The sequence below is a fragment of the Paenibacillus sp. FSL P2-0173 genome, assembly GCF_038008045.1.
Lineage (GTDB): Bacteria > Bacillota > Bacilli > Paenibacillales > Paenibacillaceae > Paenibacillus > Paenibacillus polymyxa_B.
The window spans coordinates 576,716-634,386 of the sequence record NZ_JBBOYK010000001.1 but is presented as its reverse complement, the minus strand read 5'-3'; the positions used below and the strand labels follow the sequence as shown (position 1 = coordinate 634,386).

Below are 57,671 nucleotides of genomic sequence, written 5' to 3'. Positions count from 1 at the left end.
AGCTTCTGCCGAAGCGTGGATTCATGTTGGCGGAACGCATTATAAGGTAATGACCTATGTTGTAACTAATAATTTGTTTATCCATAGAGTTTATCTGCCAACAGCCGCATGTAATGCGGCTGTTTTGCGTATATTTCCATAAGATTAAACCTAGTTTTTGAAATTAACATTTGACAATGAGAATCATTATCAAATATTATTTGAGTAACAGGGAGTGAAAGCATCCCATATTTCAAATAAAGGTGAGGGATGAACTTGGGTAAAATCATGATTGCTTATGCCAGTTTGACAGGTAATACAGAGGAAATCGCGGAATTGATCGCCGAGGGCGTCCGTCAGGCAGGGCACGAGGCGGAGTTGAAGGCTTCGTATGATTGCAGCGCGCAAGAACTGCTCGCATATGACGGGTTCCTACTGGGTGTATATACATGGGGAGATGGTGAGCTTCCTGATGAATTTTTGGATTTTTACGAGGAACTAGACGAGCTTGATTTGTCTGGTAAAAAGACCGCAGTATTTGGCAGTGGAGATACATCTTATACGCAATTCTGTGGCGCAGTGGACTTGGTAGAGGAAAAAGTCAAAGAACGCGGCGCATCGGTCATTCAGGAGAGTCTGAAGATTGAATTTAATCCATTGGATGATGATAAGGAGAATTGCCGAGCTTACGGAAGACAATTTGCACAGGCGGGTATTGGGGTGTCCTGAGAAGAGAGTGAGGGATAGGTATGCGCAATAGCGATGGCTTAAGCGCCTTTCCTCTTCTGCACGACTATCAGCTTGAGGAGATGTGGAGAACTCCACAGCCAATTCGTCAATCACAGAGGAAAAGAGGGCGTGAGGGTTGGAATTGGCGGCAACGGGTTCAATATGCAATAGGGCATGCGCTGAACGAATACTTTGGAATGGAAGTAGAGGTGCGGCGGGAAGTCCCTGTCCAGTATGTGCTGGAGAAATGGTGGCCCAAGCAGTCAGACAGCTTTGAATCTTTGTTCCATTATTGGGATGTCAAAAATAAAGTGTCAGGTGAGTTGTCAAAAATTTGTGGCTTAAATAATGACTTGCTGGTACCTGTAATGCTGTATGAACAATTTTGTACGTCTGTGCCTGAGTTAGAGGTCAATATTTCGCTTATTGTTCAGGCTGCTTGGCAACTATCAGCAGAAGCAGATTCCCTGCTCATTCAAAAGTACATCGTTGACTATAACCCTAACGTTATTAGTACGTTCCAACATATGACAAATGTATTTTGTTATTATGCATTTGGAGCTCTTCCTCAGCTTATTGAGGTATATTGTCTGCTAGAAGGCAAGAAGGTCCGTTTCATTCCGGGACCTTCTTCTTTACAGCAATCTCTGGATTACGTGCTGCTATTACGGGATTCCAAAGAGTATGTACATGGGACAACAGAACGCTGCCGTTGCGGGGGTTGCATGGAAAAGCAAGCTTCTCAAGGGAATAGAATGAATAGGAACACGAAGGAAGGGCAGGGGGCGAAAAACTGCAAACAACGGTCAGCTGTACCTACGCCTTTCTCATAACGTTACTGTGTAACCCTTTAATTGTAAACTATCCCTTTTCGTGAAAGAGCCTTGGAAACAAGGCTCTTTTTTATGAAAAAAAATTATGAAAAAACTGAAAATTTATGTTGCCTGAATAGATAAATATATCTATAATATTTCAATGTACAATAGTTATATGAAAATATTTAAATATAAAAAGACGGTTTGTGGATCATGGATCAGATTGTCCTATGTACATAAAGTTAGTCCTGTCTTTTGCATGGAATGTTGCCATGTGTTTATTTACGTTCTCTATTTGGTTTAATGGCCTAATATTTCAATTTTAAAATATTAGCGTTGAATAATAAAATTTTTTGGACAACAGGGGTGGAAGAAGTGAGTAAGAAAACTGTATTGCCAATCCTCATTGTACTGCTCATTCTGAGCGGTGGAGCTATTGGCTACTATTATTGGTATCAGGCAACACACTTTGTTAAAAGTGACGATGCGCGCATTCAAGCCGATCAATATAAGGTAATGCCGCAAATCTCCGGAGAAATTAGCCACATTGATGTGGAAGAAGGAGATGTTGTTCAGCGTAACGAACCGATTGCCGAGCAGGATGTATCGGGGCTGGATGCGAGTATGATCAGCAAGTCCGTACTGCGCGCGCCGATCAACGGAACCGTTATTAAGATTTATTCGAAAGAGCATGAAATCGGATCGCCGGGTAGTGCTGTTGCAACTATGGTGGATATGAACAGCTTGTACGTATCCACGAACATTGAAGAAACCGATATTAACCGTATTAAACCAGGACAGCTTGTTGATATTACGCTTGATGCAGCAGGTGACCAGGTGATTCAGGGTAAAGTTCGTAAAGTGGGCGAAGCCTCCAACGCCGTGTTCTCACTCGTTCCTGCAGTGAACACAAGTGGTAACTTTAACAAGGTGACTCAGCGTGTGCCTGTAGAGATTGCTGTGAACAAGCCGAAGGATATGAAGCTTATCCCTGGAACGAACGTGGAAGTAAAAATTCATACACCTTAAAAAGGAGGGGTCCATGTGGCTGCCAATGATATTGCTGCTGCTCCTTCGACAGATTCTTCCAAAGAACGCTGGCTTGCCTTTTTCGCTATCGTTTTAGGCGCCTTTGTCGCCATTCTGAACAACAGTCTGATCAATGTCGCCATTCCTAGATTGACGACGGATTTAGGATCTACGACGACACGTATTCAGTGGGTTATTACAGGTTACACGCTTGCATCTGGTGTAATTGTACCGATTACCGGATATATGGAGCAGCGCCTCGGATACAAAAAGTTTTTGATTCTTGCGCTCAGCGTGTTTTCGCTGGGAACGGGAATATGTATTTTTGCATGGAGTGATTCTTCCCTGATCGCAGCACGGGTGCTGGCTGGTCTGGGCGGTGGTGTTATTATGCCGCTGAGTATGACGATTATTTACAAAATTATGCCGCGTGAACAAATCGGTATGTCCCTTGGTATATGGGGGATCGCCGCAATGGCAGCGCCGGCTGTAGGGCCTACGCTCAGCGGATATTTAATTGAGTGGTTTAACTGGCGGTTCTTGTTTATTGTCAGTGTGCCAGTTGCTTTATTTGCAATTTTAATGGTTATTCTTCTAATCAAAGAACCGCCTAAAGTAGAGCCGAAGCCGTTTGATCTACCGGGCTTTTTGCTGGCCGCAACTTGTGCCGGAACACTTTTGTACGCACTGACAAACGGACAGCGTGATGGCTGGACTTCTTTTGGAATTGTATCCTTGCTGTTTGTTGCTTTCTGGGCACTTGTTTTTCTGATCTATGTAGAAAGCGGGAAGGATAATGCGGTAATTGAAATCTCATTATTCAAGAATTCAAAATATACGATTAGTGTTATTGCTTCCAGTCTGGTCATGATGGGGATGTACGGAGGAACGTTCCTAACACCGTTGTTTTTGCAAAATATCCAGCGTGTGTCACCGATTGATACCGGTATTATCCTCATTCCACAGGCCATTGCCATGGCGGCTATGATGCCTATTGCCGGGAAGCTGTTCGATAAGTTCGGCATTGTGCCTTTGGGACTTGTGGGCCTGACGCTAACCAGCTTTATGACCTATCATCTTCACCAGCTTACGCCAGATACTTCGCATGCCTGGTTGGAAACCGTAATGGCATTACGGGGTCTGGGAATTGGTATTTGCATGATGCCATTGTCCACGGTCGGCATGAATGCCGTTCATCCGAGCAAGGTAGCCAATGCGTCTACAGCGTCCAATCTGGTACGTACTGTGGCTGCATCTATGGCGATTGCGGTGCTAACCGCCATTATGCAAAGCCGTTCGGCTGCTCATGCCCAGCAAATTTCGGAGTCCATTACACCAGACTCGGCTCATACGCTACAAGCGACATTGGGCAGCTCATGGATGTCATCCATAAGTAGTTTAATCACACTGGATGCTACATCAAGAGGAATTGGGGATACGTTCCTCATTTCATCCATACCGCTGTTTTGCACGATTCCACTAATCTTTTTGTTTATTCAGAGGAAGAAAGCAAAGACACAGCCGGAAGCATAACCAAAGAACTATAAAATACGACTGGATGGCTTACATTATTTCCACGGACAGAAAGAAAGGGAATTATCATGAAAATATTGAGAGTAGAAAGTACATTAGCGGCTTTAGTGCTCGGCGGCGCAGTGCTGGCAGGCTGCTCCAGTAATAGCGGGGCGGCTCAGGATATGGTCGTTCCGGTTAAAATCAGCCAAGCACAGCAGGGAATTATCGGACAGGGAAATATTTATACAGGAACCGTAACACCTTCGGAGACGGTGAACATCGTGCCTAAAGTGGGCGGCAAAGTGGTTGAACTGCCTGTGGATATTGGCACCGAGGTTAAAAAGGGTCAAGTACTGTTCAAGCTTGATGATAAGGACATGCGGAATAATGTTGCGAAAGCCCGCGCCGCAGCAGCTGCGGCAGCAGCCGGAGTAAGCACCGCTCAAGCATCCCACGAATCTACGATGGTTCAAGCAAACTCGGGCTTAGTGCAGTCCAAGAGCGGCGTGATTCAATCCCAAAGCGCAATCAATCAGGCACAGGGGGCTATTAATCAAGCCACTACAGCCGTAGAACAAGCAACACATGGTGTCTCCTCGGCAGCCAATACGGTGAAACAAACGCAGCAAGCTTTGGCAGATGCACAGAAAAATGTAACACGCACACAAAGTCTATTTGATGCAGGTGCGAGTACCCAAGCACAATTAGAACAAGCCAAAACAGCAGTTGTGAATGCGGAAGCGGCTTACAATAATGCACAAAATGCTCAGGCTAATGCGCAAGATCAGTTGGTAGCTGCGCAGAAGGCCCTAACTACAGCTCGCAACAGCTATGATTCAGCAAAAAATAGCTATAGTAATGCCAATAGCGGTTACAGTAATGCGCAAAATCAGCTCAAAGTATCTCAAAATACTGCGGTTATCGAGTCCAGCCAACAATCTTTTAAGCAGGCTCAGCTGAATGTGAACATTGCTCAGGATGCATTGGATGACACCGTTGTTACATCACCGATCAATGGTATTGTGGGTACGAAAAATGCAGAAGTGGGCGAAATGGTATCCGCTCAGTCTCCTGCACTGGTCATCGCTAATCTGAGTACAGTCAATACTTTGATCTATGTTCCAGCGGAACAGATCAACAATGTAAAAGCAGGTGACAAGGTACAGGTTCGTGTTGCAGCTTCCAACATTGTAACAACAGGTACAGTTAAAAATGTAAGCCCGTTGGATGCAAGTGGAAAAGGCTATCCTGTAAAAATCTCAGTAGCGAATCCAGACACGAAACTGAAATCCGGTATGTTGGCTGATATCAGCTTTGTCGCTGCCAATGCACAAGAAGGCATTGTAGTTCCTACTGCGGCAGTTCAAAAGGATCAAGGTAAAGAATATGTATATGTTGTAAACGGAGACCATGCGAAACGCAAGGAAGTGAAGACTGTTCAGACGGCAGGTTCCCAAACACTCGTTACCAGTGGTTTGAGCAATGAGGAGAATGTGATCGTGAATAATCTGGCATTGCTGTCCGATAACTCACCGATTACAATTAGCCAATAATTTGGCTCTAAACTCACGTACTATATAATAGTAGAAGTTTATTGTGAATATGCAAGACAGCCTGCTTAGCGGGCTGTCTTGTTTTTATTTCATTGAGCACATTTTACATAGGATTGATGTCGAAGCGGGACTATTTTTGACGAACATTGGTAGAATAGGATAGACTAAATTGGAAATAGATAGTTTACGAGATCTCAGACAAGCGATCGGAGGAATTGTAAGATGGAAGTGAAATTGGTAGTGGATTATGAAGCTTATGAGAATGGCCAAACGATGGCTAAATCTATTGAGGAACTGGCAGCCAAGCCGGAGAGCGCGCAAATTACTGATCTCATCATTGGAGATTGGGGCGGCGCCTATGAAAGTTCACCAGAGGATTTTATCCCAGTGTTAGTGAAGCTCAAAGATCAATTCCCTAAGATACGCAAACTGTTTATTGGTGATATGGAATATGATGAGTGTGAGGTTTCATGGATTAACCAGACGAATCTGTCCCCGTTGTTAGAAGCGTTTCCAGCATTGGAGTCCTTTCATATCAAAGGAAGCCAGGACCTGAGCTTGGAGCCGCTTCGTCATAGCCATCTTCAGGAATTGGTTATTATCTGTGGTGGCCTGCCTGTGAGGGTTCTTCAGCAAATATGTAATGCGGAACTGCCTGAACTACGCAAGCTGGAACTGTATTTGGGTGTCGAGGACTATGGTTTTGACGGTAACCTCAATGATATTTTGCCGTTCTTGGACAGCAATCCTTTTCCCAAACTTACATACTTGGGACTCAAAGATAGTGAAATACAGGATGAAATTGCAATTGCAGCAGCTAATGCCACTGTGATTGGACAGCTGGAAGTGCTGGATCTCTCACAAGGTACGTTGTCTGATAAAGGTGCAGAAGCGCTGCTGGCTAGTGAAAGTATAAAAGGGCTGAAGCATCTGGATTTGAGCTATCATTATATGTCTAGTGAAATGATGCAACGTTGGAAAAGCTCGGGTCTATCTGTGAACGTGGAAGATCAACAAGAAGCGGATGAGGAAGATGATTGGCGCTATCCATCACTGACTGAGTAATTTGTTAAATGGATTTCTAAAACGGACTGTTTTCAAAATTAAAATGATCTAAAGTGAGGCGGCTCTATGGTTAGGATGTCAGACTGTAATGTCAGCGAGCCGTTTATCTTGTTCGGTAATCCGGGGAATCGTCGAACTACCGGGCTGCAGGAGGCGCGAAGCAGATTAAAGCTTCCGCCCGCTCTGGAGGTTTCCTATAAGAATGTGCTGGAAGCTATTCGGCAGAAACAAGGTCTGAGCGAGCTGATGTTGCGAATAGCTGCACGAGCTACGCAGGATAGCGTGAATGGCAGTTCTTTTGTGCAAGAGAGCATTGATCAGTTACTGGCGGGGCAGATGGACAGTGGTCCGCTGCTTCGTCTGGATGCACCGGGCGAAAACTTTGAGGTAGAGCGTGAGTTGATTGCTCTGGGCGCCTCGGATGTTGAGGGAGACGATTCTCTGTTGCCATGGCCCGAATGGACACAAGGCACAGGTATAGCGGCGGCAGAAGCGCGACGTCTGCAGGAGCAGCACGGTCGTATTTGGCACCCGGCACAATGGTTCCGGGGCTATTGCCGTCTGCTGGCCTGGCTGCGGGATGAAGTGCCTCTGCTCTGGCCCTCGTCACACTGGATGAATGATCCGGCGGAAGTGGCCGTAATGTTCGACAAACGGCGTTGTAGCACCGATTTAGGCAAGGCAGACATAAGGGTCCCGCCAGTACTTGCATCTTCAGGTGGTGCATTTCGTGATGTTGATGATCTGCACACGGCAATGAAGGAGAGCGGGTTTCACCGCGTATTTGTGAAAATATTTTGTGGGTCCGGTGCTTCTGGTGTCATGGCCTATCAGGTACATCCCCATACACACGTGGAACTGGCGGTGACCACGATTGGAACGGAAATCATACACGGACAGCGCGTGTATTATAATGCCGGACGATTACGTCGTTATACGAATAAGCAGGACATTCATGCTATCCTTAACTGGCTATGCCTGGAAGGGGTACATGTGGAGCGCTGGATTCCCAAAGCGACCCTGAACGGGCGTGTTTATGATGTGCGTCAACTCGTGTGCGGATCAGAAGCTTGCCATGCGGTTTTGCGTTTGAGCCACAGCCCCATTACCAATTTGCATTTGCGTAATGAGCGGCTCTCGCTGAAGGAAGCCGGATTACCACAGAGTACGGTGGAATCGGTCCAGCTTACTGCGAAAGCTGCTATGAGTGTTTTTCCGGCGTCCATGGTCGCTGGGCTGGATGTGCTTGTTCCGGCTCATGGGGGTCGTCCCTATGTGTTGGATGTTAATCCGTTCGGTGATTTGCTATACCGGGTTGAACATCAGGGTTGGAATCCGTATGAATGGGAAATGCAGCACCTCGCTAATAGGAGCGTGGTTAGGGAAAGGAAAGACAGATATGACTGATATGAACCAAATTGTCGGCTCTCATGATATTGTCATGATTACGCTGGATACCCTGCGTTATGATGTAGCAAAGCTGGAGGAAGAGAACTGTCCGAATTTGTGTGGCTCCGGGTCGTGGGAAAAGCGCCATACACCGGGGAGCTTTACCTATGCTGCACATCATGCTTTTTTTGGCGGATTTTTGCCGACTCCAGCGAATACGGATAAGACTTCACATATCCGGCTGTTTCACACAAAGGATACGGGGCTGCGTACGCATCCACATACCTGGCTGTTCGATGCCCCGAATTTTGTGTCCGGGCTAGAGGGTGAAGGTTATCGGACCATCTGTATCGGCGGCGTTATTTTTTTCACGAAGAAAAATAAGCTTGCCAAGGTGCTGCCTGGATATTTTCAAGAAAGCTACTGGCGTATGAACTTTGGCGTTACCAACCCCCGTTCGACGGAGAATCAGGTGAATCATGCTCTGAAACTGTTGGGGAATACAGACCCGTCGCAGCGCTTGTTTTTGTTTCTGAATGTATCAGCGATTCATGGGCCTAATCATTATTTTGTGAAAGGCGCAGCTAAAGATTCAGTGGAGTCTCAACGGGCAGCCTTACGGTATGTGGATGGTGAACTTGGACGTTTGTTTGATGCCTTACGAAATCGGGGCAAAACGTTTTGTATGGTTTTTTCCGATCATGGTACAGCTTATGGGGAAGACGGCTATGAAGGACATCGTCTGGCGCATGAGGTAGTCTGGAATGTGCCTTACCGCGAATTTATATTATAGAGCAAATAGAAATATAGATTGTACTGGTAAAATATCAAGAAATCAATCCAGCGCGAGGAAGGAGCAGAAATGAAAGCCATGAATCTGAATCACTCGCATCCAACGGGTGCGGCAGCCCCGGAGATAGATACAAACTTAACACCGTCTAGGTTTCAGTGGCCTGAAACTCCTGTTGAATGGGCACGCACGATCCGTGAAGCTCCCTATCGCTCCTATCTGTACTCCTACCCACATAAAACGGCCTATCGTCCGTTTGATACACCGCTCTCGTTGCAGGAATTGTGGGAGAAGGAGGAGTTAGAAAGCTATTTTTTGTATATGCATATTCCATTTTGCGCGGCTCGCTGTGGATTTTGTAACCTCTTCACTTTGCCGGACAAGCGTCTGGATGTACATAAGGAGTATGTGGATGCGCTAGAAAGACAAGCCAAGCAATGGGCACCAATTATGGGCCGTCGGCCTTTTTCGCGTTTTGCGATTGGCGGCGGTACACCGACCTTACTGGAGGCTCCTTTGGTGGAGCGCTTGTTTGACATTGCGGAAAATATAATGGGACTGGACCCTAAACGAGCTTCTATTTCGGTGGAAACCTCTCCCGATACTGTGACTGAGGATAGGTTGGAGGTGCTCAAGCGCCGCGGGACAGATCGTGTCAGCATGGGAATTCAGAGCTTTGTGGAATCAGAAAGTGCCGCCATATACCGACCTCAGAAGCCAAAACTTGTTAGAGAAGCACTTGAGCGGCTGGTGGAATACAACTTTCCTTTGCTGAACGTGGATCTGATCTATGGCCTGCCTGGTCAAACGGTGGAAACCTGGCTGTATTCTTTAGAGGAAGCACTGTCTTACTCGCCAGGAGAGATTTTTCTTTACCCGTTATATATTCGAGAAAATACGATTTTAAAGCCAGGCTATACCGGGCTGGATCATGATATTCGCCTTACTTTGTATGAAGTGGCGCGTGAACAGCTCAAACAGGCAGGATATGTACAATATTCCATGCGCCGTTTTGCTAAAAATGATGGTATATCCAGCAAAGAGCTTTTGCCCTACAGTTGTCAGGAGGAAGGTATGGCCGGTCTGGGGTGTGGTGCACGCTCCTATACACGCAATGTCCACTATGCTAGCCGTTATGGTGTTAGTGCAGCAGCTACGCGTAGTATTATCGCAGATTATGTTGCTGCGGAACGTCATGATCTGGCTGACTACGGCTTTATTTTAAATGTGGATGAGAGGAAGCGACGCTTTATCTTAAAGGAGCTTCTTCATCGTGAAGGTTTGGAGCTATCGGCCTATGCAGAGCGCTTCGGTGTATCCCTGTCGGACGATTTTACAGGAATGTCGTTGCTGCTGGAATCCGGTATGGCTGTCGTCGAGGAGGGTACGCTGCGACTTACAGAGGAAGGAATGGCCTATTCCGATGCGATTGGGGACTGGATGATCTCCACGTCAGTACGTGAGCGCATGGAAGGATATGTAGGCGCATGAGAGCGACCTTATATTATCGTGGTTCGTTGACCTCTTGCAACTATGCTTGCCCTTACTGCCCGTTCAGTAAAAACGTTGATAGTCGGGAAACGTTGAACAATGATCGGGCCCAGTTGGAACGTTTTGCTGATTGGGTACGGGAACAGGGCGCTTTGGGGCATCGTCTCTCTATTTTTTTTAATCCGTATGGAGAAGCCTTAATTCATTCCTGGTATCGCAAGAACATGATTGAGTTTTCCCACATGGCGCATGTGGAAAAAGTGGCGGTACAGACGAATCTATCGACTAAGCTGGATTGGACGCAAGAACTGAACCCGGAGACTGCTGCGCTGTGGGCTACATATCACCCTGGAGAGACGAAAGAGCAAGTTTTTATATCGCAGGCTATAAAGCTATATGAACTTGGTATTTCCTATAGTGTCGGTACCGTCGGGTTAAGACAGGCATTTCCGGCTATTCGTTCCTTACGATCGCAACTTCCAAAGGATGTTTATTTGTGGATCAACGCCTACAAGGATCGCCCCCATTATTATACGGATGCCGAGATGGACGAATTGGCTGTAATCGACCCCTATTTCCAATGGAATTTGCAGGATTACAGCAGTCAGGGGCGAGCATGTCGTGCCGGAGAGGATGTATTTTATGTTCAAGGCGATGGACGTGTAAAGCATTGCTATCAGGATCGACGTGTAATTGGGCATCTGTACAGGGATGGCTTGGAAGGTCTGAGCGGCAAGCGCCCGTGTCGGATGAAAGAATGCGGCTGCTATATCGGCTATATCCATATGGAGGAGCAGCCGTTTCGGGAAATGTACGGTCGCGGCTTGCTCGAAAGGGTGCCGCAAAGGTAGATGAATTCAAACTTCTAATGGTAGCTAAAATACTGTAGTGTGGTATACCGATTTGACTAATGCAAATGAGCCCATCACCGATTGCTTGGAAGTTGATTTATTTCCAATTGGCATCGGGATGGGCTTTTGCTTAACGCCCCCCAAAGATATGACTCATCATAACACAATCGTATGCGGCTTAATGTCTGGGTCATGATTAGCGATCACTTCTATACAGTTAGGTTCATTACTCATATGTTTGACCCACTTCAACGATTCAATGGCCTGTTGTTTATTAACAAGTACACCCTGAAGAATCATTTCCTCCCAAGACTTTTTTGCATATCCTGTATCGCTAGTTAAGAGAACAAATTTCCCGTTATTTTTTACAATAGTAGCTGACAAACCATGGGAATGACCAGGAGTGTGCACAAAAATTAAAGATTCATCACCAAATAAGTCAAATGACTGATGTTGTGGACCATATTCTGATGGTTTAAAAGAGAAGGTCCTGATCGGGACTCCTTCCCACATATGTTGTAAGTAGCGATGTTTGCTTTTGGGCGCGGCTTCCCATTCAATGTCACTAGTCAAAATATTCTTAGCTTTGCTTACCAGTTTAATACCGCTCGCATGATCAATATCGAGATGGCTTAAAATGACATAATCTAAATTCTTTATTTTCACACCCAAATTCTGAAGTTGTTCATCAATTGCCTGACCTTCTGGAAGAATAGCTTTATTAATTTGGTAATGAATTCTACCCATGTATTTGCGCTGATCTTTACGTACATCGGTGTGCCAACCGGTATCAATTAATACGAGGCCCTTAGGATGTTCGATTAAATAAGCGGAAACAGGCAGCTTATTCTGATATTTTTTTGACCTGAAAATCCCTGTAAAAGCAATAGGGTTGAGTGTGTTTTGGTTAAATGGCAGAGCCATGTCGGTTTGAACTTGGCCGCAGTGCAGTACATGAATTTTAATCGTTTCAGACATTATAATAACCTCAGCTTTCGTCAGCAATTTAAATTTCATTAACCGGTTGTTGAATTTAATTTCCTATTAAACCCCTTGACACGATTATGATGTCAAGGGGTTCCATAAATCGAGCATATGATCAATAATTTGTTCCCTGGTAATATCTCTGGAAAGGTCGCTTAATAATTCAATATTGATCAATTTGCTTACAATATCCTGTATACTCATAGACATGAACTGTCTAGCTGCGATTTCAAAGTTCATTTTACGTACTTCGCCTTTTTCATATCTTCTCTGCAAAAAACCTGCGAACCATTGGAGCCGCTCATGAAGTAAATTTGAAAGGTGAATGGTTTCAGAAAGCTCCATCACATCACTTTCTCTGAACAAAATACGCATGAGTTCTATGTCCCCCGTAAACAATTCATTTCCCAATTCATATATCTTTTTCAATGCTTCCTTTAATGGAAGGGATTCTAAATCTGAATTAGATGAATTAAGTTTTCCTAGTTGTTCTTCGAATCCTTCTTGAATAAGAACAGTCAGCAATTCTCTTTTCCCACCAGGAAAATAATGATACAAAATGCCATCTGCCATATTTAATGCTCTATGAATGCTTCTTACTGTAGTTTTATGATAGCCTTCCCTAAAAAACAGTATTTTAGCTTGTTGCAGAATTTTTCGACGTGTTTCTGCAGCTTGGATCTGTCGAGAGTTTTTTGGAGTATGCACTACATACATCATCTTCTTTCATATTCATTAACCGTCCGTTGAATGAAATATATAATAATTAAATTAAAGTGTCAACCGCATTAAGTGCCTGATCAATAAATAAGGATGTGGCTGGGCCTTTACTGGAGCTACGTACTTCACACTATATTTCCACATTTCGAAGAAGCTATAACAAAAAACGGTGTCAAAAAAAGAACCGACCCTTGCATCAAGCAAAGGTCGGTTCTGATGTTGTATAGCGTGCTTAGCACGACTAATCTATGCGAAATGCAGAGTTAGTTCTGGACAATGGCTGTAATTTCTTCGTCCAGATCCAGTCTGACCTGCTCGCGATAGGCACGGATATTGTACTCGGAATGCAGGTATCTCAGAATTGCTTCAATCATATTGGCTTCCACCAGATATTGACTGCGGCCCTGTACATGGACTTCTGCTGAATAACCTGTATCCTCTTCCCAGCTTAATTCTACTGTCACATCAGTGGGCTGGACACCTTTGCGTTCAGCCATATGCAAGCAAATAGCGTTGACAATCTCATCCATACTCAAAATCATAGCTTAGTAACGTCCTCCGCGGGAATCATCTGGTCTGCGACGATTTTTAATAGCACGGTAGATACCTACTCCGGCCATGATCAGGACGTAAATGGCGAGAACGTTAACGGCAAGGCCAAGCAAGCTGCCCAATGCGCCCATGTTGCCGAACAATCCACCGAAGAGCATACCTGCCAATCCGCCCAGCATCATACCTTTCAGGAAACCGCCGCCACCGCCAAGGAATCCACCAGTTCTGCTTGTATTACCAGCAGTTGCCCCTGACTTGGTTCCGCTATCTGACTTATTGATGCCATTGCTGTCATTCGCCTTGCTTGGTGTAGATTGGTACGATTTAGGCCCGGATTTAAACCCGCCGCCTCGCCTTGCGTCAGCTGTAGATGGTGCGATCATAGCAATGAATAGGGTAAAAGCCATCATCAGCATCATCATATTTTTCAAAGTGAATGTTTTTTTCATGTAAATATAATCCCCCTTAGTAAATTGTTTTATAGGTCAAACAACCGCTTACTAGTAATACGAATGGCATGGAAAAGGGTTTCAAAGAATTTTAATTTTTAAAAAATTAAATAATAACGTTCCTTAAATCCTATGCATGGATTAGCAAAAGCATTTAGCTTTGCGGCTTAAGTGCAAACGGATTAGTGTCCACACTGACATCACCGGCAAGCAGCATGTGCAGAACCATTTGGCACCATTCCAGACCTGCTTTAGCATTCAAAAGCCCTTTTTGTACTAAAATATAGTCACCAAAGTTTTTACTGCCAAAATGTAAATTCTCTGCGGGAATGTTGTTCAGAATATCCTCTAGATGCTGGATTTTCTGAATAAAATGACGTTTGCGTTCCTCCAGCATACGATTGGCACTACTTTTGTCTGTCAACCAAAGACAGAACAGTCGAAGACTTAATTCATCCCGTGTAACCGGAGCAGCTAACGCTTCCTGGGACCATTGCTGAAGCATATGGATTCCCTTGTCGGTAATGGTATACATTTTCTTATCAGGCTTGTCGGACTGCTGAATCCAACGGGAGGCTAGTAGTTCCTTGCCCTCCATACGGGCCAGTAGCGGATAGATCTGACTGTGCTTGGCCTGCCAAAAAGGCTGGATACGCAACATCAGATCATAGCCGGAGGATTCCTCTCTTGCGAGAAGCCCCAACAGACCATACGATAGTAAATTCATAGATCTTATCTCCTTCATCCATCATAGTAACGGTTGTAACAGCACTGCGGCAGGTATTCTGCAGCTTCATGAAAAGTGTACACTGAAACTGTATGGTTTGACAACTTTCAGACAGGTCGTTCACAGGTTAGCCAAAATTGGCTCCTGTCATTTTCCACGTATATGCGCTTTTTTTCATAAAAAAGGGTAGTTTAAGCTCGTATGTACGAGCTTAAACTACCTGGTAACTTTCTGCCGAAGCGTATCCTATTTACTGTTCATTCCCGTCAACGACAAGCGTTAACGCTCCTGTATCTGGATGAATAACCATGCCGTGAACGGGGGCATTAGGGGGGAGAAGCGGGTGATTTTTAATAAGCTTCACGGTAGTTTTTACCCCTTCTTCAATGTTGTCAAAACCTTTCAACCATTTATTTAGCTTAATTCCTGAATTTTCTAATGTATTCAGCACTTCCTGAGAAATTCCGCGATCGAGCATTTCATTGACCATGTGGTCTGCATTTAATGCAGCCATGCCGCATTCATAATGGCCCACGACCACTACTTCGTCTGCTCCCAGCTCATACAGGGCGACTAGTACACTGCGCATTACGCTTCCAAAGGGCTGTGAAATAATCGCACCCGCATTTTTGATGATTTTCACATCACCATTACGCAGGTTCATGGCTTTAGGGAGTAACTCTGTTAGCCGTGTATCCATACAGGTGATAATGACCATTTTTTTATTGGGGAACTTGCCCGTTCTATAGGCCTCGTATTCTTTGTTTTCTACGAAAACACGATTGTACTCTAAAATGTCTTTGATGTGATCCACGATTGTTCCCTCCAGATTCTTATAAAGTTTGATATGTACAGCCCAACGTTTATTTCAGGTCTTAGGAGCTGGTCGTACATGTTGTGTGTTGATTATACTTTTTAATATAAGTATCATCAAGTATAGGTATTGTAAAGTTTTAACCATTTTAAGTTAAAGAGGTGACCTCAAATATGGCGCAACAGACGTTGGATCAATTGACGGCTTTAAAGGAGCTTGCACACAAAATTAGTAGTTATGGCGAAGCAGTAGGTCTGCTGCACTGGGATTTACGGACTGGTGCCCCGCGAAAGGGCGTTGACATTCGGTCGGAGACGTTAGGTATGCTGTCCACTGAAATGTTCAAGCTGATGATCTCGGATGAAATGGGACAATTGCTGCAATTTTTTGCCCCAGAAGACAAGCTGAAGCAACTGGAGGATAATGATCGCAGATTGGTGGAGGAATGCCGTAAAAATTATGAACTGAATCGTTCGGTTCCGGCAGACCGATATCGGGAGTATAGCATTCTTGCAGCACAGGCAGAGAGCAAGTGGGAGGACGCAAAGGAACATAGCGATTTTGCCGGATTTGAACCGTACTTGTCTAAAATCGTCGACATGAAGCGTGAGTTTATCGGCTACTGGGGTGTTAAGGATACAGAGTATGACACGCTTTTGGATCAATATGAGCCGGGGATGACGGTTGAAAAGCTGGATGCTGTGTTTGATCGTCTCAAAAAGCGCCTTGTGCCCCTATTGTCTAAAATTCAGGCTTCATCGAACCAGCCGGATAAGAGCTTTTTAGATGGTGTGTTTGATGTGAAGCAGCAGGAGAAGTTCAGCCTGTTCATTTTAGGACAGATGGGGTATGACTTTGACGCAGGTCGTTTGGATGAGAGTGTACATCCTTTCGCAACAGGATTAAATCCAGGTGATGTGCGTATAACAACTCATTATCTGCAAGATGATGTAACCAGCGCTATTTTCAGTTCGTTGCATGAAGGAGGCCATGCGCTGTACGAACAAAATATTGCTCCAGAGCTGGCAGGATCACTACTGTCTGGAGGAACCTCTATGGGGATTCATGAATCCCAGTCGCGCTTGTGGGAAAATAAAATCGGACGCAGTCGTGCTTTTTGGGATCGGTATTACGATGATTTGCAACAGCATTTTCCTGATCGTTTGGCGAAGGTTACGGCAGAGCAATTCTACCGGGCAGTCAACCGTGTGGAAAATTCACTGATTCGTATTGAAGCGGATGAGCTAACATATAATTTACATATCATTATCCGTTATGAAATTGAAAAAATGCTGTTTAATGAAAAGCTGGATGTGAAGCGTCTCCCCGAGGTGTGGAATGCGAAATATAAGGACTACCTGGGGCTTCTACCACCGAATGACGGACTGGGCGTACTTCAAGACGTTCACTGGTCCGGTGGTGATTTTGGTTATTTTGCTTCCTACTCGCTTGGCAATATGTATGCAGCGCAAATTTTGGCGACATTACGCAAAGAGTTGCCCAATCTGGATGAATTAATTGCTGCTGGGGAACTTGAGCCGATCAAGCAATGGCTGACCGAACGTATTTACCGTTACGGCAAGAGTCGGACGCCATCCGAATTGATTGTAGCCATTACAGGTGAGGAGCTGAACCCGGATTATCTCGCCGACTATCTGGAAGAGAAATATACCTCCATATACAAGCTGTAATTTAGAAACTATAAAATAATCATATATGCATCTACCCCGCGTTCCTAGGCGAACGCGGGTTTTTTTTGTGCGATTAACCATTATAACGACAGTCGCATAACAATATATGAAGTCAACCGATGTAAAAAGGTGGGGAGGGAACAAGGATGAAAAACGGCGCTCGTTTCAAAGCTGTGGTGGCTGCGGCACTACTCGGATTACTGTTGCTCAGTGGGTGCACCCCTAAAGGAGGGGAGCAGACGATTGAGATCAGACTGGGCGAGGTAGCCCGTACGGTCTTTTATGCGCCGCAGTATGTAGCCTTGAGCCAGGGGATGTTTGCTCAGGAGGGACTGAATGTCCAACTCGCAACGATTCCCGGGGGTGACAAGGCGATGACGGCGTTATTGTCCAATCAGGCAGATATCGCGCTCATCGGCGCGGAAACATCTATTTATGTGTATCAGCAAGGAGCAGAGGACCCTATCATTAATTTTGCCCAACTGACACAGAAGGATGGTACCTTTTTATTTGCCCGTCAAACGCAGGATAGCTTTGAATGGGAAAAGCTGAAAGGACAAAACTTTTTGGGGCAACGCAAGGGCGGAATGCCGCAAATGTCACTTGAATTTACACTTCGCAAACACGGCATTGATCCTCATAAGGATCTGAAGCTGATTCAAAATATTGATTTTGCTAATGTTGCCTCTGCTTTCGGCTCCGGTACAGGGGATTATGTGCAGCTGTTTGAGCCACAGGCATCTATTTTTGAAAAGGAAGGCCGTGGACGGGTAGTTGCCTCTATCGGTGTGGAGAGCGGCGAGTTGCCGTATACGGTATATATGGCTAAGCAAAGCTACCTGAACACAAATAGCGAGGCTGCACAGAAATTTACAAATGCTGTATATCGGGCACAACAGTGGATTGCTACGCATTCACCTGAACAGATTGCTGAAGCAATCACGCCCTATTTTAAAGATACAGATTTAGCTGTTTTGACGAGTAGTATCAAACGATATAAGGAACAGAGTACCTATGCTTTGAACCCGATGATTGAGGAAAAGGAATGGAAGAACTTACAGGATGTCATGACCTCGGCAGGGGAGCTTAAAAGTCCGGTTGTACTGGATAAGCTAGTGAACCCAAGCTTTGCACAACAAGCGATTTCATCAAACTCTACCGGGAATACTGAACCGCCTGTGAAAAAGAGCACAACTGAATCTACGGATGCAGGTGTCGGTGCTGGAGGTTCGTCATGATGGAGGAACGGAGTGGCCTCACTTCGGACGCGACCATCCCGATGGTGAGAATGGAGAAAGTGACGCATGTCTATGTAACGGATCGTGAAGCTTCGCTGGCGGTTGAGAATATTGATTTTTCTGTAGAGACAGGGGAGTTTGTCAGTTTGGTTGGTCCAAGCGGCTGCGGCAAAACGACGATCCTGTCCATGATCGCGGGGCTACTGCGTCCAGCGGCAGGCCAAGTCATGCTGCAAGGTCAGCCGGTAAGTGGTCCGAGTCCAGAGGTCGGTTACATGCTGCAGCAGGATTATCTGTTCCCGTGGCGGACGATAATGGATAACGCATTGTTGGGTTTGGAGCTAGGCAATAGAGTGGATGAAGCTGCGCGTGAGCGGACACGGCTGTTGCTGGAAGGCATGGGTCTAGGAGGGAAGGAGCATCTGCATCCGTCCCAGCTGTCTGGGGGAATGCGTCAGCGCGTGGCGCTGGTACGGACGCTGGCGACCAATCCGGGGCTGCTGCTGCTGGATGAGCCTTTCTCCGCGCTGGATTATCAAACCAAGCTACAGCTGGAAGATCTGATTGCGGAAACCTTGCGCGAGCGGAGAAAGACGGCTATTTTAGTCACACATGATTTGGCCGAGGCCATTGCGGTCAGTGACCGGATTATAGTGATGGGTCGAAATCCTGGTCATGTCCGACGTACCTTCGAGATTCCGGATTGCATCCGAAAAGCTCAGCCTTTTTATGCACGCGAGCAGCCGGGTTTTAATGAGCTTTTTCATGAAATATGGGGTGAACTGGAGGCTTCGGGAGCAAAGGAGTGAGTTAACGTATGAAGGACGAAGCGGATCAGCTTGAGCAACGTTGGATTCAAGGACTACATCAGGCGTATTTACGCAGCAGGCGTTCGCAGCGATGGTTAGTGACAGGTGTACAGACAGCTATTTTACTGCTTTTGTTTGTGCTATGGGAAATTGCAGGCCGTTTGAAGTGGATTGATGTACTGTTGTTCAGCTATCCGAGCAAAATTTTCACCCAGATCGGTAAGGATGCGGTCAGTGGTGAATTATGGGGACATGTAGGTGTCACCGTGGGAGAAACGATGGCGGGGTTTTTACTCGGTACACTGTTAGGTACGTTGCTGGCTGTACTTATTTGGTGGTCACCGTTTTTGTCGAGGGTGCTTGATCCCTATATGGTCGTGTTCAACAGTATGCCTAAGGTGGCGCTAGGTCCAATTTTTATCGTCATGTTTGGGGCGGGATTTACTGCTATCCTAATGACAACCCTCTCCATTACGGTCATTATTACGACACTAGTCGTATACAACAGCTTTCAGGAAGTTGATTCGAATCTGATCAAAGTGGTTCGTACGTTTGGCGGATCACGCCGGGATACGTTTCAAAAGGTGATTTTACCTGCATCCTTTCCTGCAATCGTCTCTACGCTGAAAGTGAATGTCGGTATGGCATGGGTTGGCGTGATAGTTGGTGAATTTCTGGTGGCCAAAAACGGCTTAGGCTATTTGATTATCTATGGTTTTCAGGTGTTCAATTTCACGCTGGTTATGTCCAGTTTGTTGATCATTGCTGTCGTAGCTACACTGATGTATCAGGCGGTCGTGTATGTGGAGCATCGTCTGCTTTCCGGTCGTCCTCATCGGTAATAATAAAATTTCTGAACATTTGTGTAAAACGTGAAAATAAAGTACCATGAAAATGAAATACTTAATATTTATGAAAATGTGGAAACAGATTTCATCTAGAGAGGACAGAATTTTTTCATGGGCTTTCGTACGATTAAAACGGCTATTGCCGCATTAATGGCCGTACTTATTGCGGAGGGTTTTGGCATTCATGGAGCCACCTCAGCAGGGCTTTTAGCGATTTTGGGGGTGGATGTCACACGCAAGAGAAGTCTCCGTACCATTTCGGCGAGATTTTTTGCATCCGTCGTGGGGCTTCTTTTTGCTTGTGTTTTGTTTGTGGTATTCGGATTTCATGATTGGGTACTAGCATTATATATTTTAACGGCGTTTCCAGTCATTGTACGGGTAGGCTTTAAAGAAGGGATCGTCACCGGCTCGGTCGTGGTTTTTCGTGTATTCAGCGGCGGCGTGATTGATATGGAGGTACTGCTGACCCAGCTAGCTCTGCTAGTGATTGGACTGGGTTCCGCGATGATTGTCAATTTAGCCTATATGCCGGGTTCTGATAATACAATGCAACAAATTCGGCAGGAAGTGGATCGGACATTTTCTGTTATATTCAGAAATATGGCCAATACGCTGCGTAGTCCAGCATACATATGGGATGGCAAGGAAGTTATTGAAGCGAACAGCGTGATAGCCAAAGGGGTTACGGAGGCGGGGCGTTCCTTGGAAAATCAGATGCTTCGTCCCCAAGAGGGTTGGAATGTGTATTTTTATATGCGAAAAGAGCAGCTGGATTCGATCCAAAACATGATGCAGTTGATCGCACAAATGTATCAGCATATGCCGCAGGCCAAGCTTCTGGCCGAGCTGTTCGACCAGCTTAGCAATGACGTTTTGGCTGGACATTATACGGGACAGACTGAGAAGCTGCTGGAGCAGGTTCGTGAAGAATTTAAAGCAATGGAGCTTCCCGCAACCCGGGAGGAATTTGAGATTCGTTCGGCATTATTGCAGCTTACACATGAGCTTCATCAGTATTTGAAAATTGCGAAAAAGGACAAGGCCCCTACTCCAGTGAAAAATTAGAGTAAAAGGCCTTGAGCGGCTACTATCCATGACGGACAGTAGCCTTTTCTTGTTCAGTGATGGTAGAAGCCGGATGACTCAAAGTCCGTTTGTGCCGAATTCGGTCTGTGATCCATAAGACAGCGGTGATCAGGCAAGGGTACAGCATAGCCCATCCGACAAAGGGGAAAACGATCGCCGTAGAGATGAACGATATCCAACTAATGGCAACGCCCCAGCGACTACCACGCAGAAGCTTAATTCCTGCTGCACAACCGCCTAGATAGGTCAGAATAAAGGTGGCGTTCGGGAACTGGATCAGGTTAGTGAGTGAAACAGTACCACTACCGTACAACACCATAATGATCACGAAGCAGACGCTAAGAAAAGCAATGCCACCGATAGGGGTATGGAATCGTTGGGATAACATGCCCATCCAGCGAAAGGCCTGTCCTTGCCGGGATAAAGCATAAGCGACACGTGAAGCGGCACCAACATAAGCAATAATAGTAGCGGTACAAATAAAGATACCCGTCAAGCCTGCAATTATCGCGCCCCATGGCCCGATAGCCCGACTAATCACCCATACGAGCGAAGCATCCGAATCCCCTGCAAGGTAACTTTGTGTGCCCACAGTAGCCAGCGCAGTTAAGAAATAAAGCAAACCAACAATGACGGCTGCAATGGTCACGCCTTTAACGGCTGCTCTCTGGGGATTGGTGAATTCCTCTGACATATGGGACACAGCCTCCCAACCGATGAAGCACCAGAACAGAATCGCGGCCGCTTGACCGACAGGGAACCAGCCATGTGGAACAAACGGGGTGAAATGGACTGTTTCCATCTGAGGAAGTGCTGCGGCAATGGCGAATATGAGGACGGCAACGATAGCTATGACGACAGCGATCTGAATACGTCCCGCGACCTTCATGCCGATCCAATTGATGATCAGGCCCACCGCCAACATAGCAGCGGCTAACATCATGCGGCTTTCCTCTCCCCAGCCCATGGCTGCGGTCATATAGCCAGCTCCAGTGAGTGCGGCAACAGGTGCCCCAATCGGAACCGACATAAGAAAAAACCACCCGATATAAGCACCAGCACGTGGTGAAAAGGCCAACGTGACAAAATGCGATACCCCTCCCGCATTCGGAAATTTGGCGGATAGAAGACCCATGGAAAGTGCCATTGGCAGGATGAGCAGGGTCATAAAACCCCATGCCAGCAGCGATGCCGGTCCCGCCATTTGGGCGGCAAGTCCAGGCACAATCAATATCCCCGAACCCAGTACAGCTCCGATATAGAGTGCAATGGCCTGTGGAAGACCAATGGTGGATTGAAGTTTACTTTCATTTGTCATGCAGAAAAGCCTTCTTTCTCTTGTTATTTTCTCCAGCTTATCAGATAATCAATCTATCGGAAAAACGGAATATAACGATTGCTTGCATCGGAAAAACCGATTGAAGGAGCGGATTATGGAATCGCGGCATTTGTTTACCTTTTTAAATGTAGTTGAGGCAGGCAGTTTTACGCGAGCAGCGCGTATACTGGATTATGCACAGTCGAGTATCACTGCTCAAATTCAAACGCTGGAGGCAGAGTTGGGTACGCCGCTTTTTGATCGCATTGGCAAGAAAATCATGCTGACGGATGCTGGACGACGTTTGCTGCCCTATGCGCAGGAAATTTCCAAGATGCATGCTATGGCCAAGGATGCGCTTCGTTCAGAAACGGAATTGGCAGGCACGCTGAAAATAGGAGCACCAGAGTCTCTGGCCGCTTTTCGTCTACCGAGTCTGATCCGTGAGTACAGAGAACGGTATCCGAAGGTTAAAATTGTCCTTAAACCCGGCGAATGCTGGGAATTACGCGATTTGATCCGCTCCGGTGAGCTGGATTTGGCTTTTTTGCTTCAGCCTGAGACGGAGGATAGAGAACTGAATGTCACCACGCTTATTCATGAGCCGATGGCCTTGGTTGCTCCACTTAAGCATTCGCTGGTTACCTATACCCGGGTAGAGCCTGCTGACTTGAAAGACGAAACCATTTTGCATACGGAGGCAGGATGTACGTACCGTATCCTTTTTGAGCAGTATTTGAATAAACACGGTATTTTTTCAGACCCTAGCCTGGAATTTTGGAGTATTGAAGCCATCAAGCAGTGTGTCATGGCTGGATTGGGTATCGCGCTGCTTCCGCTGGTAACGGTACAAAACGAGCTGCGAGAAGGTAAAATGGCGCGTTTAGCCTGGGATGACAGTGAACAGCAGGTGGCTACTCAGGTCGCCTATCACACGAAAAAGTGGAAATCCCCGGCTCTTAGTGAATTTTTACAGATCGTTGAGCAGCATGTAACACATTGGCGTGCATGAGTTCAAGCCATCGCGGCATATGCTTATACAAATAATATTTTTTCCTTTTCGCCTATTCACTCAACATTCGCCCACAACCTGCATACATATGTATGGAATGATTGATTGTATGGAGGAGGTTCAAGAATGGCATTAAGTCATAAAAATCGTAGAGAGATTATTACCAAAGCGATCTGTGGTAAAGGTCGCAGATTCTCTACCGTAACCCATACCGTAACTCCGCCGAATAATCCGACGAGCATTTTAGGGGCATGGATTATTAACCACCAGTATGAAGCTGTGGCGGCGGGGGACGGCATTGAGGTCGTCGGGACGTATGATATCAATATTTGGTACTCATACGATAAAAACTCGCAGACCGATGTGGCCAAGGAAACGGTGTCGTACGTGGAAAATGTGCCGCTCTCGTATCTTGATCCGAAGCACCGGGCGTCTACAGTGGAAGTATCCGCCGAAGCTACACAGGAGCCGAGTTGCGTCGAGGCCAGTGTGTCTTCTGGAGGTGGCAGCGTAATGATCCGGGTCGAGCGGGAATTTGCGGTGGAGCTGGTGGCGGAAACGAAGATTGTTGTAGAAGTATTCCCGAATGGTAGCAGCGATGATTTTGACAAAGACTTTGATTTTGGAGCGGAAGAGGGGGACTATGAGGAGCTCGACCCCGACCTCATTGACGACGAGCTCTGACAGAAGTAACCAAAAAGAGGGCCGCTTTACTCTTTGCGCCGGCTGATTCTGCGCAGGGGGCAAAGGCCCTCCTTTTTTGTTATTGTGGGTTGAAATTGGGTTGAAATCCGTACGTAGTCCGTAGGGGGGAATATGATGCAGCAGCCGGGACAGGCGCTCATACGCTTCAGACAGATGCCAAATGATGAAAAAAAGCGTAGACTGGAGCGTTCAGGCATAGCGGTGCAGTGGATGGATAGCAGTATAGCAGATTTTGCGATAGGCTACGCGGTGCAAATCCATCTACTGCGAGTGTTGGAAATTCGTAGACGTGCCATCGAAGGCCCTTCCAAAGTCCGCGCATACGATCTGTCTGAACTGGATCAACATTCACCGCTCTATGTCCGGATGGAGCGGCTGGCTGTACGAGCGTTGTACACCCTGGGTTTGGACAGTGGTGAGGTGGTACTGACGCCGCTGGGGGAGCGCAGCTGTCAGGTGCGCGAAATCTCGGCACAGCCATGGCTGAACGATGGACGTTTGGCCACGCTATATGAAATTGCTGCGCGCGAAGGGGATGTTGAGAGTGAGAATCTTTCAGCGCAACGAGGAAGAGATCGACTGCTCATCGGAATGGACCCTGAATTTGTGCTGGTTCGTATGCCCGAGGGACGGGTCGTTCCGGCCTCAAGATATTTGGGTCGTCTCGGCATAGCCGGCTGCGATGCTGTTACTCGTCGAGGACGAACACTGTATCCAGTCGCTGAGCTTCGCCCTGCGCCGAGTGGAGATCCGGCCCATCTGCTGAAGCACCTGCGTCAAGCTTTTGCAACAGCAGCCCGGCGCATTGCCGACCACACACTCATCTGGCAGGCAGGGGGGATGCCACAACCGGGTTTTCCGCTGGGCGGACATCTGCATTTCAGCGGGGTTTCGCTAAACGGTGCCTTGCTTCGGGCACTAGATAACTATTTGGCACTGCCTTTGGCGCTACTGGAAGACAAGCGTGCGACTCGGCGCAGACCGCATTATGGCAATTTAGGTGATTTTCGCCGTCAGTCGTATGGAGGCTTTGAATATCGTACACTGCCCAGTTTTCTTATCTCGCCACAGCTGGCGAAAGGTGTGATTGGAATGGCGTTTCTCATTGCCTCTCAATATCCGCGTTTGCAACGTAGGCCGCTGGGTGAGGAGGAGGCTCACAGAGCCTTTTATGAAGGAAATCAACTTGTCCTTAAAGAGTATATGGAACCTCTTATTTTGGACATGGTTTCACTGGAAATATACTCGCAATATGAAGCTTATGTAGCGCCATTGCTGGACAGCCTCCGCAAGGGGAAACAGTGGGATGAATCACGGGATTTGCGCCCGTATTGGAAGCTTACGTAAAATGAAGTGTCGACACCAGGAATGGTTTCATGTTATCGACTGTCATTTTTGATATAATGAGAGATAATTATAAGTTTAAACGGAACAAAGTGTGGGGGTTAGTAAACGGTATGTCCAAATATACACCGATGATAGAGCAATATTTATCCATAAAAGAGCAGGCCAAAGATGCATTTTTGTTTTTCCGCCTGGGAGATTTTTACGAGATGTTTTTCGATGATGCAATTCTTGCATCCAAGGAGCTGGAAATTACACTTACGGGTCGTGAGGGTGGCGCCACGGAAAAAATTCCGATGTGCGGCGTGCCTTATCATTCAGCGGAAAATTACATACAGCGCCTCATTGAGAAGGGTTATAAAGTGGCTATATGTGAGCAAATGGAGGAAGCCTCAGCTACGAAGGGGATGGTGCGACGGGATATTGTCCGCGTTGTGACCCCGGGTACGGTAATGGAAGGAAAGGTGCTGGGCGACAAATCCAACAACTACATGGTATGTGTCACAGAGACGGACGGGATGCTGGCGCTGGCGGCGTGCGACTTGTCAACAGGTGAATTGTATGTGACCTCTGTGCCTGATTCGAAAGAATGGCTACTAGATGAAATTAACATTTATGAGCCTTCCGAAATGTTGGGGGATGGTCATCTGCTCGATTTTGTGACATCCCGTATGTCCCCCGTTGGACGGCGTGTTGTGTATACGGCTTGGGACAAATCCAAGGATGATCTGGTTCGGGATCAATTTGGGGAACCCACGTGGGCAAGGCTTACGGAGGAACGTAGACGGTGCGTATCGCGCCTGATTTCCTATTTGAATGAAACGCAAAAAAGATCGTTAGGCCAATTGACCCAAATCTCGGTATATGAGCCAAACCATTTTATGATTCTGGATCCATTTACCCGCCGGAATCTGGAACTGGTGGAGACGGTACGTGAACGCTCCAAGAAAGGCTCGCTGCTGTGGCTGTTGGATCGCACAGAGACATCCATGGGAGCGCGTCTGTTGCGTCGTTGGATTGACAAGCCGTTGTTGAGCAGCAGTCTTATTGAGGAGCGCTTGGAGGCGGTGGACAAGCTATATCACCAGTTTATTTTCCGAGAGGATGTACGTGCTCAGCTTAAAGAGATTTATGATCTGGAGCGTCTGGTTGGACGGATCGCCTTTGGCAGTGCTAATGCACGTGATCTGATCGCCCTCAAGCTGTCGCTGGCCCGAATTCCGTCTTTACGCGAATTGTGCGCTGAATCTCCTTCGAAGACGCTGAGACGAATTGCACAAATGCTGGATAGCTGTACAGACCTGTGTGCGTTGATTGAGGAAGCGGTGGCGGATGAACCGCCGATTTCCGTAAGGGATGGAGGTCTTATTAAGGAAGGCTACCATCAGCGTCTGGACGAACTGCGCGAGGCGAGTGTGAACGGTAAGCGTTGGATCGCTGAGCTAGAGGCCAAGGAACGTGCAGCAACCGGCATTCGGTCACTTAAGATTGGATACAACAAAGTATTTGGTTATTATATCGAAGTGACCAAATCCAATTTGGCTTCATTACCAGAAGGTCGATATGAACGCAAACAGACGCTAGCGAATGCGGAACGGTATATTACACCGGAGTTGAAGGAAAAGGAATCTCTAATTCTGGAAGCCGAGGATAAAATGGTTGATCTGGAGTACACGCTTTTCACCGAGCTTCGCAGTAAACTGAACGCTGAAATTCCACGTTTGCAAAAGCTGGCAGAACAAGTTGCTGAAATTGACGTGTATCAGTCGCTGGCTTCGGTTAGCTCGGAACGGGGATTTGTGAAACCTGAGCTGACTACAGGATATGATTTCGTAGTCGAGCAGGGGCGCCATCCCGTGGTGGAAGCCGTAATGAAAGATGGCGGTTTTATCGCAAACAGCACGGTGTTGGAGGAAGCCGATGCGCATATTCTACTTATCACTGGGCCGAATATGGCTGGGAAAAGTACGTATATGCGTCAGGTTGCACTTATTGCAATTATGGCTCAAATTGGCTGCTTTGTCCCTGCTGCACGTGCCAAGGTGCCGATGCTGGATCGTATTTTTACACGGATCGGCGCGGCGGATGATCTCATCGGCGGGCAGAGTACGTTTATGGTCGAAATGGCAGATATCCAAGTAATGACGGACAAGGCAACTCCGCGAAGCTTGATCATTATTGATGAACTGGGACGAGGTACATCCACCAGTGAAGGAATGGCAATTGCACAGGCAGTCATCGAATTTGTCCATGACACGATCGGCTGTAAGGCGCTGGTATCCACGCATTTCCATGAGCTGGCGCATTTGGAGCAAGGCCTGTCTTCGCTGCGAAATTACTCTATGGCCGTGCAGGAAAGCGGCGACAAGGTGAATTTCTTGCGCAAGCTCATACCGGGAGCGGCTAGCAGTAGCTATGGTATTTATTGTGCTCGGCTTGCAGGCTTGCCCAATAACATTATTGAGCGAGCGAATGGACTGCTGAATGGTTTTGAACAGGCAGCGGCTCAAGTAACGGCAGGTACCGAGACAGTAGTAGGAGGGAAGGAAGGGACTGATCTTCGTACAGTTTCAGGGACAGAAAATATTTCTTCTTTGACCGAATATAATTCAGGCCAGACATTGCGAGAAAGCGGAGAAACTGCATCATCAGCTCAGTCTTTATCACAGCAGGCCACCCTGATAAAAAAAGATAATCTGCAGACGGTGGAAACTTCCAGCACGTTGGAGCAAGGAGCAACCGAAGTGGTACAGCTGTCCATTTTCGGAGAGCAGGAGCTTGCCTCCTCCAAGTCACACGCAGAGACAGTAGAGGCTAATCCGATTGTGCGCCAAATTTTGCGCAAAGTGAAAAATGCTGATGTCATGAATATGACTCCTTTACAGGCAATGCAGCTATTAAATGATCTTAAAAACAAGGCTAATGGCCTGTAGTTAAAATAAGTGACATTATTCTTATTTTTCATCACACTTTGAAGTCAGGAGGAGGTTAAGAGGATGTCTAAAATTCGGGTACTGGATGAACATATTGCGAACCAGATTGCTGCCGGTGAGGTCGTAGAACGTCCAGCCTCCGTCGTGAAGGAGCTGGTGGAAAATGCGATTGATGCAGGCGGTACGCGGGTGGACGTATGGGTAGAAGAGGGCGGCCTGCAAAGTATCCGGGTGACGGATAATGGAAGTGGCATTGAGCCTGAAGATGTGGAAACGGCATTCTATCGGCACGCGACAAGCAAAATTGGACATGGTCGCGACCTGTTTCAGATCACAAGTCTCGGCTTCCGAGGAGAGGCGTTGCCAAGTATTGCGGCTGTATCGAAAGTAGAGTTGCTTACAGCAGCCGGAGATGACGGACGTGCCCGTAAATTAGTGATTGAGGGCGGTAAGCTGTTGCTTCACGAGGATGCTGCTAGTAGACAAGGGACGGATTTTACCGTACGGGAGCTGTTTTATAATACACCTGCACGGCTGAAATATATGAAAACAATCCAGACCGAGCTGGGACACATTTCGGATGTATTGTATCGAATGGCGCTTTCGCATCCAGAAGTAGCCTTCACATTGCGGCATAATGGCAATACATTGCTGCAAACGCTGGGTAATGGTGATTTGCTGCAGGTGATTGCCGCTATTTACGGAACTTCTGCGGCGAAATCCATGCTGCTGCTGGAAGGAGAGAGCCTCGATTACCGAATTAGCGGCTATGTCAGCCGTCCAGAGTGGACGAGATCAAATCGAAATGCGATCTCTACGGTAGTGAATGGACGTTTTGTGCGAAGCTACGGGCTTAATCAGGCGTTGCTCAAGGCGTATCATACCTTGTTGCCTATCAATCGTTTTCCGCTGGCTGTGATCCAACTGGAAATGCATCCTTCTTTGGTGGATGTTAACGTTCATCCTGCCAAGCTGGAGGTAAGGTTCAGCAAAGAAGCTGAACTGTTTCAGTTGGTTGAAGATTCGGTAAAAGCTGTTTTAGGGCAGCAAGTGCTGATTCCGAAGGCAGTCAAGCGCGAGATCGGTGGCAAGGACAGTGGCTCGTTTGTGCAGGAGCAGTTTCACTTCTCGAAGGGAAATAGTGTGGAAGGGGATGCTCCTTCCGGCAAAGACCAGGGGGGAGCACTGCCACTTTCCGTGACTTCGCCGGAGAGCCAGGTACCGCGCCAATCCAATTACTTGAACAGAAACGAAGAGAATAACAGAGGTAGCCAGGAGCGTGAGCAACGTCCGAGCAGGGATAGCCTCTCAGTCATTGGACGGGCAAACAACCTTTCAGGTAAAAGTATTAGTGATGATGAACTGGATGCAGATTTTGTAGAAGAAAACAGCGGGAGTGAAGTTAGAGGGGACGTGCCGCTCCCTGATGGAGCGACTGTACAGTCGTCCGAAGGAGATAGTGCCGCAATAGGCACATCTTCCTTATACAGTGGAGGGATACAGGAAACGGCTGCTTCTGCTGCTTACCCATCTTCTATGCCGCCGATTGCGGGACACGCTACGGATTCCCGTCATTTCGCGGATCAGAAGCCGCGCCAGCAACGCCTAGATGCCGAGCAATTGGCAGCGGTGTCGGGAGAAGCTCCAGAGTTGCCCACTTTTCCTGAACTGAATTTAATCGGTCAGCACCATGGGACATATCTGATTGCGCAGAACGACCAGGGCTTGTATTTAATTGATCAACATGCCGCGCATGAACGGGTGAATTATGAATTTTATTATGAAAAATTCGGCAATCCTGCGTCAGTATCGCAGGAACTGCTACTGCCAATTACACTGGATTTTACGCCTTCCGAGACGGAAAAGTTGAAAACAAGGCTGCACTGGTTTGAACAGGCGGGGGTGTATTTGGAGCATTTTGGCGGTCAAACCTTCCGTGTCAGCTCTTACCCGTACTGGCTTCCCCAAGGGGAAGAAGCGGATGTCATTGAGGAAATGGCCGGATGGGTGCTGGAGGAAAGAGCCATTGATCTTGCTAAGCTGCGGGAAGCAGCCTCAATTATGTGCTCCTGCCGGGCTTCGATTAAAGCAAACCAGAAGCTGACTGACCGACAGGCTATCGTGCTGCTAGAGCGTTTGGCAGCATGCAAACAACCATATACTTGCCCTCATGGGCGACCTATTGTGGTTTCCTTTTCCACATATGATTTAGAGAAGCTGTTTAAAAGAGTAATGTAAGGGAGTATATATATGTTGCAGGATCGGGAAAACCGTGAAGAAGAAGAGCGGTCGAGGCTACGGGAGAAGCAAGTCGAATTACTGGTCACGACAGGGGATTCCCCCTCGGCAGAGGTTATGGAGCGAGCGAAGCTGCTTGCAGCCGAGTTAGGGGTTCTGTATGCCCCTCGTCGTGGTATATCGGTAGCTAAGCTAATTGCGGCTCACAGAGTCCGTCAAGCGTTGGTTCTGGTGCAGGGCGGAGTGAGGCTGATTAGTCCAGAACAATCACCGATGGTTTTTCACCCGAGTATGGGCTTCATTCGCGCCAAACGAGTATTAAAGGGTGAACCTGACCCGATGTTGACGGCTGCCCGGATCGTCCCGGGTGATATTGTGCTGGATTGCACCGCAGGACTTGGTACGGATTCTCTTCTATTTTCAATTGGAACTGGAAGCTCTGGACAAGTCACGGCTGTGGAGAGTTCTTTCCCCGTCTATGCTTTAATCAAGGATGGAATGAGGCATTACCGTTCCGGCAACGCTGAAGTAGATCAGGCCTTTTCCAACATTGACGTTCGTTTTGGTCATCATTTGGACTATTTGCGTAGTTTGCCGGATCGCAGTATAGATATTATTTACTTTGACCCTATGTTCCGTGATCCGTTGCTCGATTCCAGCGCAATCGGTCCATTGAGAGGGTTGGCTAACCCAGACGCGTTGAGTGAGGAAAGTATTATTCATGCGAAACGGATTGCACGAAAAACAATTGTATTAAAAGAAAAACGGGGTAGCGGGGAATTTGCCCGCCTCGGCTTCCGTGTGGAGCAGCGGGGCACAACGAAAACAGTGTACGGAGTGATTGATATTGACAGTGGCACCTAAGCCTAAACTACTTGTTCTTGTTGGCCCGACTGCGGTTGGCAAGACGAAACTAAGCATCGAGATGGCTCGACAATTTGACGCAGAAATTATTTCCGGGGATTCCATGCAGGTATACCGTCATATGGACGTTGGAACCGCCAAAATTTCCGAACAGGAAATGGAAGGAATCAAGCACCATTTAATTGATATTCATGAGCCAGAATACCCATATTCAGTAGCCCAATTTCAGGAAGACTGTCGTCGTCTCATACCTGATATTCAATCTAGAGGAAAGCTACCGTTTATCGTAGGCGGAACAGGTTTATATGTAGAATCAGTCTGCTATGAATACCAGTTTTCCGAGGTAGGGGCTGACGAAGCTTTTCGTCAGGAACAGCTTGACTATGCCGAACAGTTTGGAGCTGAGGCGCTTCATGCGCGACTACAGGCGGTTGATCCCGAAAGTGCACTTCGTTTGCATCCTAATGATCGTCGTCGTGTCGTTCGGGCACTGGAAATTTACCATGTTAGCGGAACGACACTAAGCTCTCAACTTGCCAGTCAAAAAAAGGAATCTCCCTACCAACTCTGCATTGTAGGTTTGACAATGGATAGGCAAATGCTATATAAACGTATTGAAGACCGAATTGACGGGATGCTCGATCAAGGGCTTGTTGCTGAGGTAACCTCCTTAATGGAACGGGGAGTGCGAAGCGATGCCATCTCCATGCAAGGTCTAGGCTATAAAGAGATATCCTCCTACCTGCGGGGAGAAGTGTCTTTGGAAGAGGCGGTGACTTGGCTAAAACGGGATACGCGTCATTTTGCGAAGCGACAGCTCTCGTGGTTTCGCCATATGAAGGATATCCAGTGGGTAGATGTCACTGATTTCGGAAATTTTTCTGCTCATGCAGCCCGAATACACGAAATTATAGCAGGAAAGTTCCGGACAGACCTTGAATATACTTCAAAACAATCCAAATGATTATTGGGGGTACGGCTAAAATGAACAAGTCCATTAATATCCAAGATACGTTTCTGAATCAATTGCGCAAGGATTCTATACCTGTAACGGTATACCTCATCAATGGATTTCAGGTGCGAGGGACGATTAAAGCATTTGACAATTTTACGATTGTTATCGACTCGGATGGAAAGCAACAGCTGATTTACAAGCATGCCATCTCCACCTTTACACCGCAACGCAATGTATCGCTTGTACAGCAACAGGATAACGCTAGCGATAACTGATTACGGCTTGACGGTCGCCCGGGTTCATGAAACTTTTCAGGCGCCCGTCTCGTCTAACTGTATAGGAATGTGACCGGGAGCAACCTGATCAGGGTTGTTCTTTTCATTCCGTTTACTTTCATGCTGCCGACAGCAAGCTTTAAGCTTATGTTAGGTATCATATGATTATTCGCGAAAGGGAGTCAGGGGAATGCCAAACGATTCATTGTCCAGATCCGGCAATCGCAATAGAAACACATCTAAAGAGAAGCCGAAGGGCAAGAAAAAGAAAATAACAGGTAAGCGAGTGGGGTGGACGCTATTTATTACAGCGGCGTTAGCTATATTTTGCGCACTTGGTGGATACTTATTTGTCATGGTTAATGGCGAAAAAATTTACAAAGCCAACAAGGACAAAATTACAGTGAACGAGACATCGAAGGTTTATGACCGCAACGGTGTGCTCATGGGTGAGTTGTCTGTGCAAAAAAGCGATCCTGTCAAAAGTGAAGAAATTCCACCGCTGCTCAAAAAAGCATTTATCGCAACCGAGGATAAGCGTTTTATGGAGCATCAAGGGGTTGATATTTGGTCTATCGGCCGGGCAGCCGTTAAGGATATTGTGGCCCGTTCGGCAGTGGAGGGCGGCAGTACGCTGACTCAGCAGCTGGCCAAAAACTTGTTTTTGACACGTGACAAAACCTTTTTCCGTAAAGCGACAGAGGTATCCATCGCAATGGCGCTGGAGCGGAATTTGACTAAAGATGAAATTATTACACTTTACCTGAACCGGATTTGGTTTGGACGCTCGTATTCTGGAATTAAGGCAGCGTCGGAAGGCTATTTTGGGCAAACGGATTTGAATAAATTAAAATTGTGGCAGGTCGCTACACTGGCAGCTATTCCAAAAGGGCCATCCAAGTATAATCCGATTAGTAACCCAGAAAACTCAAAGGCCCGGCGTGCTGTGGTTCTCCAGCTGATGTTTGAGCAAGGGATGATTGGGAAGCAAGAGATGGAAGAGGCCAAAGCTGTAAATTACGATTACAAACAGCCGGAAAAAGTTCAAAAGTATCAAAATTTTATGGAATATGTAATGGATGAGGCAGAGGATGCGTTGCCAGGAGTTAGCGGTAATGATCTGATTATTGGTGGTTATAAAATTCATACCACAATGGATGCCCAGGCTCAAAATGCGCTGGATCAGGCGATGGCAGATGATGACATGTTCGAAAAAAGTCCGGACGATCAGCCTGTTCAAGCCTCGATGGTCATTATTAACAACCAGACAGGTGGAATTGCCGCGATGGCACCCGGACGGGATTACAAAAAGGGAACCTTCAATCGTGCGACACAGAGCCGCAGACAGCCAGGATCGGCATTTAAGCCGATTGTAGCCTATGCGCCAGCTCTTGAATCCGGTAAGTTTACGATGGATACCCCTTTGAGTAACGAACGCCAGAGTTTTAACGGATACAGTCCGAAAAACTTGCATGGTTACTCGTCGACCATCAGCATGCTCGACGCCATTACGAAATCTGAAAATATTCCGCCTGTATGGTTGCTGAACCAAATCGGTGTGGAAAAAGGGGTTCAATTTGCCGAGAGCGTAGGAATTCCGATGGACAAAAATGATCACTCACTTGCTATCGCATTGGGTGGATTAAGCAAAGGAACGAATACCCTTGAAATGGCGCAGGCGTACAGCGCTTTTGCCAATAAAGGACAATTCCAAAAAGCTTATTCTATTAAGCGAATTAACAATAGTGATGATCAAGTTGTTTATACTCATGAAGAGGAAACTAAATCTGTAATGAGTGAAAAAACGGCTTATGAAATGACACAAATGATGCAAAATGTAGTCAATAGCGGTACAGGTCGCAAAGCACGTATTGACTGGCCTGTAGCTGGTAAAACGGGTACGACCCAAAGTGGGATTAGCGGTAACAGTGGTAACCGGGACATCTGGTTTGTCGGTTATACACCGGAATATACCGGAGCGGTATGGATGGGTTATGACAAGCCGGACAGCAAGCATATGCTGAGAAACTACAGTGGGCAGTCGGCAGCCTTTTTCGGAAGGGTCATGGGTGAAGCTCTCAAGGGACACCCGGTTACGCAATTCAGCGAGCCGAAGGGATATGAACCACCAGTTGAGCAGAAGCCAGAAGAGCCGGTTCAGGCTACCGCTCCGAGCGGACTGAGCGGGTCTTATAGTCAGGACACCCAAATTGTATCGTTATCCTGGACTGCGGCTACGGGGGATAATGTACAATACCGCGTGTATCGCAAGGGGACTTCCGATACAGGCTTTACGGCAATCATGGAGGCCATGAAGGGCACGAGTGGTGAAGACACGTCTCCTATAGCTGGAAACACGTATGAATATTATGTAGTAGCTTATGGGGCGGATGGTAAAGAATCCGAGGCTTCTAATACGATCCGTGTGGAAATTCCGGCAGAGACTACTCCGGTTGATCCACAGCCAGGGACTGATCCAAACGAGAATGGAACCTTACCGGATAATGGCGGGGCTACAGACGGACAAAACGGTACAGATCAGGGAAATACATCTCCTGGCGGTATCAATAACAATAATGGCTCAGGTCAGGTTCCGGCATCTCCTGGGGATACTAATGGGAATGGTGCTGGCGGCACAGGTAACAATAGTGGAAATTCCGGCAATGGAAACGATACTAATCAGGGAAATGGTCAGACTACTACACCGGATGCAGGCATTTCTGATGAAGATACTATGGTAAATCCAGAAAACACGGATGCATCTACGACTGAAGTTACAACGGATGGAACTCAAGAAGGCAATTCCAACGGTCATTCGAACTCCAATCGTGGACGTCACAATCGGAATTAGCAAGTATTGCTTTATGCAAGTTGAATTTGTTTCAAATCAAAGGTATTCTCAGTCCGTGAACTGGTCTGAGAATACCTTTTTTGCTGTTTTAAAGGGGTTCTTTTTGAGTGTACAGTTTAAATATGGTAAGCTGGTTTTACCAATGTTGGAGAGGAACATCATTTATGAAGCGCAAATTCGGAGACCGGGCCAACTGGCGCAGAATCACCAATCGCAAGTTTGCTTGCCGGTATGTAGAAAGTGACGCGTTTACAGGATATGTGACCCTGTATACAATTTTGAGTCTCAAGGAGCCGTTATGGAAAAGTTACGGTGGTCATACGTTTTGCATAGCCGATAAAGGATATTCCTGGCTGCAATATTATCCAAAAGGTGAGCACTACGTGGTGACTGCTATGTTTGATAATCGGGAGCAAATCGTTGAATGGTATATTGATACCTGCCGAAATCAGGGTGTGACCGATCAAGGAGTCCCTTGGTTTGACGATTTGTATTTAGATGTTGTGGTGCTTAAAAACGGTGAAATCTTCCTAGTGGATGAGGATGAATTGGAGGAGGCGTTACAACGGGGGCATATCTCAACGCAAGAGGCAGAATTGGCTAACCGTACAGCGGCTGATGTGTTACATCAGATAGATGCCCACGTGTTCCCCTATTTTAAAATGTCACTGAAACACCGGTCAGAATGGTTTCACAACGGTGATTTCAAGAGAGAACGGTGAAAGTTTTGCAGTGGATTAAAGACACTGGGCCCAAACGTCCTGAGTTGAAAAGCAGGCAGAGTCGCCTTAAGAAAATATCTATGGTATCCAAGCGTCTTGTACTTTGTTTGATGATTTTCATTTTGGTCGGATTGGTATGGGCAGGTATCCGAGTGTGGAACATGAATACGGCTGCCTCTACCACTCCGCTCCAGCAAGTGCAAATTGGTATCGTACTAGGTGCTTCTATGTGGGGAGCTGAGCCCAGCCCTGGATTGAAGGAAAGGCTGGAAGAAGCCTTGCACTTATACCGCAACGGGACGGTACAGCGTCTAATTGTAAGTGGGGGACTGGATAAACCAGATTTTCCGTATACGGAGGCTGAGGGCATGCAACGCTATTTGGTAGATAAAGGGGTCCCTGTACAGCATATTGTGTTGGAAAACCATGCGACCAGTACTTACGAAAATCTGCTCTATAGCCAGCGCATTATGAAGGAATATGGATGGACCTCCACCGTGATCATTACACATAGCTATCATGGCCCTCGGGCGATGGAGATTGCTCAATTCTTGAATTTTGATCATCCTCAGATGGCTCTGACGGAATCCAAAGTGCTCAATATGCCAATTCATCAATCAAGAGAAGTATTGGCATACGCTAAATGGACGCTGCAACGGTGGTGGATCAGCGCTCAAACTTGGGTTGCCTGAATTTAAGAAAAGGCTTTGTGCACGTTCCCGTTGCTTTTATGCTAATAAGGACATGCCAGACCGAATACATTAATAGGGTAAGCTGTGCCTGAAGAAATGTTGAGGTGATGGATGCATGAACGGACGGGGAATCGCCGCGGGCAAGCGGTCGGAGGAGAGACCTTCCAGACAAATTAATGTCGTGCTGCGTAGCCCGGAGCCGATAGCTTCGGTGACTGTGGACGAGACGGAAGCAGTGGCTTCAACCAAGTCACAGGCGCTACCGCAGTATCTCAGTCTTTATCAGGAAATTCAGAAAGAACTCGATCATCTCGTCGGCTTGGATAACATCAAAGACCTGGTATTTGAGGTATATGCCTTTTTGCAAATCGCCCATATGCGCACGGATGCGGGATTGTTGAGCAATGCACACGTATATCACATGATTTTCAAAGGAAATCCAGGTACGGGGAAAACGACAGTAGCCCGCATTATCGCTAAAATGCTGCAAAAAATGGGGGTACTGAGCAAAGGTCATCTGATTGAAGTGGAGAGGGCTGATCTGGTCGGTGAGTATATTGGGCACACTGCACAGAAAACGCGAGATCTGGTAAAGAAATCTCTTGGCGGCGTGTTGTTCATTGATGAGGCTTACAGTTTGGCACGCGGAGGGGAAAAGGATTTTGGAAAAGAAGCGATTGATACCTTGGTAAAGTCCATGGAAGATCAAAAAAATCAATTTATTTTGATTCTCGCTGGATACTCGGGGGAAATGGACTTTTTTTTACGAACGAATCCTGGTCTTCCTTCTCGCTTTCCAATCCAGTTGGATTTTCCTGATTATACTGTAGATCAGCTTATCCAAATTTCCGAGCTGATGGCCAAGGAGCGGGATTATATTCTCATGCCTCAGTCCATAATTAAAATGAAGGAGCATTTGCTAAACGAGCGTAATGACAGTCTTCATGCATTTAGTAATGCACGCTATGTTCGTAACGTGATTGAAAAAGCGATTCGGCACCAAGCTGTCAGGTTGCTCAATCAGTACCGGAGCGGGCAACCCGGCAAGCAGGAATTGATGACGCTGCGTCCAGAGGATTTGAAAATGGACAAAAGATAGGCGATAATAGGAATCTGAATCACATCGAATGGTATGACATCGAACGGGGGCCGGCCTGAACATCAGGTCGGTCTCTGTTCGAGAGTTGACATGAAAATAAAGGAGCAAACAATATGGCGAACTCCACTCATGATACACAAACTGAAATGCAGGACAAGGCGGTACTGGTCAGTCTGATTACGGATGAAGTCAAACGATCTGGCATCAATACGGAATACTCGTTGGATGAGCTGGTGAAATTGGCTGAGACAGCGGGAGTTGAAGTACTGAGCGTCCTGACACAGAATAAGGAAGCCAAGGATTCAAAATGGTTTATTGGCAAAGGAAAAGTAGAGGAATTGCGTGCAGTTGCTGAAGAATTGGGAGCGAATACAGCTATTTTTGATCAGGAGCTCTCGGGAGCTCAGGTACGAAATCTGGAAGAAAGTCTGGATCTCAAAATTATTGACCGGACACAGTTGATTCTGGACATTTTTGCTCAACGTGCAAAAACACGGGAAGGTATTATTCAGGTTGAACTGGCGCAGTTGTCATATTTACTCCCCCGTTTGTCTGGACATGGCAAAAATCTCTCGCGTCTCGGTGGCGGAATCGGAACACGTGGTCCTGGTGAAAGCAAGCTGGAGACAGACCGTCGTCATATTCGTGACCGAATCAGTGATCTGAAACGCCAACTGGAGGAAGTGACTCGTCACCGGTATTTGCACAGGGAGCGCAGACAAAAGAGCGGTATTGTTCAGGTTGCACTTGTTGGCTATACCAATGCGGGCAAATCGACGCTGTTGAAGCAACTGACAGCAGCCGATGTATATATTGAGAACCAACTGTTTGCGACGCTGGATCCTACCTCCAGAACAATGGAGCTACCGAGTGGAAAAGAAATTATTCTTACGGATACAGTCGGTTTTATCCAAAATCTTCCTCATGATTTGGTTGCTTCCTTCCGGGCTACTTTGGAGGAGGCGAATGAGGCTCATCTCATTTTGCATGTCGTGGACGCTTCCTCGGATATGCGAGACGAACAGATGAAAGTTGTAGAGACGATCTTGCAGCAGCTAGGGGCTGCGGACAAGCCTCAGATCGTATTATTTAACAAAAAAGATGCCTGTACCCCTGAGCAACTGGAAATGCTTCCTTCTGGGGAGGGCTATTTGAAAATTAGTGCTTTTGATGAAGGGGATTTGCTGCACATTCGTGAACTGATTCAAGAGCATCTGAGCGGTGATACGCTGAGATTCCGCATTCCTGCGGAACGTGGGGATTTAACCTCGGTGCTTTATCGAATCGGAGATGTACTGCTGACAGAGTATGATGGCAATGATGTCATTTATGAGGTTGAAATTCAAAGAGGCGAGTACGAAAAGTACGGTCATGCACTCAGCGAGTTCACAGAAGGTTAACATCTAATGATGTTTTTGGGTCAATAAAATGAAAATGCTCATCGTTCAAAGTGAACAATAATATAACATGAATAGCCTAAGGCTGCGTAAGAGAGAGGGTCAAGAAGGTAAATGGTAGTTTTTAGTCCAGAAATTCAGAAAATTCAGGAAACTGCAGAACATAAAATACAAGAACGTATACAGCACATAGATCATATTGTAGATTCAAATCAGTGGAAGGTAATTCAGGCATTCCAGCGGAAGCAAGTGAGCGATTTTCACTTTGCGGGTTCTACGGGATATGCTTACAATGATCGGGGACGTGAGGTGCTGGAAGAAGTCTATGCGGATGTGTTCGGTGCGGAGGCAGCGTTGGTGCGTCCGCATTTTGCCTCGGGTACTCATACAATTGCCACTGCTTTATTTGGTGTGCTGCGTCCAGGGGATGAACTGTTGTACATTACTGGGAGACCTTATGATACCCTCCACAAAGTGATTGGTAAGCCCGGCGATGGAACAGGATCATTGCAGGATTTTGGTGTTACTTATGGAGAAACCGCACTGACAGCGGAAGGTAAAGTGGACTGGGAAGCGGTGGAGGCTGCGATCCATGCCAATACCAAAGTGATCGGTATTCAGCGTTCACGCGGTTATGATTGGAGAGCTTCGTTTAGTGTAGCAGATATTGAAGAAATGACAGCACGTGTGAAGGAAATAAAACCTGACGTCATTGTCTTTGTTGACAATTGCTACGGTGAATTTACCGAGAAGCTGGAACCTACTCAGGTAGGTGTCGATTTGATGGCAGGTTCGTTGATTAAAAATCCCGGTGGTGGCATTGCAGAAACGGGTGGATATATCTGCGGCAAACAAAAGTATGTAGAGCTAGCATCCTACCGATTAACTGCACCTGGAATCGGTGGAGAAGTAGGTGCCATGCTAGGTACTACACGAGGCATATTTCAGGGACTATTCCTTGCTCCGACACTGGTTGGGCAAGCGGTTAAAGGGAGCGTATTCGCAGCTGCGGTCTTTGAGGAGATGGGATTTGAGACCAAACCTGCCTGGCATGAAGAGCGTACGGATTTGATTCAGGCTATTTCTTTTAGTGGACCAGAGCATCTAATTGCTTTTGTACAGGGCATTCAGCGTGCAGCTGCCGTGGATAGCCATGTGGTGCCGGAGCCGTGGGATATGCCGGGTTATGAGCATCCAGTTATCATGGCTGCAGGTACGTTCATACAAGGGGGAAGTTTGGAACTATCTGCGGATGCTCCGATTCGTGAGCCTTATATTGGTTACATGCAAGGGGGCTTAACCTACTCTCATGTTAAATTTGGAGTGCTTATGGCTCTGCAAACGATGAAAGAACGTAAATTATTGTGAGTTTTTCTAACATGTCATTGACACTTTGCATCAGCTAAATGTACAATAAGGTGAATAATAGATCACTGGAAGGTTGATGACAAATGGGCGACGAAATTCGCAGAAATATGGCCTTATTTCCAATAGGTATTGTCATGAAGCTAACGGACTTGTCAGCACGTCAGATTCGTTATTATGAACAGCATAACTTGATAGTTCCTGCCCGTACATCGGGAAACCAACGTCTTTTTTCTTTTAATGACGTAGAGCGTCTGCTTGAAATTAAGGCGTTGATCGAGAAGGGTGTTAACATTGCGGGAATTAAACAAGTCATGAATCCGGTTACCAAGGAATCGGAGGAAGCTACGGTTATTACTGCAGATACGGAAGTCAAACGCCGTGAAATGTCCGATACTCAGCTTCACCGCTTGCTGAAACAACAACTTGTTGCAGGCAAAAGACCAGGACAGGTATCCCTGATCCAAGGCGAATTATCACGGTTCTTCAATAAGAGATAATGCTTTGACTTACCTCTTGGCATAAGGTCGCTTTACTTTAAAACCCGGTCTCATCATTTAAGTAATTTATACAACAACCGATTCGTATATAGTCGTTACAGAAAGGGAGAGGTTAGAGTGAGTTATAGCAGAGAAGATATCCTTCGGATTGCGAAAGAAGAAAATGTTCGTTTTATTCGTTTGCAATTTACAGATTTGCTGGGCACTATTAAGAACGTTGAAATTCCGGTTAGTCAACTGGAAAAAGCATTGGATAATAAAATGATGTTTGACGGTTCTTCCATAGAAGGTTATGTGCGTATTGAAGAATCTGATATGTATTTATATCCGGATTTGGACACTTGGGTTGTATTCCCTTGGGTAACCTCGGATCGTGTAGCCCGTTTGATCTGCGATATTTACAAGCCGGACGGAGTTCCGTTTGCAGGCGACCCGCGGGGTATCTTGAAACGTGTACTTAAGGAAGCAGAAGAGTTGGGATATACTTCGATGAATGTCGGACCAGAGCCTGAATTCTTCTTGTTCAAAACGGATGAAAAAGGCGAGCCAACTACAGAACTGAATGACCAAGGCGGGTATTTTGACCTGGCTCCGATGGATCTAGGTGAAAACTGCCGTCGTGAAATTGTACTTAAGCTTGAAGAGATGGGCTTCGAAATTGAAGCATCTCATCATGAAGTTGCACCTGGTCAGCATGAGATTGACTTTAAATATGCAGATGCAATTAAAGCTGCCGACCAGATTCAAACGTTCAAGCTCGTTGTTAAGACGATTGCTCGTCAGCATGGTTTGCATGCTACCTTTATGCCAAAACCTTTGTTTGGTGTAAATGGCTCCGGTATGCACTGCAATCAATCCTTGTTTAAGGATAATGAAAATGTATTTTATGATGAAACGGATGAACTCGGATTAAGCCAGACAGCCCGCCACTATATGGCTGGTATTCTTAAACATGCACGTGCAATGGCAGCGATCACGAATCCAACGGTAAATTCCTACAAACGTCTCGTACCAGGTTATGAAGCGCCTTGTTATGTGGCTTGGTCTGCAAGCAATCGCAGTCCAATGATTCGGATTCCCGCATCTCGTGGTCTGAGCACTCGCGTCGAAGTTCGTAACCCTGACCCGGCAGCGAATCCTTATTTGGCCTTGGCAGTGATGCTGAGAGCTGGTTTGGATGGTATCAAACGTCAGTTGGCTCTGCCAGCTCCTATTGATCGTAACATTTACGTAATGTCTGAGGAAGAGCGGATTGAAGAAGGCATTCCAAGTCTGCCTGCAGACTTGAAAGAAGCTTTGTCTGAGCTTATTCGGAGCGAAGTTATCTCTGACGCACTGGGCGACCATGCTCTGGCCTACTTCTATGAGCTTAAGGAAATTGAATGGGATATGTATCGCACCCAAGTGCATCAATGGGAACGTGATCAATATCTGACTCTTTACTAAAATGGGAATCCCTTGGCGCTCTAAGCGTTGAGGGATTTTTTTTTGTGTGTAATCCATCCGTCATTTGAGACTAATTAGTTCTCCCCACAATCTCCCCATAAAAAAATATTATTGAAGTAGACTCCCGGTAAAAGACTCATATTTCTCCATGCTATTCATCTCTATTTTTTTGGAGATGTGTGCATAAACGTCGGCTGTGAAAAAATTTCAAACTAACGTTGAATGCAAATATGTGTTGGATGCCTTGAAAGTCTTAGAAAATGAAGTCATTACACTCGGGTATACTGGCTCTTCTAAGCTACTCACACTCCAAAGTGACGAGTCGAGTTTCTACATTGTTCTTCCTTATAGGTGGCTGGTTAGATGAGTAAATACTATGCGAGAAAAATGATTTTTACTACTTACTACAGCGGCAGTCGGTCTTTGAAGATTAAGGAAGTTCGTTTGCTGGAAGCTATGGATGAGAGACAGATTTCTGTTTTTGAAAACGTGAGCAGTGACATTTTGGGAGTCGCCGCCAAACAGCAAGTGCCTTATGGATGTGGGTAATTTGAGGATTGAAAACAGATAGTAGAACTTACAGGAATATAACCAAAAGTCCACATGTTAAAAAGAAGAACCCAAAGAGAATCGATACGGAGCCTCTAAATTTCATGTCATCAATGTAAGCATCACTTGGTTCTGAGTCACCTTTGATCTTCCAGGCTTCGTTTGCACGCCATCCCCAAGTGGGATTTCGTTTACTTAAAATACCAAGCGAGAAAAAAATAATCGCAATAAAAATAAGCATGAATCCCATTGGATCAGCCCCTTTAAGTAAACTATACCAAAAAAGAACGACAGATGGAAAGTATCGTCCCTCAAGGACGGATAGAAGAAAAATAAGAGGGCTTTGCCCTCCATGTGATGGTGTAATTTTAATCTGAATAGGCAACCGCGTTAAAACTTTCTATTCCTATTCGGGTGGCATCCGCTGTGCAAAATAGATATAAGGTATACACCAATTCATTTGATGGTGGTAGAGGGACATTGTAATCGGAAGCATTAATGGTGACGACCTGCACAGCGTTGGGATTTGCCTCGGAGACACTAACAGAGTAAAGGGCGTAAGCAACAGGAGAGTCGAGAGTGCCTCTAACAATAGAAATAGCAATAACGGAGTCAAATGGTGGAGTAGTGGGAAATGAAAGCTCAGCAATCCCTGATAATTGTACACGCATATTTTCCCCAGCGCCCGTCACGTCTAAGCCAAGCTCTGCGATGGCTACAGGAGTATTGGCTGGCAAGGGAATTGAGATTGTATTACCATAGCTTGCATTTTGAGATGTTCGAGCATCTAACAATCTAGTCATTATCTCATCTCCTTTTTAATAGTTTATGCAGAAGATATTCAGTGTTGAGGGCTTGGTGGATATGCCTCTAAGCTAATGCGGTGTATTGCGTCATTATCGGCCCCGAAGGGTAGAGAGGAAGGATACAAGATGGAACTTAGCGAGAAACAGTTGGAGAGTGTGAGCACGCTTTGTGCTTAACTACAACATGAAGCCGACAAAAACAATTTTTACTGTGACACGGTCGATTGGTTTGGAATGATCTTGTTGCTAAAGGGTTAGCTACAAAACGAGGCGGATGGGATGAGAAAAGTGCATATTTTCGCCTGACATATGAAGATGCGGAGACCGTTTATACAAAGCCAATGCCATGAAAGTATTTTGGAGCATTGCATTAAAAAGTTTTGAACCCATAGGGGACAAGAAGGAGGGGCAACTTTCCATAAAGGAGAGAGACACAATGCATCCCCTATACCAAAGGAGAGATAACCCGTGAGTAAATACAAAGTGTATGAAACAGTAGCGGTGAGACAGTTGGTATATCTAGGAGAATACGAAGGGAATAGAATGCGTGAGATCGGAGCGCAGATTCGGTCTGAAAAGCCCAATATGATCATAACCCCACAAGAAATATAAGAATTAGGGAGATTAGAACTGATTGACATAGATATTAGACAAATCAAAGAGGATTGAGGCATAACAGCCTCTTACCCTATATACCTATATACCTATATACCTATAATGAGCGATAAGCACAGTGGGGTAATACACCTCAAACGCTACATAGAGCGGTTTTACGTGGATGAGGTAGGGAGTAACCACCAATACAATACGCTCACCCAGGAACGTTGGAAGGATGATAGATATGAATGTGTGGCCGATATCGGCTATTAAACAAGATGGTAAGTCCAGATGTGCCAACTGCGGAAAGCCGATAAGCGAAGCTAGAGAAATACTTACAGGGAGGTTATACGATGGGGAGTTTGCTTGCTGTCGGGAATGTGATGATGAACATGAAGAATTAGGCAGCCCCATTGAACATGGGATAAGATATCGTGATTTGAATATTAAGCCTATACAGGGTGTCGGTCACACGGCACCAAAGGGAGAATATATAGATGAAAATCGTAGTGAATAATGAGCAGGAAGCGGACTGCGTCGCTTCTTCCAAGACGGACACGAATATTCGATCATGGACTTGATCAAATCAGAAAAGGAAAAACAAGAAGACACAGAAGACTTGCAAGGAGAAGATTTTCGCATTTTGGCAGAAGGATTTTTTTGGTCAGAACTGCATATAGAGATTGATCGAAAAGAAGAAGAACTGAAATTTCGAGACGACGATTGGGTGACAGGAGAATGCATACACTGTGGTACTCATACGACGGGAAACAATCGCGATGAAGATTAACCTATAGTGAGTGAAAAGCGATGGATTCTCCTGAATCGCGGGCTACTTGGCGATGCGACGATTGTTACAATCGTCTATGTCCGTGCTGCTCAGAACGTCTTATAGGAGACGATGAAGACGACGAATGCTGGGGGAGGAACAACAATGACAGATAAACCAGACTGGGAAAAGCGAATGGTTTACTGGATACTGGAAGCCGAAAAAGAAAAAAGTTGGGTAGATGATATAGAAAAACGGTTGTATTTTTCGAACACCGAAAATGAAATTATTGAAAGGAAACATAAAGGTACTCGTCGATACTCAAAAGGAATCTGAATCCCTAATACAACAAAGGATGCAGAGATAGCCAGACTAAACGGGTCACTCATGAAAGCCTTCCAGCTGTGGACTGATTATTTTAATGCACCGAACGCAGAGGGCAAAGCGTGTATTAATATCGAGTTATCTAAAGTGTTTGCGAATGCGGCGGTCAAGGAGGATGCCACATGATACGCGCATATACCACTATATTAGCTGCTGTACTGTTGTTTATAGGTGTAGTACAAGTAGATAGGTATATGTTGATTGAGACTGTGCCGGCAAGCGAGGTGAGGATTAAATATGGCAAATAATAACGATGAAAAAAGTAAGCACCTATGAAAAAAAGTGCTTACTTTAAAGTTAGTTTTATTATTAAGGGAATATTTTGTAAATGTAGCCTTGATATAATGGGCATACTTTGTTGTTGCCTTTTTGTTGCCATTTATATAAATTAATATTTCCTCCAAATCCTCCTGTCATGTAAAATTTTTGAGTTGGAACTGTCGATTTCATATCCTCTTTAACTGTTGCACCTCTGATGCCACTTACCCATTTTTTGTTCCCTTGAGGCGGATCATATGGTGACTGAGAAGAAATATTTGCTGAAGTTGGGGCTTGTTCTGCAAAACCTAAAGACGGTACAGACAATGCCCCAAGAAGAACTGTGCCAGCAGCCAAAGCAATAATAGATTTTCTCAAAAGTAAAGCCTCCTTAGTTTGTTTTCTTCGTATGCAAACTATGGTGTAAGGTAATTATAGTGTTTTGATTTACATATATCTACCAAAAATAACGATTTCACCAAATTATCACATTATATAAAGGAATGATAAACGATGAATGACGATCAAATGTGTATAGTTAATAGTCTTGAAGATGAGTCTTCTGATACACAAAAGATAATCCAGGTAAACTTTTTTTCGGACATTGACCAGGAAGATATTCGAAAAACAAAGTGGCTTCTTAGTAAGTATGTTGATATGATCGAGGTGATCAAAAACTATGAGTTTGCTCTCCAGTAGATTGAAAACGGAATGTCTGCGTATGAGTTACTTTCCGCCGAGGGGGCAATTGCAAAACGAGAGTCAGGTCAGGAGTTAACGGCAGGTGTAACAGCAAACGCTGTAATCCTAAAGGACAAACGGCATATGAATTACAAATTCTATCAATTCATCACAAACAATGTCCGCTTCGCCGTAAACAACATGAGGGATCCACACGAGGGACTTGCTGCTAAGCTGCTGTTCATAGACGGTAAAAAATACCTCAAGGCCCAGCAGTATATGGAGAAGGGATACAGAAAAGATGTGTCTGGTATCTCAGCTACGACATTTGCAGTTAAACGACGACGAGCGATTGTAAATATAGCAAACAGTCTTAAAATTAATCGGACTTTGGATTTTGTGGTTATTGACTATGGTCGGGGCCGCAACAAGGAAGGTGAAATCGGACTTAGGATGCCAGAAGTAAATTAGACCGTAAGGGCTTAAGCCTTTGCGGTCTTTACTGAGGTGTCAGAAGAAAATAAAGTTCTAGACAGAAAAATAAAGTAATAGTCTGACGATGCTTCATTAAGCTAACGGGCAGGAAAGTTTAACCAAATAGCGAATGGATAGTCTTTGAATACTTCGAAAATACCGGATTCCAGGGTGTTAATACTGAGGAGTTCTACATATGTCATTCCCCTTTGATTGTATTAGTGATTTTATGTTTTTCGAAACGGAGTTGGAACAGTCAGACATTATATTAATTCCCAGGAGCAAGTCATCCTCAATTAATGGAAAGAGTTGCAACATTGTACCATAGCGGTATCGCTCAATTTATTCTACCTTCTGGTGGTACGATCCCTCATGTAGAAACAGCCGAATGGGAGTTTCTAAAAAATGTCGGGGTAGCGTTAGGAGTATCTTCAGAATCATTACTTAAAGAAGATAAAGCAACTAATACCTTTGAAAATGTACGTTTCTCCTTGGAAGTGTTACAGCAACAAGGAATTCATCCAAAAAAGGTTGTTTTAGTTCATTCAAATGATTAAACTAACGAATAACAGTAGGTTCAAGTAATCGATGAAACGAAGAGGGGGGAACCGAAATGAAGACGATCAAGTGCATGATGGACCACCTGTACTGGGCGGACGGGCGCATCTTGGACGTGCTTGAGGAGAATGAGACGAAGAACAAGGACCTTCTGAAGCTGGTTCGGCACGTCGCGGTCGCGGAACGAGTCTGGCTGTCCCGATTGCAGGGCAAGGGCAGCACGCAATATTCGTTGTGGGAGGAAGTGGAAGACCTGAAGGCGATCCGGACGATGTTCGAAGAAAACGCCGAGCAATATCGCGTCTATATCGAAGGGCTCGAGGAATCCGAGTTGGACGAGATGATCGACTATGCGAACCAGAGCGGGGTTCCGTTCCGAACGTCCGTACGGGACATCCTGTCGCAGGTCCTCTTACATGGGCAATATCACCGGGGGCAGATCAACCGGGCACTTCGGATCGAATCGGCAGAGCCTGCCCAAGTCGATTACATCACGTTCGCGAGGCTCTAACAGGGCTAATAATCACCATTACTCGGAATGGGATTGGTATTGAACTAACGGGACACGTTAGTTTAATGGAACAGCGACAGTCTAGGACCTTTATTTTTTCATCCTTGGTTGTCGCTGTTCTAATTTCTAAGGTCAGTCTAAAACTTATTTTATGGAGTTTTCTTCGAACAATAAAGTTGTGTACTAGCGAGTCAACTACAATTATTTTCCCCTGTGCGATATACAATAAAGTTGTGTACCAAAATCCAATATCTACGATTTATATTTTTTTTAATATTCTAAAAATATGTACGTTAAACCCTTATAAATATGTTCTCCTGTCTTTAACTTTTCAAATATTTCTTTACCATAATACCGCTCTCTATTTAAACCAAAGCAGCCGTCCTGATTTTAGCAAAGCCTGATGACACTTGTTCATCAGGCTTTTGTTTCTACTAAGAAACATACTTTTGTTATTGTAGAAAGAAAATTTGAGGATGCTATGAATGCTGCTTCCTTTGGTTGGGCACAGTATCGTTTTAAACATGAGCCGATCTTTTACGCTCATCTGAAAAGCAAGGCTCCAGCCCGATACGGTGATCGGAACACAGACTACGGTATGGAAGGCTGGTCTTCCTGTTGAGGAACCGCTGCCTAGGACAGTATGGGAAGTTTCACGGGGCAATGTAAATAAGTATGTTCACCCCACTCAGAAGTCCCTTGATCTACTAGCCATTCCAATTATGAATAGTAGCCAGCATAGTGGCGTAGTTGTCAATTTCTTTGGCGGCAGCGACTCTGCCCTTATGACCTGTGATCAGCTTGACCGCTGTTGCAGGACCATGGAACTCGACCCAGTATTTTGTGATGTGATTAAAATGCGATATCAGCAGGCGACCGGCATGGAGCCGGTACGTCTTTCTAATGTTGCAACACATTATTCTAAATCGTAAAGTACGTTTGCACGAGAAATGTCTATTGGTTCGTTTACAGGTATGTTAAGAAAATACTTTAACTGCCATGTCTGAGTTTTTTGAGCCTGGAGGCTTGTAGGCGTGTCCCATGGTGGATAAATACGTATTGCTCTTTTACCACCTTCACCTTTGTTAGATAATATTTTATGTTTAATCAGAATGGATTTTGGGAATACAAATTGCCCCAAGCTACTGTCTTTACGTGCACTAATAACCAAAAAGTCGATTGGATCTGATACGTCATAGGGTTGTATTGGTCCATCCCCAATTCTCTTATATATAGTCACAAATTGCCCGATCTTTTTTGGAGTTGTCTTTGCAATACGGAATCGTATAGAGTGGGCATTTAAATTAAAGAAGTAGGCCCCATAGTCAGCGTTTTGTTTGGTCCAGTACATTTAAAATTGCATGGATTATAAACTGAAACTTTAGCGGCAAGCAGGTCGGTATGAATCTTATCAGATGCTGTCCAAGAATTTTGGTCACCAGAAGATATTTCTTTGTTAACCATTGTTATTTATTCTCCCCCATATATAAAACCGTTGTTTAACGTAGCATTCACTATATTAATGTAACCGCAGATGGTTCACAAGTTTGTGTATATTCTGCCTAGTATAAATAAAAAGGGAGACGTGTGAACGTCTCCCCAATGACAATGGGACAGACAACGAATAGCAAGAGACACTACTACAGCGCGAAATAGAGTTCGTCGAGGGTATCCTTGATCAATGGTACAGTACCGAAAGATTGTTAAGGCTGGTATAGCTCAGTGGGTCAAAGACCTACAGGCTAGAAATATAAAAATGCAGATAGTGCAGAATCTGGATCGGTTGATTGAACTGGATATAAGCTTCAGAAGGATGAGCTGTAATAATGCTACACGATAGAGTCAGACCTATGCCTATTTTCCCAAGATGAAGTCAACAGCCCAATCTTTTTGGTTAATTGCACAATAAACTACTTTGACTAGACTTTGGAGGTGATCATTAAATATGTTTCGACATTATTATTGGCAAAAGAAAATGCATCGGAGAAAATTTAGAAGATGTGTAGTTAAAAAAGTCAAAGTTTTACCGAAAGTTATTGTTAAAGGGATCCGAGGACCTCAAGGACCTCAAGGACCTCAAGGACCTCAGGGACTGCCGGGTCCACAGGGAGTTCCAGGCGCTCAAGGCCAGCAAGGGCTACAAGGTTTTCAAGGAATTCCTGGACCAACAGGACCAGCAGGAGCAGTAGGTCCAGCAGGACCAGTGGGACCGGCAGGAGCGATAGGACCAGCAGGACCAGCGGGAACGGTAGGGGCGGTAGGACCAGCAGGAGCAACGGGGGCAACAGGGCCTGCTGGCGCCGGGATATCAGACTTCTTAAGTGTTTTCCGAGCAGATCCTGGTACGGGAACTGACACAGTTCCGGGTAACTCACCAATTACCTTTACTGGAGTTTTGGCTAATGTTGGTGGTGCATTTACTTTCACTCCTCCATCTCCAACGATAACAATCAACGAAACGGGGAGCTATCTAATAGATTTTACAATTCATAACCAAGGCAATGCTGACTTTAACCTTACCGTAAATGGATTCCCTGTTACCCCAGTTCCTTTCACGGGTAACGGTGGCGGACCAACTTCGGCAGAAGTCATTATTACTGTAGGGGTCGTTCCTACAACTATTCAATTAGTAAATGCAAATGCAACCCCAGCCCAACTTCATAACTTTACCAATACTACTCTTACTATATTAAAGTTGACTGTTTAAGCCATTCTTAATGATATATAGAACATTATATGTAGCCGCTTTAGAAAAGACTGTACGATTTCACATCATCAGTTTGTCTAATTACACCCAAAGTGAGCAGACGTATTTATGGGGATTGTGTAGCATGGTAAGAGAACGTAGTGGTAGTAATAAGATCCATTAAACATTACCATTACTCCAAAGCCTATCTTTAAAGTTAAAATGGAAAATCCGTAGTAACATGGTAAAAAGCAATGATATTATTCAGACATAGAAATATGAATGCTAAGAAGGTCAGGAAACTTTTCCTACCTTCTTTTTTGTTGTGACAAAATAGGAACTATTGCTTTGATCCGTCAGGTACGACAACTCATGAGCGGCAATCAATATAAATTTTCTTTTTCGATTGGTTGCGAAAAATGGGAAGCTACAGAAGAACGGGCCGAGGTCGATTGGCCTAAAGTTTAGGCATTGCATAAGGGAGCCTTTAATCTTGTGTTGGTAGAAGGACTGACGGAGGATGAATACGAAAATGTAGATGAAGAGGGCATTAAGGAGTTGGACGGCCTCTTAGAACGATTTCTATAAGGAGTCGTTTCCACCTGATGAAGATTATGAGCCTGACGACGAAAGAAGGCCAAGAACAGAAACCGGGAATTCGAAATCATTCTCCACGGTGGTAAGGTGGAAAATAAAAAGCCGAAGAAGGTCAAGTCGCTATCTGATCTTGGTTTCTTCGCAAATTCCGCAATCATGAAGTGACCCCTTTCAAGCAGGCAGCTATCAAAAAGCAATAATTAAGCAGCCTGAGTACTGTATTCATAAGGAGTCAGGTTGTTTAGTTTCTCTTGAAAGCGTTCATGGTTGTAGAAATGGATATACTTCTGGATGGCATGCTCCACCTGTTGAGCTGAGGCGAGAGGTATATTGAAATCCTTGGTCGCTATGCAGTAAGACCTCGCGCGTCCTGTCGCTTCCTTGCCTTTTTCACCGTATCTAACACCAGGCTCAAATCTTTCTGCGGCTGATCTGGTAGGCAACCATTACGTTGTTAAGAAGATCCTGAATCGCGGAAAGGAGAGTCTCTGTTCATTGAACATGAGGTAAGTGATGTCCGTTACCCACTTTTGATTCGGCTGGTCAGCCTTAAACTCCCGGTTCAGATGATTGCCAGAAACAACGTAGGCTACTTTCTTACCATAGTAGCACGATGCTATGTCCCTTACTAAGCAATTCTTGGATCACCGCAAACTTTTTACTCTTGGGTACAGCATCCATTCCTCCTTTCACATTTGCAAGAGCCTTTTTAGCATTTCATTTTCCGCTTCGAGGCGTTTCAGCTTGACCTCCGGATATTCGGGTCGTGTTCGAGGTCTGCCGATGCCTGGCCCTTTTGCTTTGCCTCGTTTTTCCTCTAGACCATTAACTTACTTATCTTCTCTTAGAAAAGGAAACCGGGATCGGCAAGAATACATGGATCTGGCGTATACCTGAAGCAATCCATGATTTAAACAAGCGAATCCCAAGGACTATCGAATTAACAGAAAATGATGATGTATACTTTCCAAATATTGAACAAATCTTTGAAGTTTACAAAAATGACAAGAACAGAATATTTAACGAGCTTCACTTCATCGAAGCAACTTTCATTTAGCATTATAATGAGGCTAAGAGTCTAAAAGAGGGGCTTAACCAGCCTAAAGATAATTTGATTATGCTTGATAATAAAAACAGAAAACATACGAGTTTGGAAAATTTGGGGAGCTATATTTGAAACTGAGGAATCTAATCCTGCGAAAAAAAATTTAACCTTTCAAACATGAAAAACAGGTTAGCCATATATTCAAAAAGGACCGATAGGTCCTTTTTTGTTTGAACAGAGCGGGTGAATCTTCTAAGACTATGATTTTGAAATCTGGGATGAGCGTTATAAGCCCCCGCATTTTACACAGCGTTGTAAATGCTTCAAATCTTATTCTGAAATCATTGTCCATCTAACCCATTAAAATTATAGATATCTTGTTATGCTGTGTTCTTCTTCACTAAAGTCTGTGGTTTTGATCCTCTGTGTCTTATGTTGCTAAATGCGATGCCACATAAAATGATGATAACACCGATCCATTGAGACCAGCCTACAAATTCTCCTAATACAAGAGAAGACATAATAACGGCCATGGGTAATTCAGATGCAGTCATAATTGTACCCATTCCTGACCCAATATGTGGCATACCTATGGAGTACAAAAGCGGAGGCAGCACAACTCCGAACACCCCGAGGACTAATCCAAAAGGACTCAATCCTGCCAGCACATCGAGGTTAAATAAGAAGGTTGGCGGAAATACCACAAAAACAGTAATAACAGCTCCGGTTGAAAGAAGGGCGCTTTTCAGTGTGGGCGAAGTTTCTTTCGCAACAGCACCACTGAGGAAAACAAATAAAGCGAATGTTGAAGCAGCCAATAGCCCCCAAATCGTTCCTTGCCACGAGAGTGAGAGATCACCTTGAGAAAAAATGTTTGCCGCCAAAACCGAGCCGATGAGCAGTATTCCAATCGAGATAAGTTTACCCCTGGTTGGTTTTTTCTTCTGGAGAACCCATTCGTATAGTGTCCCAATCCAAACAAACTGAAATAAAAGGACGATAGCTAGGGAAGCATTTATGGTCTGTAGCGATTGATAATAAAACATACCTGTCAGTCCAAATGGAATTCCGGATAGAAGGAGTTTTGTAACCTGCTTGTACGTAAGGTTTTTCTTTTTTACAAAAATTACAAACATCCAACTCAAAACTGCACCAAAGAAATACTGCACACCAGTTACCTCTGGTGTTGAAAAACCAGCGCTATATGCCAGTTTAACAAATGTGGAAAGTATGCCGTAACAACAACCTCCCAAGAAAACAATAACTGCATAATGCCACAACTTCATGAACAATCCTCCTTTTTTGAATACAAAAAAGCCACACAAATGCGTAAAGGCATTCGTGTGGCGAAAATAGAGATGACTCTCTAGAAAAATCCACATCCATCGGGTTTTAGTATTTCGTTCATTTCGGTATCAGTATAAAAGCAAAGGTTTGTTCTTGTCAATAATCTGATTCGGAGAGAATCAGGATGAAATCTAAAGTAGGTCAAAGCGACAGTAACAGTTAAATACAAAGTAATGTGATTAAATAGCAATCAAGCCCAAATTATTTTTTAAATATTTGGGCCAAAATTACTTCATATATGAAATGTAAGAATGTTCATGTGAATTCCTCTCTACAAGTTAAATTCCAGAGAAAAAAACCTTGCATTTTCAAAAAAGAGTGTTTTATTATTGTCCGCAAAGGGAGCTTGTACATCAACTGGATTGTGACTGTTCAATCAGGCAATACCATTTCTGGCCAGAAAAGACGTACTTTCAGCTAACTTTCACAAAATTTGAGGCCTGTGACAAATCGGAAATCGCTAACACAGCCTTACAGGATTTAACCGTCGCAGGGCAAAACCTGGATCGCTAAACTTCCAGCATGGTGATGTTGCCTAAGATCTATGCACGGGGCAGCTATTCAGTTATTTTGATGCAAAGTCACAGCCAGAGAGGAAGAGTATTCATGAACTATGACCAGTTGGCCAAGGAGATTTTGTCTCGAGTTGGCGGTATTGAAAGCGTTACCAGCATTGTTCATTGTGTAACACGATTGCGCTTTCAATTGAAGGACGAAGGATTGTCCAAAACGGAATGGCTGCGACAGGAATGATTAAAGGATTCAATGAACTGTTTTTGTCTTTCGGTTGGATTACTGAAACATCTGGGACGTATCAATTGTCTTGATCTACTTCATTGGTTTTAAAGATCCAACAGAAACAATGTCAACAAATATGGGCGACAAACAAGAACCCATTCCCAACATAAGTCAATTGAATGACCAACCATTTGAAATTGTTAGTCCGATGACCGGTACTGTTGTTAGACTCCAAGATATTAAAGACGAGACTTTTGCAGGGGAACATATGGGTAAAGGAATAGCCATCCGCCCCACGAATGAACGTGTCGTTTCCCCAGTGAACGGCATTGTACAAACGATTTACCGTACTAAACATGCCATTGGTCTCATTAGTGATGACGGGGTAGAAATACTCATTCATATCGGACAAGATACGGTTCAGTTAAAAGGTCAGCATTTCAATGCATTTGTTAAGGATGGTGATCGTGTTCAGGTCGGTGATGTCATTGTAGGGACCAAAAATGACATGGTTAATGAAAAAGAACATTTAATCAAAGTATATGTATAAAAAATAGGGAGGTACGTGGAAATGTTTAATGAAATCACTAAATTCCCGGATAATTTTCTGTGGGGTGGAGCTACAGCTGCGAATCAAATTGAGGGAGCTTACCTGGCTGATGGTAAGGGACTGACGACCATTGATTTGATGCCGACGGGGCCCAAACGTAATCAGGTTTCGACTGGCAACTTAAATTCATTTGTACCCGAGGAAGGCGAGTTTTATCCTTCACATGAAGCTATCGATTTTTATCATCGTTATAAAGAGGATATCGCGCTTTTTGCTGAAATGGGTTTCAAATCATTTCGAATGTCGATCTCCTGGGCCCGTATCTTTCCCAATGGTGACGATATAACTCCAAATGAAGCAGGATTGCAATTTTACGATGACGTGTTTGATGAACTTCTGAAGTACAATATTGAGCCTGTCGTTACGATTTGTCACTTTGATTTACCCGTGAACTTGGCGAAAACGTATGGCGGCTGGAAAAACCGAATCATGATTAAACTATTTGAAAAATACTCTAAAACACTGTTTGAACGCTATAAAAATAAAGTGAAATACTGGATGACATTCAATGAAATTAATATGTTATTGCATCTTCCTTATACAGGAGCGGGCATTATTTTTGAAGAAGGCGAGGACAAACAACAAGTTCTGTATCAAGCAGCGCATCATGAACTGGTTGCAAGTGCACTAGCAGTCAAGGCTTGTCATGAAATTATTCCTAACGCCATGATGGGATGTATGTTGGCGGCTGGAAATGTGTATCCATACAGTAGCAATCCGGAAGATTACTGGGAAGTAATGAATCGTTGAGAACGGACTTGGTGCGCAAGATACTCTAATGGACAACGATACCATTGAAGACGATTACCGCATCTCGTATTTGGATCTTCACTTTGCAGAGATTGCTGAAGCAATAAAAGATGGGGTTGATATTATAGGGTACACAAGTTGGGGGCCGATTGATCTTGTGAGTAACGGTACCGGCGAAATGAAGAAGCGGTATGGTTACATCTATGTGGACAAAAACAATGACGGTTCTGGCACGCTTAGAAGAATTAGAAAGAAAAGTTTTCATTGGTACAAAGACGTCATTGCGAGTAATGGAACAAAGTACTTTCAGAAATAATCACTTTATCTGTAATGGACCGCTAATCTTAAATTTTTGAAACTGCTGCAAATTGAAAGGGCATCAGACACTGATGCCCTTTTCTTTAGTTAGGGTGAAAAATATTGTTTATTGAATTTTTTTGTATATATCACCAAGTTTAGTGGCTTTGGTGTAATACAACCGTTGGGTGAGGATTTGATAGATATTGTGGACTACGGGCGCAGTTGGAGAAGATTACACCGGAGTTAATTAAGATTAACGGATCTTATTTCTTTCGTGAGCAGTTTGAATTTAGAGTGGACGCGAAAAAGGAGACTTAATCAAATGTGTATTTTTCATGTCAGACAAAGCTCCCCTTACTTTGACAGTCATTAAGCTGTATGTTTATTAATGAGTATTAAAAGAAGGAGAGGACAAAAAAATGAGAATGAAATTAGGAAGGAAAGCTACTTTATGTTTTTCCACAATCGCTCTCTTGTTTTCAGTTATTGCTCCGTTGTCAGCTTCTGCAGATGCAGCAACTGTAACGCTTGACACTTACAAAAATTTCACAAATCAAGAAATAGTTTTATCACAATCAGTAATATTTAAAGATGACACGGCATATACAGATGTATCAGTTACAGGGAAAAGAGTGAAATTTTCAATTAATGGTTTGGAAAATCCTTTTAATGCTAATTATTATAATCGTTTGGTCTGGACAAGTGATGAAAATACACCGAGTATAGAAAATACGTTATCAGTAAAAATTGCACCAAAAACAGGGAGTCTTTACGGTTCCAGTAGCTATGAGAACCTTTCTCTGATAAAACAAAAGATCAACTCTGATTCAAAAGTATATGGATGGATTCAATTAGAATCAAAAGAGTGGGCTAAAGCAGGATCAGCTATAATTAAATATTAAAAAATCCTTAACGTTTGAGGTAAGTGAATGCTCAAATAAAACAGAAATCTCTGCTAACCACAACTGGTCGGCAGAGATTTTTCGTTGACCAGTTTGAATTAGAGTAGATGTGAAAGGCTCAACCAGGTACTGGCTGAGTTTTTATACCCAATAAAAACTAAATATACAAATATTTAGAATATATTCATAGATCAGCAAGTTTATGTTTAGACAGGTTTTTAAGAATGATTTATCTTGGTAATAGTTCAATATATGGCTAGGAGGAG

Annotated in this window: 59 protein-coding genes and 2 pseudogenes; 47 read left to right on the top strand and 14 right to left on the bottom strand. The window is 45.1% G+C overall.

Translation table 11 applies throughout. From position 1 onward, the window contains the following. Positions 1–249 precede the first annotated feature (249 nt). The 10 genes from MKX30_RS02680 (at position 250) to MKX30_RS02635 (ending at position 11,206) form a co-directional block, all read left to right on the top strand. Positions 250–708 carry a flavodoxin gene (locus MKX30_RS02680; protein ID WP_034095047.1) on the top strand — a complete coding sequence of 153 codons (459 nt, stop codon included), beginning with the start codon at positions 250–252 and terminating at the stop codon, positions 706–708. A 20-nt stretch (positions 709–728) separates the two neighbouring features. After that, the gene (locus MKX30_RS02675; RefSeq protein WP_053325630.1) at positions 729–1,541 is read left to right on the top strand and encodes a hypothetical protein; all 813 of its coding nucleotides are present in this window, start codon (positions 729–731) and stop codon (positions 1,539–1,541) included. A gap of 357 nt (positions 1,542–1,898) precedes the next feature. Next, complete coding sequence (locus tag MKX30_RS02670) at positions 1,899–2,552, top strand: HlyD family secretion protein (RefSeq protein ID WP_023989065.1); 654 nt, start codon at positions 1,899–1,901, stop codon at positions 2,550–2,552. Between the two features lie 15 nt (positions 2,553–2,567). Then, positions 2,568–4,085: a DHA2 family efflux MFS transporter permease subunit gene (locus MKX30_RS02665; protein WP_023989064.1), complete on the top strand. Its 1,518-nt coding sequence runs from the start codon at positions 2,568–2,570 to the stop codon at positions 4,083–4,085. Positions 4,086–4,153: 68 nt separating this feature from the next. Continuing rightward, positions 4,154–5,620, top strand: a complete 1,467-nt coding sequence (locus MKX30_RS02660; RefSeq protein ID WP_023989063.1) for an efflux RND transporter periplasmic adaptor subunit — start codon at positions 4,154–4,156, stop codon at positions 5,618–5,620. Positions 5,621–5,842: 222 nt separating this feature from the next. Next, positions 5,843–6,685 (top strand): STM4015 family protein, encoded by an 843-nt coding sequence (locus MKX30_RS02655; RefSeq protein WP_341062425.1) that lies wholly within the window; start codon positions 5,843–5,845, stop codon positions 6,683–6,685. A 66-nt stretch (positions 6,686–6,751) separates the two neighbouring features. After that, on the top strand, positions 6,752–8,092 hold the full coding sequence (locus tag MKX30_RS02650) for an STM4014 family protein (RefSeq protein WP_341062424.1): 1,341 nt from the start codon (positions 6,752–6,754) through the stop codon (positions 8,090–8,092). After that, positions 8,085–8,867: an STM4013/SEN3800 family hydrolase gene (locus MKX30_RS02645; RefSeq protein ID WP_341062423.1), complete on the top strand. Its 783-nt coding sequence runs from the start codon at positions 8,085–8,087 to the stop codon at positions 8,865–8,867. The genes MKX30_RS02650 and MKX30_RS02645 overlap by 8 nt, the downstream gene beginning before the upstream one ends. Before the next feature lie 69 nt (positions 8,868–8,936). Next, positions 8,937–10,355 (top strand): STM4012 family radical SAM protein, encoded by a 1,419-nt coding sequence (locus MKX30_RS02640; RefSeq protein ID WP_341062422.1) that lies wholly within the window; start codon positions 8,937–8,939, stop codon positions 10,353–10,355. Then, positions 10,352–11,206, top strand: coding sequence for an STM4011 family radical SAM protein (locus MKX30_RS02635; RefSeq protein WP_341062421.1), 855 nt, complete (start codon positions 10,352–10,354; stop codon positions 11,204–11,206). Before MKX30_RS02640 ends, MKX30_RS02635 begins: the two co-directional genes overlap by 4 nt. A 156-nt stretch (positions 11,207–11,362) precedes the next feature. Here MKX30_RS02635 and MKX30_RS02630 read toward each other — a convergent pair whose 3' ends face one another. From MKX30_RS02630 to MKX30_RS02605, 6 genes are all read right to left on the bottom strand, one after another. After that, the gene (locus MKX30_RS02630; RefSeq protein ID WP_044647803.1) at positions 11,363–12,184 is read right to left on the bottom strand and encodes an N-acyl homoserine lactonase family protein; all 822 of its coding nucleotides are present in this window, start codon (positions 12,182–12,184) and stop codon (positions 11,363–11,365) included. An 84-nt stretch (positions 12,185–12,268) separates the two neighbouring features. After that, positions 12,269–12,910, bottom strand: a complete 642-nt coding sequence (locus MKX30_RS02625; RefSeq protein WP_143758223.1) for a TetR/AcrR family transcriptional regulator — start codon at positions 12,908–12,910, stop codon at positions 12,269–12,271. 263 nt (positions 12,911–13,173) lie between these two features. After that, positions 13,174–13,452 (bottom strand): YxcD family protein, encoded by a 279-nt coding sequence (locus MKX30_RS02620; RefSeq protein ID WP_044647775.1) that lies wholly within the window; start codon positions 13,450–13,452, stop codon positions 13,174–13,176. A 3-nt stretch (positions 13,453–13,455) separates the two neighbouring features. Continuing rightward, on the bottom strand, positions 13,456–13,911 hold the full coding sequence (locus tag MKX30_RS02615; protein ID WP_023989057.1) for a hypothetical protein: 456 nt from the start codon (positions 13,909–13,911) through the stop codon (positions 13,456–13,458). A 154-nt stretch (positions 13,912–14,065) separates the two neighbouring features. Then, the gene (locus MKX30_RS02610; protein WP_028540701.1) at positions 14,066–14,638 is read right to left on the bottom strand and encodes a PadR family transcriptional regulator; all 573 of its coding nucleotides are present in this window, start codon (positions 14,636–14,638) and stop codon (positions 14,066–14,068) included. A 250-nt stretch (positions 14,639–14,888) separates the two neighbouring features. Continuing rightward, positions 14,889–15,452, bottom strand: a complete 564-nt coding sequence (locus MKX30_RS02605) for a beta-class carbonic anhydrase (protein WP_023989055.1) — start codon at positions 15,450–15,452, stop codon at positions 14,889–14,891. Between the two features lie 173 nt (positions 15,453–15,625). Between MKX30_RS02605 and MKX30_RS02600 the strand changes: the two genes are divergently transcribed. From MKX30_RS02600 to MKX30_RS02580, 5 genes are all read left to right on the top strand, one after another. Beyond that, positions 15,626–17,143, top strand: a complete 1,518-nt coding sequence (locus MKX30_RS02600) for a carboxypeptidase M32 (RefSeq protein ID WP_068942662.1) — start codon at positions 15,626–15,628, stop codon at positions 17,141–17,143. Between the two features lie 146 nt (positions 17,144–17,289). After that, on the top strand, positions 17,290–18,381 hold the full coding sequence (locus MKX30_RS02595) for an ABC transporter substrate-binding protein (RefSeq protein WP_341057613.1): 1,092 nt from the start codon (positions 17,290–17,292) through the stop codon (positions 18,379–18,381). Further along, positions 18,378–19,190, top strand: a complete 813-nt coding sequence (locus MKX30_RS02590; RefSeq protein ID WP_023989052.1) for an ABC transporter ATP-binding protein — start codon at positions 18,378–18,380, stop codon at positions 19,188–19,190. Before MKX30_RS02595 ends, MKX30_RS02590 begins: the two co-directional genes overlap by 4 nt. Positions 19,191–19,198: 8 nt before the next feature. After that, positions 19,199–20,032 (top strand): ABC transporter permease, encoded by an 834-nt coding sequence (locus tag MKX30_RS02585; protein ID WP_013310592.1) that lies wholly within the window; start codon positions 19,199–19,201, stop codon positions 20,030–20,032. Between the two features lie 117 nt (positions 20,033–20,149). After that, positions 20,150–21,106 (top strand): aromatic acid exporter family protein, encoded by a 957-nt coding sequence (locus tag MKX30_RS02580; RefSeq protein ID WP_023989050.1) that lies wholly within the window; start codon positions 20,150–20,152, stop codon positions 21,104–21,106. A gap of 22 nt (positions 21,107–21,128) precedes the next feature. Here MKX30_RS02580 and MKX30_RS02575 read toward each other — a convergent pair whose 3' ends face one another. Further along, a complete protein-coding gene (locus MKX30_RS02575) occupies positions 21,129–22,445 on the bottom strand; it encodes an amino acid permease (RefSeq protein ID WP_068942660.1) in 1,317 nt (438 codons plus the stop codon). Positions 22,446–22,560: 115 nt separating this feature from the next. On the opposite strand from MKX30_RS02575, the gene MKX30_RS02570 reads away from it, so the two are divergent. The 17 genes from MKX30_RS02570 (at position 22,561) to MKX30_RS02490 (ending at position 43,392) form a co-directional block, all read left to right on the top strand. Next, on the top strand, positions 22,561–23,457 hold the full coding sequence (locus tag MKX30_RS02570; RefSeq protein ID WP_069080296.1) for a LysR family transcriptional regulator: 897 nt from the start codon (positions 22,561–22,563) through the stop codon (positions 23,455–23,457). Between the two features lie 126 nt (positions 23,458–23,583). Further along, the gene (locus MKX30_RS02565; protein ID WP_013310588.1) at positions 23,584–24,141 is read left to right on the top strand and encodes an outer spore coat protein CotE; all 558 of its coding nucleotides are present in this window, start codon (positions 23,584–23,586) and stop codon (positions 24,139–24,141) included. A 132-nt stretch (positions 24,142–24,273) separates the two neighbouring features. After that, entirely contained in the window at positions 24,274–25,509 is a 1,236-nt protein-coding gene (locus tag MKX30_RS02560) for a putative amidoligase domain-containing protein (RefSeq protein ID WP_075154364.1), read from the top strand. A 110-nt stretch (positions 25,510–25,619) separates the two neighbouring features. Then, positions 25,620–28,439, top strand: a complete 2,820-nt coding sequence (mutS, locus tag MKX30_RS02555; RefSeq protein WP_075154363.1) for a DNA mismatch repair protein MutS — start codon at positions 25,620–25,622, stop codon at positions 28,437–28,439. Between the two features lie 63 nt (positions 28,440–28,502). After that, the gene (mutL, locus tag MKX30_RS02550) at positions 28,503–30,677 is read left to right on the top strand and encodes a DNA mismatch repair endonuclease MutL (protein WP_076264857.1); all 2,175 of its coding nucleotides are present in this window, start codon (positions 28,503–28,505) and stop codon (positions 30,675–30,677) included. A 12-nt stretch (positions 30,678–30,689) separates the two neighbouring features. After that, the gene (locus MKX30_RS02545) at positions 30,690–31,541 is read left to right on the top strand and encodes a class I SAM-dependent methyltransferase (RefSeq protein ID WP_028540709.1); all 852 of its coding nucleotides are present in this window, start codon (positions 30,690–30,692) and stop codon (positions 31,539–31,541) included. After that, positions 31,525–32,505: a tRNA (adenosine(37)-N6)-dimethylallyltransferase MiaA gene (gene miaA / locus MKX30_RS02540; RefSeq protein ID WP_220025261.1), complete on the top strand. Its 981-nt coding sequence runs from the start codon at positions 31,525–31,527 to the stop codon at positions 32,503–32,505. Before MKX30_RS02545 ends, miaA begins: the two co-directional genes overlap by 17 nt. Before the next feature lie 20 nt (positions 32,506–32,525). Beyond that, a complete protein-coding gene (hfq, locus tag MKX30_RS02535) occupies positions 32,526–32,771 on the top strand; it encodes an RNA chaperone Hfq (RefSeq protein ID WP_023989043.1) in 246 nt (81 codons plus the stop codon). A gap of 190 nt (positions 32,772–32,961) precedes the next feature. Next, positions 32,962–35,622 (top strand): PBP1A family penicillin-binding protein, encoded by a 2,661-nt coding sequence (locus tag MKX30_RS02530; RefSeq protein ID WP_264453670.1) that lies wholly within the window; start codon positions 32,962–32,964, stop codon positions 35,620–35,622. Between the two features lie 164 nt (positions 35,623–35,786). Further along, positions 35,787–36,344, top strand: a complete 558-nt coding sequence (locus MKX30_RS02525; RefSeq protein ID WP_028540711.1) for a DUF402 domain-containing protein — start codon at positions 35,787–35,789, stop codon at positions 36,342–36,344. Next, positions 36,341–37,036, top strand: coding sequence for a YdcF family protein (locus MKX30_RS02520; RefSeq protein ID WP_023989041.1), 696 nt, complete (start codon positions 36,341–36,343; stop codon positions 37,034–37,036). The genes MKX30_RS02525 and MKX30_RS02520 overlap by 4 nt, the downstream gene beginning before the upstream one ends. 115 nt (positions 37,037–37,151) lie before the next feature. Next, positions 37,152–38,135 (top strand): AAA family ATPase, encoded by a 984-nt coding sequence (locus MKX30_RS02515; protein WP_071558585.1) that lies wholly within the window; start codon positions 37,152–37,154, stop codon positions 38,133–38,135. A gap of 113 nt (positions 38,136–38,248) precedes the next feature. Continuing rightward, on the top strand, positions 38,249–39,535 hold the full coding sequence (hflX, locus tag MKX30_RS02510) for a GTPase HflX (RefSeq protein ID WP_023989039.1): 1,287 nt from the start codon (positions 38,249–38,251) through the stop codon (positions 39,533–39,535). 111 nt (positions 39,536–39,646) lie between these two features. Next, positions 39,647–40,900, top strand: coding sequence for a methionine gamma-lyase family protein (locus MKX30_RS02505; RefSeq protein ID WP_071558586.1), 1,254 nt, complete (start codon positions 39,647–39,649; stop codon positions 40,898–40,900). A gap of 83 nt (positions 40,901–40,983) precedes the next feature. Next, entirely contained in the window at positions 40,984–41,397 is a 414-nt protein-coding gene (locus tag MKX30_RS02500; RefSeq protein ID WP_007430683.1) for a MerR family transcriptional regulator, read from the top strand. A gap of 117 nt (positions 41,398–41,514) precedes the next feature. Continuing rightward, a complete protein-coding gene (glnA, locus tag MKX30_RS02495) occupies positions 41,515–42,843 on the top strand; it encodes a type I glutamate--ammonia ligase (protein WP_013310575.1) in 1,329 nt (442 codons plus the stop codon). A 363-nt stretch (positions 42,844–43,206) separates the two neighbouring features. Beyond that, the gene (locus MKX30_RS02490; RefSeq protein WP_068942649.1) at positions 43,207–43,392 is read left to right on the top strand and encodes a hypothetical protein; all 186 of its coding nucleotides are present in this window, start codon (positions 43,207–43,209) and stop codon (positions 43,390–43,392) included. Positions 43,393–43,420: 28 nt separating this feature from the next. Here the strand turns inward: MKX30_RS02490 and MKX30_RS02485 are convergent, their stop codons facing one another. Next, positions 43,421–43,642 carry a DUF6199 family natural product biosynthesis protein gene (locus MKX30_RS02485; RefSeq protein WP_043882525.1) on the bottom strand — a complete coding sequence of 74 codons (222 nt, stop codon included), beginning with the start codon at positions 43,640–43,642 and terminating at the stop codon, positions 43,421–43,423. A 118-nt stretch (positions 43,643–43,760) separates the two neighbouring features. Continuing rightward, the gene (locus tag MKX30_RS02480) at positions 43,761–44,195 is read right to left on the bottom strand and encodes a hypothetical protein (protein ID WP_023989036.1); all 435 of its coding nucleotides are present in this window, start codon (positions 44,193–44,195) and stop codon (positions 43,761–43,763) included. Positions 44,196–44,666: 471 nt separating this feature from the next. Here MKX30_RS02480 and MKX30_RS02475 point away from each other — a divergent pair, with 471 nt between their 5' ends. From MKX30_RS02475 to MKX30_RS02455, 5 genes are all read left to right on the top strand, one after another. Next, positions 44,667–44,810 carry a hypothetical protein gene (locus MKX30_RS02475; protein ID WP_155613685.1) on the top strand — a complete coding sequence of 48 codons (144 nt, stop codon included), beginning with the start codon at positions 44,667–44,669 and terminating at the stop codon, positions 44,808–44,810. A gap of 229 nt (positions 44,811–45,039) precedes the next feature. After that, entirely contained in the window at positions 45,040–45,312 is a 273-nt protein-coding gene (locus MKX30_RS02470) for a hypothetical protein (protein WP_071653168.1), read from the top strand. A 54-nt stretch (positions 45,313–45,366) separates the two neighbouring features. Then, positions 45,367–45,585 carry a hypothetical protein gene (locus tag MKX30_RS02465; RefSeq protein WP_264453675.1) on the top strand — a complete coding sequence of 73 codons (219 nt, stop codon included), beginning with the start codon at positions 45,367–45,369 and terminating at the stop codon, positions 45,583–45,585. A gap of 144 nt (positions 45,586–45,729) precedes the next feature. Then, positions 45,730–45,900, top strand: a complete 171-nt coding sequence (locus MKX30_RS02460) for a hypothetical protein (protein WP_340858468.1) — start codon at positions 45,730–45,732, stop codon at positions 45,898–45,900. A 170-nt stretch (positions 45,901–46,070) separates the two neighbouring features. Next, positions 46,071–46,196, top strand: a complete 126-nt coding sequence (locus MKX30_RS02455) for a hypothetical protein (protein ID WP_023989030.1) — start codon at positions 46,071–46,073, stop codon at positions 46,194–46,196. A 61-nt stretch (positions 46,197–46,257) separates the two neighbouring features. Here MKX30_RS02455 and MKX30_RS02450 read toward each other — a convergent pair whose 3' ends face one another. After that, the gene (locus tag MKX30_RS02450) at positions 46,258–46,584 is read right to left on the bottom strand and encodes a hypothetical protein (protein WP_023989029.1); all 327 of its coding nucleotides are present in this window, start codon (positions 46,582–46,584) and stop codon (positions 46,258–46,260) included. A 135-nt stretch (positions 46,585–46,719) separates the two neighbouring features. Between MKX30_RS02450 and MKX30_RS02445 the strand changes: the two are divergent. From MKX30_RS02445 to MKX30_RS02425, 5 genes and pseudogenes are all read left to right on the top strand, one after another. Then, positions 46,720–47,358: pseudogene (locus MKX30_RS02445) on the top strand (hypothetical protein). Between the two features lie 302 nt (positions 47,359–47,660). Beyond that, entirely contained in the window at positions 47,661–47,918 is a 258-nt protein-coding gene (locus tag MKX30_RS02440) for a YdcF family protein (protein ID WP_341062418.1), read from the top strand. 56 nt (positions 47,919–47,974) lie between these two features. Further along, positions 47,975–48,430, top strand: a complete 456-nt coding sequence (locus MKX30_RS02435) for a DinB family protein (RefSeq protein ID WP_341062416.1) — start codon at positions 47,975–47,977, stop codon at positions 48,428–48,430. A 403-nt stretch (positions 48,431–48,833) separates the two neighbouring features. Then, a complete protein-coding gene (locus MKX30_RS02430) occupies positions 48,834–49,052 on the top strand; it encodes a hypothetical protein (RefSeq protein ID WP_023989025.1) in 219 nt (72 codons plus the stop codon). Beyond that, positions 49,006–49,362 carry a DNA methyltransferase gene (locus MKX30_RS02425; protein WP_340858469.1) on the top strand — a complete coding sequence of 119 codons (357 nt, stop codon included), beginning with the start codon at positions 49,006–49,008 and terminating at the stop codon, positions 49,360–49,362. Before MKX30_RS02430 ends, MKX30_RS02425 begins: the two co-directional genes overlap by 47 nt. Here the strand turns inward: MKX30_RS02425 and MKX30_RS02420 are convergent. Then, positions 49,347–49,781 carry a MepB family protein gene (locus MKX30_RS02420; RefSeq protein ID WP_341062415.1) on the bottom strand — a complete coding sequence of 145 codons (435 nt, stop codon included), beginning with the start codon at positions 49,779–49,781 and terminating at the stop codon, positions 49,347–49,349. The two genes, MKX30_RS02425 and MKX30_RS02420, sit on opposite strands and share 16 nt — an antisense overlap. Continuing rightward, complete coding sequence (locus MKX30_RS02415; protein WP_341062802.1) at positions 49,730–49,894, bottom strand: hypothetical protein; 165 nt, start codon at positions 49,892–49,894, stop codon at positions 49,730–49,732. Before MKX30_RS02415 ends, MKX30_RS02420 begins: the two co-directional genes overlap by 52 nt. A 481-nt stretch (positions 49,895–50,375) precedes the next feature. Here MKX30_RS02415 and MKX30_RS02410 point away from each other — a divergent pair, with 481 nt between their 5' ends. Further along, the gene (locus MKX30_RS02410) at positions 50,376–51,137 is read left to right on the top strand and encodes a collagen-like protein (protein ID WP_028540716.1); all 762 of its coding nucleotides are present in this window, start codon (positions 50,376–50,378) and stop codon (positions 51,135–51,137) included. Positions 51,138–51,913: 776 nt separating this feature from the next. Here the strand turns inward: MKX30_RS02410 and MKX30_RS02405 are convergent. Both MKX30_RS02405 and MKX30_RS02400 read right to left on the bottom strand, forming a co-directional pair. Next, positions 51,914–52,156, bottom strand: a complete 243-nt coding sequence (locus MKX30_RS02405; protein WP_341062414.1) for an IS3 family transposase — start codon at positions 52,154–52,156, stop codon at positions 51,914–51,916. A gap of 982 nt (positions 52,157–53,138) precedes the next feature. After that, positions 53,139–54,044 carry an EamA family transporter gene (locus MKX30_RS02400; protein ID WP_340858472.1) on the bottom strand — a complete coding sequence of 302 codons (906 nt, stop codon included), beginning with the start codon at positions 54,042–54,044 and terminating at the stop codon, positions 53,139–53,141. Positions 54,045–54,711: 667 nt separating this feature from the next. Here MKX30_RS02400 and MKX30_RS02395 point away from each other — a divergent pair. From MKX30_RS02395 to MKX30_RS02380, 4 genes and pseudogenes are all read left to right on the top strand, one after another. Further along, positions 54,712–54,858, top strand: a complete 147-nt coding sequence (locus tag MKX30_RS02395) for a PTS transporter subunit EIIB (RefSeq protein ID WP_143109556.1) — start codon at positions 54,712–54,714, stop codon at positions 54,856–54,858. A gap of 70 nt (positions 54,859–54,928) precedes the next feature. After that, the gene (locus MKX30_RS02390) at positions 54,929–55,393 is read left to right on the top strand and encodes a PTS sugar transporter subunit IIA (protein WP_341062412.1); all 465 of its coding nucleotides are present in this window, start codon (positions 54,929–54,931) and stop codon (positions 55,391–55,393) included. 21 nt (positions 55,394–55,414) lie between these two features. After that, positions 55,415–56,519, top strand: a pseudogene (locus MKX30_RS02385) (family 1 glycosylhydrolase). A gap of 403 nt (positions 56,520–56,922) precedes the next feature. Further along, complete coding sequence (locus MKX30_RS02380; RefSeq protein ID WP_028541738.1) at positions 56,923–57,405, top strand: hypothetical protein; 483 nt, start codon at positions 56,923–56,925, stop codon at positions 57,403–57,405. Positions 57,406–57,671 lie beyond the last annotated feature (266 nt).

Coding starts and splice junctions, on each gene's coding strand:
- MKX30_RS02680 (WP_034095047.1), top strand. CDS start 250: ATGAACTTGGGTAAAATCATGATTGCTTATGCCAGTTTGACAGGTAAT.
- MKX30_RS02675 (WP_053325630.1), top strand. CDS start 729: ATGCGCAATAGCGATGGCTTAAGCGCCTTTCCTCTTCTGCACGACTAT.
- MKX30_RS02660 (WP_023989063.1), top strand. CDS start 4,154: ATGAAAATATTGAGAGTAGAAAGTACATTAGCGGCTTTAGTGCTCGGC.
- MKX30_RS02655 (WP_341062425.1), top strand. CDS start 5,843: ATGGAAGTGAAATTGGTAGTGGATTATGAAGCTTATGAGAATGGCCAA.
- MKX30_RS02650 (WP_341062424.1), top strand. CDS start 6,752: ATGGTTAGGATGTCAGACTGTAATGTCAGCGAGCCGTTTATCTTGTTC.
- MKX30_RS02645 (WP_341062423.1), top strand. CDS start 8,085: ATGACTGATATGAACCAAATTGTCGGCTCTCATGATATTGTCATGATT.
- MKX30_RS02640 (WP_341062422.1), top strand. CDS start 8,937: ATGAAAGCCATGAATCTGAATCACTCGCATCCAACGGGTGCGGCAGCC.
- MKX30_RS02635 (WP_341062421.1), top strand. CDS start 10,352: ATGAGAGCGACCTTATATTATCGTGGTTCGTTGACCTCTTGCAACTAT.
- MKX30_RS02630 (WP_044647803.1), bottom strand. CDS start 12,184: ATGTCTGAAACGATTAAAATTCATGTACTGCACTGCGGCCAAGTTCAA.
- MKX30_RS02625 (WP_143758223.1), bottom strand. CDS start 12,910: ATGATGTATGTAGTGCATACTCCAAAAAACTCTCGACAGATCCAAGCT.
- MKX30_RS02620 (WP_044647775.1), bottom strand. CDS start 13,452: ATGATTTTGAGTATGGATGAGATTGTCAACGCTATTTGCTTGCATATG.
- MKX30_RS02615 (WP_023989057.1), bottom strand. CDS start 13,911: ATGAAAAAAACATTCACTTTGAAAAATATGATGATGCTGATGATGGCT.
- MKX30_RS02610 (WP_028540701.1), bottom strand. CDS start 14,638: ATGAATTTACTATCGTATGGTCTGTTGGGGCTTCTCGCAAGAGAGGAA.
- MKX30_RS02600 (WP_068942662.1), top strand. CDS start 15,626: ATGGCGCAACAGACGTTGGATCAATTGACGGCTTTAAAGGAGCTTGCA.
- MKX30_RS02595 (WP_341057613.1), top strand. CDS start 17,290: ATGAAAAACGGCGCTCGTTTCAAAGCTGTGGTGGCTGCGGCACTACTC.
- MKX30_RS02590 (WP_023989052.1), top strand. CDS start 18,378: ATGATGGAGGAACGGAGTGGCCTCACTTCGGACGCGACCATCCCGATG.
- MKX30_RS02585 (WP_013310592.1), top strand. CDS start 19,199: ATGAAGGACGAAGCGGATCAGCTTGAGCAACGTTGGATTCAAGGACTA.
- MKX30_RS02580 (WP_023989050.1), top strand. CDS start 20,150: ATGGGCTTTCGTACGATTAAAACGGCTATTGCCGCATTAATGGCCGTA.
- MKX30_RS02575 (WP_068942660.1), bottom strand. CDS start 22,445: ATGACAAATGAAAGTAAACTTCAATCCACCATTGGTCTTCCACAGGCC.
- MKX30_RS02570 (WP_069080296.1), top strand. CDS start 22,561: ATGGAATCGCGGCATTTGTTTACCTTTTTAAATGTAGTTGAGGCAGGC.
- MKX30_RS02565 (WP_013310588.1), top strand. CDS start 23,584: ATGGCATTAAGTCATAAAAATCGTAGAGAGATTATTACCAAAGCGATC.
- MKX30_RS02560 (WP_075154364.1), top strand. CDS start 24,274: ATGATGCAGCAGCCGGGACAGGCGCTCATACGCTTCAGACAGATGCCA.
- mutS (WP_075154363.1), top strand. CDS start 25,620: ATGTCCAAATATACACCGATGATAGAGCAATATTTATCCATAAAAGAG.
- mutL (WP_076264857.1), top strand. CDS start 28,503: ATGTCTAAAATTCGGGTACTGGATGAACATATTGCGAACCAGATTGCT.
- MKX30_RS02545 (WP_028540709.1), top strand. CDS start 30,690: ATGTTGCAGGATCGGGAAAACCGTGAAGAAGAAGAGCGGTCGAGGCTA.
- hfq (WP_023989043.1), top strand. CDS start 32,526: ATGAACAAGTCCATTAATATCCAAGATACGTTTCTGAATCAATTGCGC.
- MKX30_RS02530 (WP_264453670.1), top strand. CDS start 32,962: ATGCCAAACGATTCATTGTCCAGATCCGGCAATCGCAATAGAAACACA.
- MKX30_RS02525 (WP_028540711.1), top strand. CDS start 35,787: ATGAAGCGCAAATTCGGAGACCGGGCCAACTGGCGCAGAATCACCAAT.
- MKX30_RS02515 (WP_071558585.1), top strand. CDS start 37,152: ATGAACGGACGGGGAATCGCCGCGGGCAAGCGGTCGGAGGAGAGACCT.
- hflX (WP_023989039.1), top strand. CDS start 38,249: ATGGCGAACTCCACTCATGATACACAAACTGAAATGCAGGACAAGGCG.
- MKX30_RS02505 (WP_071558586.1), top strand. CDS start 39,647: ATGGTAGTTTTTAGTCCAGAAATTCAGAAAATTCAGGAAACTGCAGAA.
- MKX30_RS02500 (WP_007430683.1), top strand. CDS start 40,984: ATGGGCGACGAAATTCGCAGAAATATGGCCTTATTTCCAATAGGTATT.
- MKX30_RS02490 (WP_068942649.1), top strand. CDS start 43,207: ATGAGTAAATACTATGCGAGAAAAATGATTTTTACTACTTACTACAGC.
- MKX30_RS02485 (WP_043882525.1), bottom strand. CDS start 43,642: ATGGGATTCATGCTTATTTTTATTGCGATTATTTTTTTCTCGCTTGGT.
- MKX30_RS02480 (WP_023989036.1), bottom strand. CDS start 44,195: ATGACTAGATTGTTAGATGCTCGAACATCTCAAAATGCAAGCTATGGT.
- MKX30_RS02470 (WP_071653168.1), top strand. CDS start 45,040: ATGAATGTGTGGCCGATATCGGCTATTAAACAAGATGGTAAGTCCAGA.
- MKX30_RS02465 (WP_264453675.1), top strand. CDS start 45,367: ATGGACTTGATCAAATCAGAAAAGGAAAAACAAGAAGACACAGAAGAC.
- MKX30_RS02460 (WP_340858468.1), top strand. CDS start 45,730: ATGACAGATAAACCAGACTGGGAAAAGCGAATGGTTTACTGGATACTG.
- MKX30_RS02455 (WP_023989030.1), top strand. CDS start 46,071: ATGATACGCGCATATACCACTATATTAGCTGCTGTACTGTTGTTTATA.
- MKX30_RS02440 (WP_341062418.1), top strand. CDS start 47,661: ATGGAAAGAGTTGCAACATTGTACCATAGCGGTATCGCTCAATTTATT.
- MKX30_RS02435 (WP_341062416.1), top strand. CDS start 47,975: ATGAAGACGATCAAGTGCATGATGGACCACCTGTACTGGGCGGACGGG.
- MKX30_RS02430 (WP_023989025.1), top strand. CDS start 48,834: ATGACACTTGTTCATCAGGCTTTTGTTTCTACTAAGAAACATACTTTT.
- MKX30_RS02420 (WP_341062415.1), bottom strand. CDS start 49,781: ATGTACTGGACCAAACAAAACGCTGACTATGGGGCCTACTTCTTTAAT.
- MKX30_RS02415 (WP_341062802.1), bottom strand. CDS start 49,894: ATGGTTAACAAAGAAATATCTTCTGGTGACCAAAATTCTTGGACAGCA.
- MKX30_RS02410 (WP_028540716.1), top strand. CDS start 50,376: ATGTTTCGACATTATTATTGGCAAAAGAAAATGCATCGGAGAAAATTT.
- MKX30_RS02400 (WP_340858472.1), bottom strand. CDS start 54,044: ATGAAGTTGTGGCATTATGCAGTTATTGTTTTCTTGGGAGGTTGTTGT.
- MKX30_RS02395 (WP_143109556.1), top strand. CDS start 54,712: ATGAACTATGACCAGTTGGCCAAGGAGATTTTGTCTCGAGTTGGCGGT.
- MKX30_RS02380 (WP_028541738.1), top strand. CDS start 56,923: ATGAGAATGAAATTAGGAAGGAAAGCTACTTTATGTTTTTCCACAATC.